The 55,941-nt window shown below is 61.4% G+C and carries 55 protein-coding genes and 3 pseudogenes (1 of these 58 only partly in view); 31 read left to right on the forward strand and 27 right to left on the reverse strand.

Features of this window, described 5'->3' with window-relative positions; translation table 11 throughout:
- Positions 1 to 247 precede the first annotated feature (247 nt).
- On the reverse strand, positions 248 to 1,054 hold the full coding sequence (locus tag CO655_RS26145) for a class I SAM-dependent methyltransferase (RefSeq protein ID WP_097667364.1): 807 nt from the start codon (positions 1,052 to 1,054) through the stop codon (positions 248 to 250).
- A 151-nt stretch (positions 1,055 to 1,205) separates the two neighbouring features.
- Positions 1,206 to 2,087, reverse strand: a complete 882-nt coding sequence (locus tag CO655_RS26150) for an NmrA/HSCARG family protein (RefSeq protein WP_097667365.1) — start codon at positions 2,085 to 2,087, stop codon at positions 1,206 to 1,208.
- Between the two features lie 101 nt (positions 2,088 to 2,188).
- Here CO655_RS26150 and CO655_RS26155 point away from each other — a divergent pair, with 101 nt between their 5' ends.
- Positions 2,189 to 3,103, forward strand: coding sequence for a LysR family transcriptional regulator (locus CO655_RS26155; protein WP_097667366.1), 915 nt, complete (start codon positions 2,189 to 2,191; stop codon positions 3,101 to 3,103).
- Positions 3,104 to 3,271: 168 nt separating this feature from the next.
- On the opposite strand, the gene CO655_RS26160 is transcribed toward CO655_RS26155, so the two are convergent.
- From CO655_RS26160 to CO655_RS26170, 3 genes are all read right to left on the reverse strand, one after another.
- Positions 3,272 to 3,649 (reverse strand): response regulator, encoded by a 378-nt coding sequence (locus tag CO655_RS26160; protein ID WP_097605342.1) that lies wholly within the window; start codon positions 3,647 to 3,649, stop codon positions 3,272 to 3,274.
- Positions 3,650 to 3,825: 176 nt separating this feature from the next.
- Positions 3,826 to 4,191 (reverse strand): DUF4087 domain-containing protein, encoded by a 366-nt coding sequence (locus tag CO655_RS26165; protein ID WP_097667367.1) that lies wholly within the window; start codon positions 4,189 to 4,191, stop codon positions 3,826 to 3,828.
- A gap of 106 nt (positions 4,192 to 4,297) precedes the next feature.
- Entirely contained in the window at positions 4,298 to 5,086 is a 789-nt protein-coding gene (locus tag CO655_RS26170; RefSeq protein ID WP_097667368.1) for a thioredoxin family protein, read from the reverse strand.
- 281 nt (positions 5,087 to 5,367) lie between these two features.
- Here CO655_RS26170 and CO655_RS26175 point away from each other — a divergent pair, with 281 nt between their 5' ends.
- The gene (locus tag CO655_RS26175; protein ID WP_097667369.1) at positions 5,368 to 6,138 is read left to right on the forward strand and encodes an adenylate/guanylate cyclase domain-containing protein; all 771 of its coding nucleotides are present in this window, start codon (positions 5,368 to 5,370) and stop codon (positions 6,136 to 6,138) included.
- Between the two features lie 161 nt (positions 6,139 to 6,299).
- Positions 6,300 to 6,755 (forward strand): DUF805 domain-containing protein, encoded by a 456-nt coding sequence (locus tag CO655_RS26180; protein WP_097605346.1) that lies wholly within the window; start codon positions 6,300 to 6,302, stop codon positions 6,753 to 6,755.
- A 139-nt stretch (positions 6,756 to 6,894) separates the two neighbouring features.
- Here CO655_RS26180 and CO655_RS33960 read toward each other — a convergent pair whose 3' ends face one another.
- The 3 genes from CO655_RS33960 to CO655_RS26195 all read right to left on the reverse strand — a co-directional run bounded on the left by CO655_RS33960 (position 6,895) and on the right by CO655_RS26195 (position 8,396).
- Entirely contained in the window at positions 6,895 to 7,272 is a 378-nt protein-coding gene (locus CO655_RS33960; RefSeq protein WP_170964942.1) for a hypothetical protein, read from the reverse strand.
- Between the two features lie 195 nt (positions 7,273 to 7,467).
- Positions 7,468 to 7,857, reverse strand: a complete 390-nt coding sequence (locus CO655_RS26190; protein WP_097605347.1) for a hypothetical protein — start codon at positions 7,855 to 7,857, stop codon at positions 7,468 to 7,470.
- A gap of 146 nt (positions 7,858 to 8,003) precedes the next feature.
- Positions 8,004 to 8,396, reverse strand: coding sequence for a DUF982 domain-containing protein (locus CO655_RS26195; protein WP_245423916.1), 393 nt, complete (start codon positions 8,394 to 8,396; stop codon positions 8,004 to 8,006).
- 331 nt (positions 8,397 to 8,727) lie between these two features.
- Between CO655_RS26195 and CO655_RS26200 the strand changes: the two genes are divergently transcribed.
- The 3 genes from CO655_RS26200 (at position 8,728) to uvrB (ending at position 14,289) form a co-directional block, all read left to right on the forward strand.
- Complete coding sequence (locus tag CO655_RS26200; protein ID WP_097605348.1) at positions 8,728 to 10,467, forward strand: rhomboid family intramembrane serine protease; 1,740 nt, start codon at positions 8,728 to 8,730, stop codon at positions 10,465 to 10,467.
- Between the two features lie 129 nt (positions 10,468 to 10,596).
- Positions 10,597 to 11,103 carry a hypothetical protein gene (locus CO655_RS26205; RefSeq protein ID WP_097605349.1) on the forward strand — a complete coding sequence of 169 codons (507 nt, stop codon included), beginning with the start codon at positions 10,597 to 10,599 and terminating at the stop codon, positions 11,101 to 11,103.
- A gap of 180 nt (positions 11,104 to 11,283) precedes the next feature.
- Positions 11,284 to 14,289 (forward strand): excinuclease ABC subunit UvrB, encoded by a 3,006-nt coding sequence (gene uvrB, locus CO655_RS26210; RefSeq protein WP_097667370.1) that lies wholly within the window; start codon positions 11,284 to 11,286, stop codon positions 14,287 to 14,289.
- 159 nt (positions 14,290 to 14,448) lie between these two features.
- Here uvrB and CO655_RS26215 read toward each other — a convergent pair whose 3' ends face one another.
- On the reverse strand, positions 14,449 to 14,913 hold the full coding sequence (locus CO655_RS26215) for an Imm26 family immunity protein (RefSeq protein WP_097667371.1): 465 nt from the start codon (positions 14,911 to 14,913) through the stop codon (positions 14,449 to 14,451).
- Between the two features lie 240 nt (positions 14,914 to 15,153).
- Between CO655_RS26215 and CO655_RS26220 the strand changes: the two genes are divergently transcribed.
- On the forward strand, positions 15,154 to 15,540 hold the full coding sequence (locus CO655_RS26220) for a GNAT family N-acetyltransferase (RefSeq protein ID WP_097667372.1): 387 nt from the start codon (positions 15,154 to 15,156) through the stop codon (positions 15,538 to 15,540).
- 5 nt (positions 15,541 to 15,545) lie between these two features.
- On the opposite strand, the gene CO655_RS26225 is transcribed toward CO655_RS26220, so the two are convergent.
- A complete protein-coding gene (locus CO655_RS26225; RefSeq protein WP_097667373.1) occupies positions 15,546 to 16,244 on the reverse strand; it encodes a hypothetical protein in 699 nt (232 codons plus the stop codon).
- Between the two features lie 118 nt (positions 16,245 to 16,362).
- Positions 16,363 to 17,085, reverse strand: coding sequence for an SOS response-associated peptidase (locus CO655_RS26230; protein WP_097605355.1), 723 nt, complete (start codon positions 17,083 to 17,085; stop codon positions 16,363 to 16,365).
- 450 nt (positions 17,086 to 17,535) lie between these two features.
- Here CO655_RS26230 and CO655_RS34400 point away from each other — a divergent pair.
- The 6 genes and pseudogenes from CO655_RS34400 to dusA all read left to right on the forward strand — a co-directional run.
- A pseudogene (locus CO655_RS34400) lies at positions 17,536 to 17,865 on the forward strand (metal-binding protein); the annotation flags it as partial.
- Positions 17,866 to 18,063: 198 nt separating this feature from the next.
- Entirely contained in the window at positions 18,064 to 21,456 is a 3,393-nt protein-coding gene (locus CO655_RS26235) for a metal-binding protein (protein WP_245423920.1), read from the forward strand.
- A 230-nt stretch (positions 21,457 to 21,686) separates the two neighbouring features.
- Positions 21,687 to 24,467, forward strand: coding sequence for a metal-binding protein (locus CO655_RS26240; RefSeq protein ID WP_097667374.1), 2,781 nt, complete (start codon positions 21,687 to 21,689; stop codon positions 24,465 to 24,467).
- Between the two features lie 219 nt (positions 24,468 to 24,686).
- Positions 24,687 to 25,154: a DUF3828 domain-containing protein gene (locus tag CO655_RS26245; RefSeq protein ID WP_097667375.1), complete on the forward strand. Its 468-nt coding sequence runs from the start codon at positions 24,687 to 24,689 to the stop codon at positions 25,152 to 25,154.
- Positions 25,155 to 25,657: 503 nt separating this feature from the next.
- Positions 25,658 to 25,870 (forward strand): cold-shock protein, encoded by a 213-nt coding sequence (locus CO655_RS26250; protein WP_003540801.1) that lies wholly within the window; start codon positions 25,658 to 25,660, stop codon positions 25,868 to 25,870.
- A gap of 177 nt (positions 25,871 to 26,047) precedes the next feature.
- Complete coding sequence (dusA, locus tag CO655_RS26255; RefSeq protein ID WP_097667376.1) at positions 26,048 to 27,049, forward strand: tRNA dihydrouridine(20/20a) synthase DusA; 1,002 nt, start codon at positions 26,048 to 26,050, stop codon at positions 27,047 to 27,049.
- Between the two features lie 32 nt (positions 27,050 to 27,081).
- Here the strand turns inward: dusA and CO655_RS26260 are convergent, their stop codons facing one another.
- Complete coding sequence (locus CO655_RS26260) at positions 27,082 to 28,038, reverse strand: trypsin-like peptidase domain-containing protein (protein ID WP_097605359.1); 957 nt, start codon at positions 28,036 to 28,038, stop codon at positions 27,082 to 27,084.
- Between the two features lie 575 nt (positions 28,039 to 28,613).
- On the opposite strand from CO655_RS26260, the gene CO655_RS26265 reads away from it, so the two are divergent.
- The 3 genes from CO655_RS26265 to CO655_RS26270 all read left to right on the forward strand — a co-directional run bounded on the left by CO655_RS26265 (position 28,614) and on the right by CO655_RS26270 (position 30,276).
- The gene (locus tag CO655_RS26265; protein WP_097667377.1) at positions 28,614 to 29,450 is read left to right on the forward strand and encodes an alpha/beta hydrolase; all 837 of its coding nucleotides are present in this window, start codon (positions 28,614 to 28,616) and stop codon (positions 29,448 to 29,450) included.
- Positions 29,451 to 29,657: 207 nt separating this feature from the next.
- Positions 29,658 to 29,834 carry a hypothetical protein gene (locus tag CO655_RS33965; RefSeq protein ID WP_010031344.1) on the forward strand — a complete coding sequence of 59 codons (177 nt, stop codon included), beginning with the start codon at positions 29,658 to 29,660 and terminating at the stop codon, positions 29,832 to 29,834.
- Positions 29,835 to 30,060: 226 nt separating this feature from the next.
- Positions 30,061 to 30,276, forward strand: a complete 216-nt coding sequence (locus CO655_RS26270) for a hypothetical protein (protein WP_010031346.1) — start codon at positions 30,061 to 30,063, stop codon at positions 30,274 to 30,276.
- Positions 30,277 to 30,302: 26 nt separating this feature from the next.
- Here the strand turns inward: CO655_RS26270 and CO655_RS33970 are convergent, their stop codons facing one another.
- Complete coding sequence (locus tag CO655_RS33970; protein WP_176539307.1) at positions 30,303 to 31,250, reverse strand: hypothetical protein; 948 nt, start codon at positions 31,248 to 31,250, stop codon at positions 30,303 to 30,305.
- A 199-nt stretch (positions 31,251 to 31,449) separates the two neighbouring features.
- Between CO655_RS33970 and CO655_RS26285 the strand changes: the two genes are divergently transcribed.
- Positions 31,450 to 31,956, forward strand: a complete 507-nt coding sequence (locus tag CO655_RS26285; protein ID WP_097605362.1) for a BA14K family protein — start codon at positions 31,450 to 31,452, stop codon at positions 31,954 to 31,956.
- A 163-nt stretch (positions 31,957 to 32,119) separates the two neighbouring features.
- On the opposite strand, the gene CO655_RS26290 is transcribed toward CO655_RS26285, so the two are convergent.
- The 4 genes and pseudogenes from CO655_RS26290 to CO655_RS26310 form a co-directional block, all read right to left on the reverse strand.
- Positions 32,120 to 33,052, reverse strand: coding sequence for a DUF3313 domain-containing protein (locus tag CO655_RS26290; protein ID WP_245423918.1), 933 nt, complete (start codon positions 33,050 to 33,052; stop codon positions 32,120 to 32,122).
- Between the two features lie 42 nt (positions 33,053 to 33,094).
- A pseudogene (locus tag CO655_RS26295) lies at positions 33,095 to 34,440 on the reverse strand (HAMP domain-containing sensor histidine kinase).
- Complete coding sequence (locus CO655_RS26300; RefSeq protein WP_097667379.1) at positions 34,440 to 35,111, reverse strand: response regulator transcription factor; 672 nt, start codon at positions 35,109 to 35,111, stop codon at positions 34,440 to 34,442. Before CO655_RS26300 ends, CO655_RS26295 begins: the two are co-directional and overlap by 1 nt.
- 565 nt (positions 35,112 to 35,676) lie before the next feature.
- Complete coding sequence (locus CO655_RS26310; RefSeq protein WP_097605367.1) at positions 35,677 to 36,198, reverse strand: helix-turn-helix domain-containing protein; 522 nt, start codon at positions 36,196 to 36,198, stop codon at positions 35,677 to 35,679.
- 89 nt (positions 36,199 to 36,287) lie between these two features.
- Here CO655_RS26310 and CO655_RS26315 point away from each other — a divergent pair, with 89 nt between their 5' ends.
- Entirely contained in the window at positions 36,288 to 36,929 is a 642-nt protein-coding gene (locus CO655_RS26315; RefSeq protein ID WP_097667392.1) for a dihydrofolate reductase family protein, read from the forward strand.
- A 58-nt stretch (positions 36,930 to 36,987) separates the two neighbouring features.
- Here CO655_RS26315 and CO655_RS26320 read toward each other — a convergent pair whose 3' ends face one another.
- Positions 36,988 to 38,433 (reverse strand): adenylate/guanylate cyclase domain-containing protein, encoded by a 1,446-nt coding sequence (locus tag CO655_RS26320; protein ID WP_097667380.1) that lies wholly within the window; start codon positions 38,431 to 38,433, stop codon positions 36,988 to 36,990.
- Positions 38,434 to 38,694: 261 nt separating this feature from the next.
- Between CO655_RS26320 and CO655_RS26325 the strand changes: the two genes are divergently transcribed.
- From CO655_RS26325 to CO655_RS26345, 5 genes and pseudogenes are all read left to right on the forward strand, one after another.
- Positions 38,695 to 38,904, forward strand: a complete 210-nt coding sequence (locus CO655_RS26325; protein ID WP_010035595.1) for a hypothetical protein — start codon at positions 38,695 to 38,697, stop codon at positions 38,902 to 38,904.
- Between the two features lie 155 nt (positions 38,905 to 39,059).
- Positions 39,060 to 39,239 (forward strand): annotated as a pseudogene (locus CO655_RS26330) (O-methyltransferase); the annotation flags it as partial.
- A gap of 392 nt (positions 39,240 to 39,631) precedes the next feature.
- Positions 39,632 to 40,444, forward strand: a complete 813-nt coding sequence (locus tag CO655_RS26335) for a hypothetical protein (protein WP_097605371.1) — start codon at positions 39,632 to 39,634, stop codon at positions 40,442 to 40,444.
- Positions 40,445 to 40,594: 150 nt separating this feature from the next.
- On the forward strand, positions 40,595 to 41,041 hold the full coding sequence (locus tag CO655_RS26340) for a hypothetical protein (protein ID WP_141514364.1): 447 nt from the start codon (positions 40,595 to 40,597) through the stop codon (positions 41,039 to 41,041).
- A gap of 161 nt (positions 41,042 to 41,202) precedes the next feature.
- Entirely contained in the window at positions 41,203 to 42,201 is a 999-nt protein-coding gene (locus CO655_RS26345) for a DUF808 domain-containing protein (protein WP_097605372.1), read from the forward strand.
- 72 nt (positions 42,202 to 42,273) lie between these two features.
- Here CO655_RS26345 and CO655_RS26350 read toward each other — a convergent pair whose 3' ends face one another.
- Positions 42,274 to 42,651 carry a helix-turn-helix domain-containing protein gene (locus CO655_RS26350; RefSeq protein ID WP_097605373.1) on the reverse strand — a complete coding sequence of 126 codons (378 nt, stop codon included), beginning with the start codon at positions 42,649 to 42,651 and terminating at the stop codon, positions 42,274 to 42,276.
- 131 nt (positions 42,652 to 42,782) lie between these two features.
- Here CO655_RS26350 and CO655_RS26355 point away from each other — a divergent pair, with 131 nt between their 5' ends.
- Positions 42,783 to 43,622 (forward strand): SDR family oxidoreductase, encoded by an 840-nt coding sequence (locus tag CO655_RS26355; RefSeq protein ID WP_097605374.1) that lies wholly within the window; start codon positions 42,783 to 42,785, stop codon positions 43,620 to 43,622.
- 123 nt (positions 43,623 to 43,745) lie between these two features.
- Here CO655_RS26355 and CO655_RS26360 read toward each other — a convergent pair whose 3' ends face one another.
- The gene (locus CO655_RS26360; protein WP_010035582.1) at positions 43,746 to 43,982 is read right to left on the reverse strand and encodes a hypothetical protein; all 237 of its coding nucleotides are present in this window, start codon (positions 43,980 to 43,982) and stop codon (positions 43,746 to 43,748) included.
- Between the two features lie 170 nt (positions 43,983 to 44,152).
- Positions 44,153 to 44,620: an Lrp/AsnC family transcriptional regulator gene (locus tag CO655_RS26365; protein ID WP_097605375.1), complete on the reverse strand. Its 468-nt coding sequence runs from the start codon at positions 44,618 to 44,620 to the stop codon at positions 44,153 to 44,155.
- 130 nt (positions 44,621 to 44,750) lie between these two features.
- On the opposite strand from CO655_RS26365, the gene CO655_RS26370 reads away from it, so the two are divergent.
- From CO655_RS26370 to CO655_RS26375, 3 genes are all read left to right on the forward strand, one after another.
- Entirely contained in the window at positions 44,751 to 45,974 is a 1,224-nt protein-coding gene (locus CO655_RS26370; RefSeq protein WP_097667382.1) for an argininosuccinate synthase, read from the forward strand.
- Between the two features lie 204 nt (positions 45,975 to 46,178).
- Complete coding sequence (locus tag CO655_RS33975) at positions 46,179 to 46,352, forward strand: hypothetical protein (RefSeq protein WP_010031841.1); 174 nt, start codon at positions 46,179 to 46,181, stop codon at positions 46,350 to 46,352.
- A gap of 293 nt (positions 46,353 to 46,645) precedes the next feature.
- On the forward strand, positions 46,646 to 47,416 hold the full coding sequence (locus CO655_RS26375; RefSeq protein ID WP_097667383.1) for a phosphodiester glycosidase family protein: 771 nt from the start codon (positions 46,646 to 46,648) through the stop codon (positions 47,414 to 47,416).
- Between the two features lie 53 nt (positions 47,417 to 47,469).
- On the opposite strand, the gene CO655_RS26380 is transcribed toward CO655_RS26375, so the two are convergent.
- A complete protein-coding gene (locus CO655_RS26380) occupies positions 47,470 to 49,350 on the reverse strand; it encodes an ABC transporter ATP-binding protein (protein ID WP_097605378.1) in 1,881 nt (626 codons plus the stop codon).
- A 222-nt stretch (positions 49,351 to 49,572) separates the two neighbouring features.
- Between CO655_RS26380 and CO655_RS26385 the strand changes: the two genes are divergently transcribed.
- A complete protein-coding gene (locus CO655_RS26385) occupies positions 49,573 to 49,974 on the forward strand; it encodes a GFA family protein (protein ID WP_097667384.1) in 402 nt (133 codons plus the stop codon).
- Between the two features lie 51 nt (positions 49,975 to 50,025).
- Here the strand turns inward: CO655_RS26385 and CO655_RS26390 are convergent, their stop codons facing one another.
- Both CO655_RS26390 and CO655_RS26395 read right to left on the reverse strand, forming a co-directional pair.
- On the reverse strand, positions 50,026 to 50,499 hold the full coding sequence (locus CO655_RS26390) for a VOC family protein (RefSeq protein WP_097605380.1): 474 nt from the start codon (positions 50,497 to 50,499) through the stop codon (positions 50,026 to 50,028).
- A gap of 158 nt (positions 50,500 to 50,657) precedes the next feature.
- A complete protein-coding gene (locus CO655_RS26395; protein WP_097605381.1) occupies positions 50,658 to 51,104 on the reverse strand; it encodes a VOC family protein in 447 nt (148 codons plus the stop codon).
- 195 nt (positions 51,105 to 51,299) lie between these two features.
- Between CO655_RS26395 and CO655_RS26400 the strand changes: the two genes are divergently transcribed.
- Positions 51,300 to 51,515, forward strand: a complete 216-nt coding sequence (locus CO655_RS26400; protein WP_097667385.1) for a hypothetical protein — start codon at positions 51,300 to 51,302, stop codon at positions 51,513 to 51,515.
- Between the two features lie 137 nt (positions 51,516 to 51,652).
- Positions 51,653 to 52,423 (forward strand): 4-hydroxy-tetrahydrodipicolinate reductase, encoded by a 771-nt coding sequence (dapB, locus tag CO655_RS26405; RefSeq protein WP_010029540.1) that lies wholly within the window; start codon positions 51,653 to 51,655, stop codon positions 52,421 to 52,423.
- 72 nt (positions 52,424 to 52,495) lie between these two features.
- On the opposite strand, the gene CO655_RS26410 is transcribed toward dapB, so the two are convergent.
- The 3 genes from CO655_RS26410 to CO655_RS26425 form a co-directional block, all read right to left on the reverse strand.
- Positions 52,496 to 53,443 carry an ornithine cyclodeaminase family protein gene (locus CO655_RS26410; RefSeq protein ID WP_097605383.1) on the reverse strand — a complete coding sequence of 316 codons (948 nt, stop codon included), beginning with the start codon at positions 53,441 to 53,443 and terminating at the stop codon, positions 52,496 to 52,498.
- A 97-nt stretch (positions 53,444 to 53,540) separates the two neighbouring features.
- Positions 53,541 to 54,047 carry a GNAT family N-acetyltransferase gene (locus CO655_RS26415; protein ID WP_010031958.1) on the reverse strand — a complete coding sequence of 169 codons (507 nt, stop codon included), beginning with the start codon at positions 54,045 to 54,047 and terminating at the stop codon, positions 53,541 to 53,543.
- A 783-nt stretch (positions 54,048 to 54,830) separates the two neighbouring features.
- Positions 54,831 to 55,646 (reverse strand): AraC family transcriptional regulator, encoded by an 816-nt coding sequence (locus CO655_RS26425; RefSeq protein WP_097605384.1) that lies wholly within the window; start codon positions 55,644 to 55,646, stop codon positions 54,831 to 54,833.
- A gap of 96 nt (positions 55,647 to 55,742) precedes the next feature.
- Between CO655_RS26425 and CO655_RS26430 the strand changes: the two genes are divergently transcribed.
- Positions 55,743 to 55,941: the 5' portion of a phytanoyl-CoA dioxygenase family protein gene (locus CO655_RS26430; protein WP_010031962.1), read on the forward strand. The gene runs 722 nt beyond the window's last position; 199 of the gene's 921 nt are visible here — the first part of the coding sequence; it begins with the start codon at positions 55,743 to 55,745; its stop codon lies off the right edge, out of view.

Genomic DNA, 55,941 nt, shown 5'->3' on the forward strand with positions numbered 1-55,941 from the left:
TATACAACAACGGCAACGTACAAGGATGAGGCTCTCTGAAGCCTTGGCGCGGCATCCTCCAACGCCCCTCATGCTGAGGCGCGCAGGCCAAAGGCCGAAGCCTCGAAGCACGCCGCAACGCTGCTTCTTGCATCCATCTGACGCCGGCGCACCCGCCTCGTCCTTCGAGACCTGCGGGGCACCTCAGGATGAGGCTCTCTGAGGCGCTGGCGCATGCTTGCTATCTCGCGGTCGTTGAACCGCTACCCTAGCCAGTCGCCACCCTGCCCCGGCATGCCCACGCCACCGACGCAAACGACCGCGGCCCATCCGGCTCGCCAGCTTCATATGCGGCTCTCATGGCAACGCCGAGCGCCTTTCGCTTCGCTGACTCGAGCCCCCAGACATACTTGCCGAGCGGCCCCTCGCCTGCGGCGATCGGCCCCCAATAGTCCTCGAAGGAGCCGTATTCCATCCGGATCAGCAGCGACGTCTCCTCGACGTCGACAAGGCCTTGACTGACAAAACTCTGCTTCATCTCCCCCGGCCGCATCATCGGCTGGAAGCAGTATTTGCGACGCAGCGGCAGCGCGTCCTCGTCGAGCATGACAGCCGTGTCCCACATCATCCGCATGACCGGCATGCCGCCGTAATGGTCCCAGACGGCGGCGGCGACCACACCGCCCGGGCGCACGACACGGGCCATTTCCGAAACAGCCTTGCCCGCCTCCGGCACGAAATGCAGCACCAGCAGCGACATCGCCCTGTCGAAGCGGTTATCCTCGAACGGCAGCGCGCAGGCATCGGCTTGCCGAATGGCAATACGCGGATCGGTATTGCGCCGCATTGCCGCCTCGACGAAAACCGGCGAATAATCAATGGCGGCGATTTCTTGCAGGCTTGGCTTTTCGGCCAGCGTAAATGTCAGGCTGCCGGTGCCGCAGCCGACGTCGAGCACACGATCCCCATCCGCCAACCCGGCGAAATCGATCAGCATCGGCGCCAGCCTCTTGCTCCAGCGCCCCATCAACCGCTCATAACCATCCGCACTTTCGACATTGAAACTCGATGGCATCGAAACCTCCCTCTTCAAGGACGATGATCCATCATTATGAACCAGCAGTCGGGCGTCGCAAGCGGAGCCTGAGTGAGTGTTCAGCACGGCGGAAGCCGGCCACGACCAGCCCGCTTCCGCAAGAACGTCACTACTCAGCGATACCGCAAACTCACCCAGCCGTCTTATCGAGAACGCTCCAGTCGAAGCCGCGCGCCCAATCGGCATAGCTGTGCCAGCCGACATCGGGAAAATCCCGGCGCAGGGCGGCGATATCGGCGTCGTAGCCGGTGCGATCGAACCATTCGAACATCAGCGCCGCGTCCTCGCTCTGCTGCCGCATCGCGGCGATCGGCAGTTCCTGGTAGCGTATCGGCCGATCGAGCGCCTCGGACAGAACCTTCGCCTGCTGCTCGCCAGACAATTCGTCGCCGGCAATATCGAAACGCTTGGCGAACACCTGTTCGCGTCGCTCGGCCAAGGCCGCGACGAACGCCCCGATATCCTTGATGGTGATCTGTTGCAGCACGCGTGCGGGCTGCAGCGCTGCCGCATAGACGCCCTGTCGGAGCCCGTCGATCGCCCAAGGTGCCACCGTGTTTTCCATGAAGGCGACGGGCGCGCTGACCGTATAGGGGATGCCGAGGCCGGCGACATGCTTCTCGACGAGATACTTGCTGTCGAAATGCGGAATGCCGGTCTTCTTGTCGGCATCGCCGACGGAGGAATAGATCAGGTGACCGACGCCGGCGGCCTTTGCCGCATTGGCGACGGTGATGCCCTGGCGCGTTTCCGCTTCCGTCCCGGCCTCGTAGCTGTTGCCCATCAGGAACATCGTGTCGACGCCGCTTGCAGCCTTCGCCACAGATGCGCCGTCATCCAGGTCGCCGGCAACGACCTCGACCCCTGCCGCGGCCAACCGCTTTGCGCCGTCGCCGTCCGGCCTGCGTGAGATCGCCTTGACTCGGTGTCCCCGTGCGAGAAGCGCGTGCACGACCGCGCCGCCCTGCTGGCCAGTGGCGCCCGTCACCAGAACGCTTCGTGTATTGCTCATCTGTCTGCTCCTTGTTTGTGACTGATGGAGCAAAGTTAGGGCCTATCACATTGAGCCATAATGGCCTATAATTGGAAAACATCGTACCATTTCAGGCTACAATGCTCGACCTCAACGATATCATGATCTTCGCCCGCGTCATTGAAGCCGGCAGCTTCACTGCCGCGGCGCGCCTGCTCGGCATGCCGAAGACAACAGTCAGCCGACGCATTGCCGCTCTCGAGCGCGAACTCGGCGTGCGCCTGCTGCAGCGCACGACCCGCAGCCTCAGCCCGACGGATGCCGGCCGCCTCTATTACGAGGAAAGCAGCCAGGCGCTCCGCACGATCGAAGGCGCCAACCTGCGTCTTGCGGAAGCAAGGACGGAGCCCGCCGGCACGATCCGCATATCGGCGCCGGTCGGCTTCGGCGGCCACTTCCTGCAGGATGCGATCTTCGATCTTCTGGCGACCTACCCCAAGTCGAGGGTCGAGTTGCGGCTGACCGACGACCGGCTGAACCTCGTCGAAAACGGCATAGACCTCGCCTTCCGCACCGGCATTCTGGAGGATTCCACGCTGATCGCCCGCAAGCTCGGCTCTACCCATCGCTTGCTCTGCGCCAGTCCCGACTATCTCGCCCGCTGCGGCGCGCCCGATTACCCGGCAGATCTCGCCCGCCACGACTGCGTTGTCGCCGGCCAATCCACCCATGCGCAATGGCTGCTCGAAGGCCCGGAAGGACAGGAGACGGTCTCGGTCTCGGGGCGCTTCGCCGCCAATGAAATGCAGGCGGTCACGGCCACAGCGATCGCCGGCTATGGCATCGCCCAACTGCCCCATGGGGTCGCCAATGCCTTCATCAGGGATGGGCGGCTGTGCCGCGTTCTCGACGGTTACACGACCCCGGCCGGCGGCCTCTACGTCGTCTATCCCAGCAGCCGGCACCTGCCGCCTCTGGTCAAGACCTTTATCGAACTTGCCGCCAGACGGTTGACCGCGGGAGCCGGCAGCAGCGACGACTTCGCCATCATATAGCGGTAGCCCGGTCACACTTCCTTCAGCACCTCCTTGCCGTCGAGGCTTCCGATCAAGGTGGCGCTGGCTTCATTGATGCCCGCGACTTCCCCGGCAATCAGTGCATGCTTCATCCGGCAAGCTCCTGCTTGCATCGGCGGCCGGACGCCGCGCTCGACGCTTGCGCGGTCACATGATGGCATTGCTGCCATCGAAGTCCCTGCGCAAAGCCTGCGCCCGCGAGAGCGCGCCGGCAATCCTGTCGTCGGTGAAGGGCTTGGGAATGACGTCGAGCGCGCCTTCGATACCGTTTCCGACATTCTCCGGGCTGCCGGTCACGAAGATGACGTCGACGCCATAGCGGTCGATCAGCCGGCGGGCGAGCTGGGCGCCGCTCAGGCCGTCGGCGAGGCTGAGATCGACAAGCGCGATGTCGCTTTTCGGGGCATAGGCAAGAGCCTGCTCCACCGTCGAGACCGGCCCGACCGTCTGGTGCCCGGCATCCTGTGCGATGCGTTCAAGCTCCAGGGCGATAAAACCCTCATCTTCCACGATCATGACTTTCATGAAACATCCTCCTCCCGTTCTCGCCGGCCGGCGCACCGTCGGCCACCGAGATAACGCGGACTCACGCTCGAAGGTTTCCGCTTCCGAAGAGATGCGTCGGGAAAATGGTAACCAATTTCACAAGACCGCACGCAGCGAGGGAGACCGGGAGATGTCGGCGGGCCTTCGCTGCGTCGTCACTGATCCTTATTGAGGAACCAGCCGAGGGCGGGATCGCTCCGGCATCGGGAAAGCGGCAATTGCCGCACGGAACGAATGCGGCTGATGCCCTCCTCGCCATCCGTGTCGACCTCCATGCAGGCACAGGCATAACCATGGACGGCATGGGTGTAGACATATTCGCCGGTCGTCAGATCAGGAATATGATCCATTCCCTCGGCCTTGTAGCCGCTGCCGTTCTCCATGATGATCCAGCCGCCGGCGGCGTCATTGAGAGACCAGGTCGCCGTCGCCGGATTGTCCAGCCAGCCGCAGCGTTTTTCCGCCTGTGCTGCGGCGGGCACGAGAAGCATCATCAAAACAAGCGCATGCAATCTGGTCATCGGCTCCTCCGCGTCGCCGCCACTATGCACAGCCTGCGGCCGGCAAGGCAACCGTCTTGCCGGCCCGTTCTCGGGTGGAAATCCGCAGCGTCGCAGCGGATCTCGCTCAAGGCTTCTCGTTGGCGCTCTCTGCCCGGAACGCCGCCTCGCCGGCGTCCGAGACTTCGACCCATTTCTTGTCGGGCGCCGCGTCCGGAACGTAGCTGTCGTGCCAGTTCCACCATTTGTAGGTCGGCGTCTGCGGATAGCCCTCGGGCGAATCCTCCCAGACCTCCTGCCGGCCGAGCGGCGTGATGTCGAGATAATTCCAGGTGCCGCCCATCTGTTCGTCACCGCGATTATTGACGAAATAAGTGCGGAAGATGCGTTCGCCGTCGCGGTAGAACACATTGGTGCCGTGCCATTCGTCGACGCCGAAATCCGTGTCGAAGCTGTCGGTGATGGTCACCCATGGCATGCTCCACCCCATCCGCGCCTTCAGCCGCGCGATCTCGGCTTGCGGCGCGCGCGAGGCGAAGACCAGGCTCGTGTCGCGGGCGTTGAGATGGGCGACATGCGCGACCTGGTCGGCCACCATCGAGCAGCCGCGGCAGGCATGATCGGGCCAGCCGAAAACGCCGGGCTCGTAAAAGGCGCGGTAGACGATCAACTGATGCCTGCCCTCGAACAGGTCGAGCAGGCTGACCTTGCCCTCAGGCCCTTCAAAAACATAATTCTTCTCGACGGCCATCCACGGCATGCGCCGACGTTCGGCGGCGAGCGCATCACGGGCACGGGTCTGCGCCTTCTCCTTCACCAGCAGCTGCTTGCGGGCCGCCTCCCAGGCTTCCGGCGGCACGACCGCGGGTTTCTGCACGGATTGTCCGCCCGTTCCATTCTCGGCTGTTGCAGTCATCGCTTCGATCTCCTCATTGGGGCGATTTTCCGCGCCTCTTCATCGAACCGCGGTTCTTCGCGCATTGGTCGGACATAGTTTCGCAGCGGAATTCGAACAGTGGGAGTAACAAGTGTGACCGTATTTCCGCCGCCGCCCGCTGTAGCAACGGCCCCGCGTCGGGAGTTCGGGCAATCATCGCGCGGGGACGGCAAAGGTGAGCCCGAGCCAAATGGAAGAGTTGCCAAAATCCTCGGTCTGACGGAAGCTTGGTGTCGGCCAGTGTGGACGGATTGTACGATATGACGACAGAATCCACTTACGGGGAGCCAGCCAGGCACGGCAGCGCCAGGATCTGCCGCGGCTGCTGGGACCAGATGCATATGCCGATCCCCATCGGCGGCCCGCTCGCCTTGCCCTTCCGCGCCTTCGGCATCACCCGCAGCAAGATGAACCCCGATATCTGCACGATCTGCGAACGATCCTTCCAATATGTCAAAAAGCAGCGCCAGATCACCGTCGACGCCACCATCCTGTTTGCCGATATCAGGGGCTTTACCGATCTGTCGGAGCGGATCGAGGCGGTGCGCCTAAGTGAAATCGTCAGCCTCTTCCAGGATCGCTGCGCCCAGGCGATCTGGACGCATGACGGCATCGTCAACAAGCAGATGGGCGACGGCCTGATGGCAATTTTCAATTTCCCGATCATCAGGAAGGATCACGCAGCCGCAGCGATCCTGGCGGCGCAGGCGATCCAGCGAAACTGCGCCGCGGCGCTGAATAGCCTGGCGCCCGACGCCCTGCCCGGCCGCCCCCTCGGTGTCGGCGTCGGCATTCATTCCGGCGAGGTGCAGATCGGCGAATTCTCCAGCTTCCGCAGCGATTTCACTGCCATCGGCGGTGTCGTCAATCAGGCCGCCAGGCTGGAATCCCAGGCCGCTGCGGGCGAGATCCTGGTCTCGGCGGATACGGCGGCGAAGGCTCCCGACTTGGCGGCAGGCGCCGAAACCCGCATGCTGGCCCTGAAGGGCATCGAGCAGCCGGTGCAGGCACGTGTGCTGGTCAAGCACTGAGCGACGGCGATTGCGGCCTGCTGAAAGCATCATCCCGCCGCCACCATGGCGGCCGCAGTTTCTCACGCTGTGATTGCGAAACATATTCGATTACCAGCCGGTTAATCCTCCGGAAACAAACATCGCTTATCTCTAAGCCGTTTTAACAGCTGGGGTTTCTCATGGGCAGTTTTTCTCTGTTTCACTGGTTGATCGTCTTGATCCTGTTCGGCGTGCCATTATTCTTCGTCTTCAGAAAACCGCTGGTTGGGCCGAACCGCTTCGGCGACCGGCCGCAGGCCATGGGTTTCGGCCAGGCGATTGGAAGCTATTTCAAGAACTATGTGAACTTCAGCGGCAGAGCGAGCCGATCGGAATTCTGGTATTCGGCACTCTTCGTCTCTCTCGTCGCCATCGCTTTGCTTGTCGCGGATCGGAGCCAAACCTTGAACCGGATCTGGTCGCTCGCCACGTTTCTTCCGTGGATCGCCGTGGCCGCCCGACGCCTTCACGACATCAACCGAAGCGGATGGTGGCAGCTTCTCACACTGCTATTTCCCATTGGATCGGTTGTCGTCCTCGTATGGTACTGCAGGGCGTCGACAGTGGATGATTCCAGGGAAGCCGTGTTCGCGTGAGCAAGGTGTGAGAATGGTCCTCGCGGGTTGAGCGGGTCCGAGGCACGGTCACCGTCGTTACGCGGACTGCGGGGTGCGCGGTCCGCTTCTGGCGGCATCCGGAAGGGACCGGCGAGGTTGGTAAAAGCCCGCCTCCGCCTCAGTACTTCATGTTTCGCAATTCAGGAAAATCATAGTAACGCAGCCGCTTGTCATGGCAGCGATGGTCATCCTTTTTCAAGTACAGTATCATGTTGTGTTGCAAGCCAAGGCCGATATAGGACCAGTCTGGGTAAGCACGTTCCGTGGTGCGCGTGCAATACGCATAGATCTGCTTTTCCGGATCAAGCAGAACCACGCTAGAAATCTCGGCCTTCACGAAGTTCCCCGGTTTGATGGTTCCCTGCAGAGCATCGACGTATTCGCGTCGAACCGCATTGGAGGGCGGACGCTGGGAATCCGCAACGGATTGCGGCGCCGGAGTTTGGCAGCTGGCCAGTGCCAGCGCGGCAGCGCAAGCAAAGAATTTGATCTTCATTCAGTTGAATCTCCCGTATCGAGGTCGATAGATCGGCCTTTTCCAAAAGGCTGTGGCTGCAAACAGCAACTCACAGCCCGTACTTCGAGGCTCCGCCCTGCGGGCCACCCACCGCCGCATGAGGAAGGTTGAGAGGCCGCGCCGCCGCTCGCCAAAGCCTAGAGCGGCGACGCGGCCCGAGCCTTCGCGCCTGCGTCAGGTCTTCATGCCGTTCATCTCAGGAAACGGGTAGTAGCGCAGCCGCTTGTCTTTGCAGCGATTATCATTCGCTGTCGCGCCTAGGATTTGGCTATCCGTGAAGGAGACGCCGAGATAGGCCCAGTCTCCCCAGCTGTGCTTGGGCACCACGCGTACACAGTAAGCATAGATCTTCTTCTCAGGATCAAGCAGCACAACGCTCGAAATGCGAGCCCAGACGACCTCACCTGCTTCGTGTCGATAACTTCTCTTGAATACGATGTTGATGAAGTTCTGCCGGACGTCATTCGAGGGAGGCCGCTGCGAGTCGGCAACGGATTGCGACACAGGGGCGTTGCAGCCAGCCAGCATCAGCAGGGCAGCGCAAGCAAGGACTTTTATTCTCATTCAGTTGGATCTCCAAGAATCGGAGCGTAATAAACGCTGCGCATTCCTACAAACACAGCGGGAACAATATTTGCAATACACGAAAATAAACTTCTCGAGCCTACGCATGTGACTGCGTGAACGTGGATATGGCTGCGTCGCTCGACTTATACCGGAGGGTTCGAAACGGAGCCTCCGCTCCCATTCTCATCATCGGTGATCGCCACGCCGGCTTCCAGCGCCGCGAGGATAAAGGCCTGCCGCACGGTCTCAGCCGGCATGCGGCCCGCAAGCCAGGCGCGGCAGAACTCGATCGCCCTCTGCTGATGGACACCGCCATTGACCGGCCAGTCGGAGACCAGTGCATAAAGCGCATCCTGCGGTGAGCGGAGAACCAGCCGTTCGCCGGTATCAAGATCGATCGAAATCGGTTTCTTCCAAAAGGCGGAATGGTCGTTAATGGCAGTAGCACCTGGGACTTGGTCGACAGGAGAATAACTGCGAAAGGGCGTCTCCAGTTCCGGTAGACACGGGACTGTGTACGACGAGCGGGCAAGCATTCTTTGGCAAGAGACGGCTTACGGAAGCTTGCCGGCAAGCTGGCATAGGATTGGTGCCAGAAGCAGCGCTGCGACGCGTCTTGGAGGCTCCACCCTCACGGGCAAAGCAGCTCAGCCTGAGGAGAGTTGGAGGACGCCAGGCCAGCGGACCAACGGGCTGTCATCTGCCTCGCCTGCGCATTCTCTCTTGAGAAGTCTCAAGCTCATCTTGCAAACTTCTATTGCAAGCAGATAATCCTTATTGGGGGAATTTAATAAATAGAGGCTCTAATTGCTCGCGGTCTTCAGCAAGCCCGGATGCTATCGATGCTTTTTCAGTGAGAATTTTTGAATGAAGCCGGAAGAATTTCGCAGATCCGAATATGCCTACAACAAAGGCAAATTGTTACTCGTTATACTGATCATGTTTGCCTTTGCGGTGGGAGCTGTCGTCCTAGGGTTCCTCCTGCCGAAAGACAAGGATCCTCATCTGGTCTGGTTCTTCCCGTTGCTGGCTGCAGGGTTCTTCGGTCTGCTTCCATTGCTGGTCATCCCCAAGCTCTTCACCAAGGGACCCGGATTGGTGATATCGACGGCCGGCGTCCGGCTGCCGAATTTTCCCGACCAGATCGTGCGGTGGTCAGCCATCCGGAGCTTCGGGAGATTCCAGAGCAAAACTTCGGATTCCATCATCCTTCACCTTGATCCCGCCGCCGCCAAGACCTTGATCAGACAAGGGCTTGCAGCCCGACTGCCGGAATGGTTCGTCGGCTCGCGCCTCAGGGTCGGCATTCTTCTGCATTTTCTACAGGGCCGTCCGGACTCGATATTCAACGAGTTCGCGGAAGTGGCAACCGAAGCGTTTGAAGCCGAATGGCGGGCCTTGCAGGAAGCCGGTTCGATTGCCGAAGAGGACGAAGACGAGGTGCCGGGACCGGCTTTCGATGGCGCCCGTTATCCCGTCTTTACCTATGCTCTTCTTGCCATTCTCGTTGTCGCCTATGCTGGCGAACTCGCCTTCGGCGTCGAAGCGTCTCGCGCCGGCACTCCCAGCATTCGTACACTGCTGGTGTTCGGCGGAACGTTTCGCCCAATCATCGTCGACGACGGCGAGTGGTGGCGGCTGTTTACTGCGCCGTTCATGCACGGAGGCATCCTCCATCTCATGTCCAATTGCTGCTGCTTGTGGATTGCGGGAATGCTGTTCGAGCGGTTGATCGGCTGGCGCTGGTTTGCCGCGATCTTCTTCGCCAGCGCCCTCGGCGGCTCTCTCGCCTCAGTCTGGATCAACGACGTCCACACCGTCGGTGTCGGCGCCTCCGGTGGCATCGTCGGGCTTTTCGCGGCCGTGATCGCCGGCAGCATCCGTTTCCAGTCAACGCCGATCGCATCCTCTCTGCAAGTGGGCGCCATTCAAATTCTGGTTCCCTCGCTGCTACCGTTCCTCTCGGCAGCGAAAGAGGGGCAGACCATCGACTATGCCGGCCATTTCGGCGGCGCGATGACAGGCGCGGCTCTCTCGCTCCTGCTATTGGCTCTTTGGCCGCGGGAGTGCCCGACGCCTCGTTATGACAGAATTGCGATAGCCTTCAGCGCTGCATTCGTGATCATTGCGGCGGGAGCACTCTGGCCGATCACAAACGCGCGCCAATCCTATCTCAGCGACCCGATGACGAACTATTTCGGCGGAAGGTATCAGCAGGCCGCGACGGGATTTTCCCTCATCGCAAGCCAGGATCCACGCACCGCCCCCTATTATCGCCTCTGGCGTTTCATCGCTCAAACCCGAGGCGGTGATCCGAATGCGCTCGCTGATCTCAGGACCGCAGCTGGCGCGATCGATCAAGCCGCCTGGCCCCATCCCATCTACCGTCTTTTCCTCCGCGAAGTGACGCCGGGGGAGCTGACGGCGAAGGCGGCCGACAGCAACCAGATCTGCGAGTCGATCTTCTATATTGGCGAATGGTATCTTCTTGCTGGAGCCAAGGATGAGGCGCGCAGCAGGTTCCAGGCCGCTTTGGTGTCCTGCCCGAAAACATTTATCGAATATGATGGAGCAGGTGGTGAATTGGCCAAGCTCGACGCGAAATAACTATCAAGGGGCCTCGGAGCGCGAGGGCGGACATATCTGAAGCCAACAATCTTGCATTGAGCACTCGGCATCCGGTGTCAGGTGTTCATGGCAGTAGAGAATTCAAGCTTTTTACAGTGGAAGGCTTTCATGCCCAAGGGACTGCTTTTAATTTGCGGCTTTGCTTTTGCCCTGACGGCGCTGTCAAGCGGCGCAACTCGCGCAAAAACGCTGGACGGTTTGGAGGATTTCAAATTGGGTAGCTCGTTTGCAGATGCCCAGCGAAATGCGAGCGAAAAAGGTTGGAGATTGAGAGAGCTTTCTCCCAACCTTCCCGGCCAATGGGTCGTGGAAGGGTCGAACCTCGGTCTTTTCATATGCGACGACAAAATCGCCTCCATCCAACAGCACCGCGACGGCGAACTGCATGACTTCGCATTGCTCGTGCAAGACTTTCGAATAAAATATGGCGAGCCGGAAACGACCATTGTGACCTTCCCCGTTGGGGGGACGTGGATATCGAATATCGACGCCAGATTCGCCTCCCCCTCGGGGGAAGGCGTCGCCGTGCAGCTCAGCAGTACCGCCGGAAAACTCCGCATTCATCTCAATTTCTTCAATGCGAACATCAATTGCACAACGGAAACCAAACCTTGAGGGTGCACGACCGCAATTGGCGCATCCACGATGCCATGAGATAGCCTCTCTCACCTTCCTGTTTTGGTGCCCGACGCGCCCAGCACCGTCCACTATTCACCCGATCCGAACGATTCATTCGTTTCCCTTTTGTACTCTTTCCCTCTTCCCTTTCGCGCTGACTCTCTCCATATTCCCGCCATGGCCAAATCTCCGAAGAAATCCCCTGCCCCGAATGGCTTCGAGGAAGCCCCGCAATCGTCCTTTGAAGGCGCCCCGCTTTCAGGCTCGGTTGCCGATTGGGTGAAGCAGCTTGAGGCGGATGCGGAAGCATCGGGCGTCGAGAGCCAGCGTGACATCGCCTCCAAGGCCGGCAAGCATCGCAAGGCGGTGGAAAACGCGGCGCGCAAGCATTCCGAAGCCGTCAGCGTCAACAAGAAGGCGACGGTGGGCAAGACCGCGCGCGGCGTTTCCATCGGCGGCTCCAGCGATCCGAAGACGCGTGCTGCCGCCGGGCTCAACCCGGTCGCCGGCCTCGATATCTCGCTGGAGGATGCCGGCAACATCTCGCCTGGCGGCGTCACCGCCACCGTCGAGGCGCTGTCGAAGCTGATCGAGAGCGGCAATCCGCTGCACAAGAACGGCAAGATCTGGACGCCGCACCGCCCTGCCCGCCCCGACAAATCCGAAGGTGGCATCCGCATCCTGATGAAATCGGATTATGAGCCGGCCGGCGACCAGCCGACGGCGATCCGCGATCTCGTCGAGGGACTGGAGAATGGCGACCGAAGCCAGGTGCTGCTCGGCGTCACCGGCTCCGGCAAGACCTTCACCATGGCCAAGGTGATCGAGGCGACGCAGCGCCCGGCCGTCATCCTGGCGCCGAACAAGACGCTGGCCGCCCAGCTCTATTCCGAATTCAAGAATTTCTTCCCCGACAATGCGGTGGAATATTTCGTTTCCTACTACGATTATTACCAGCCGGAAGCCTATGTGCCGCGCTCCGACACCTATATCGAGAAGGAAAGCTCGATCAACGAGCAGATCGACCGCATGCGCCACTCGGCGACGCGCTCGCTGCTCGAACGCGACGACTGCATCATCGTCGCCTCGGTCTCCTGCATCTACGGTATCGGCTCGGTCGAGACCTATACGGCGATGACCTTCCAGATGTCGGTCGGCGACCGGCTGGACCAGCGCCAGCTGCTGGCCGACCTCGTCGCCCAGCAATACAAACGTCGCGACATGGATTTCACCCGCGGTTCCTTCCGCGTGCGCGGCGATACGATCGAACTCTTCCCCGCCCACCTTGAGGATGCCGCCTGGCGCATCTCGATGTTCGGCGACGAGATCGACGCCATCACCGAGTTTGACCCGCTGACCGGCCAGAAGGTCGGCGATCTGAAATCGGTGAAGATCTACGCCAATTCGCACTATGTCACCCCGCGCCCGACGCTGAACGGCGCCATCAAATCGATCAAGGAGGAGCTCCGGCTTCGCCTCGCCGAGCTCGAAAAGGCCGGCCGCCTGCTGGAAGCGCAGCGCCTGGAGCAGCGCACTCGCTACGATATCGAAATGCTCGAAGCCACCGGCTCTTGCCAGGGCATCGAGAACTATTCGCGTTATCTCACCGGCCGTGACCCTGGCGATCCGCCACCGACCCTGTTCGAATATATCCCCGACAACGCCCTGGTCTTCATCGACGAAAGCCATGTCACCGTGCCGCAGATTGGCGGCATGTACCGGGGCGACTTCAGGCGCAAGGCGACACTCGCCGAATACGGCTTCCGCCTGCCCTCCTGCATGGACAACCGGCCGCTGCGCTTCGAGGAATGGGACGCCATGCGCCCCGACACCATCGCCGTCTCGGCCACCCCCGGCGGCTGGGAGATGGAACAATCCGGCGGCGTCTTCGCCGAACAGGTGATCCGCCCGACCGGCCTGATCGACCCGCCGGTCGAGGTCCGCTCCGCCCGCACCCAGGTCGACGACGTGCTCGGCGAGATCCGCGAAACCGCCGCCAAAGGCTACCGCACCCTCTGCACCGTGCTGACCAAGCGCATGGCCGAGGATCTGACCGAATATCTGCATGAACAGGGCGTGCGCGTGCGCTACATGCACTCCGACATTGATACGCTGGAACGCATCGAGATCATCCGCGATCTCCGCCTCGGCGCCTTCGACGTGCTCGTCGGCATCAACCTGCTGCGCGAGGGCCTCGACATTCCCGAATGCGGCTTCGTCGCCATTCTCGACGCCGACAAGGAAGGTTTCCTGCGCTCGGAAACCTCGCTGATCCAGACGATTGGTCGTGCAGCCCGTAACGTCGACGGCAAGGTCATCCTCTATGCCGACCAGGTGACCGGCTCGATGCAGCGCGCCATGGACGAAACCGGCCGCCGCCGCGAAAAACAGATGGCCTATAACCTCGAAAACGGCATCACGCCGGAGTCGGTCAAGGCCAAAATCTCCGACATTCTCGACTCCGTCTACGAACGCGACCACGTCCGCGCCGACATCTCCGGCGTCTCGGGCAAAGGCTTCGCCGACGGCGGCAATCTCGTCGGCAACAACCTGCAGGCCCATCTGAACGCGCTCGAAAAAAGCATGCGCGACGCCGCCGCCGACCTCGACTTCGAAAAAGCCGCCCGCCTCCGCGACGAAATCAAACGCCTCAAAGCCGCCGAGCTGGCGGTCATGGACGACCCGATGGCGCGCGAAGAGTCAAAGGCAATGGAGGGCATCAAGCGGAACGCCAAAGCGACCCGCGAGTCCCTTCTCCCCGCCGGGGAGAAGGTGCCCGGCAGGGCGGATGAGGGGGCCACACCCTCCTACTTCGCCAAGCCCTCCCTCGACGACATGGGACCAGGCACCGACACGACCACGCCCCTCTTCCGCAAACCCCATCTCGACGAAATGGGCCGCGACCCCACCACCCCCGCTGGCACGAGCCTCTTCCGCAAGAACGACCTCGACGAGATGACGGTTGGCCGCACGGAGAAGCCGGTGACCGGCCGCGTGCCGGAAAAGCCGGATGCGTCGAAGAGCACGAAGCGGTTTTCGCCCTTGCTAGAGGGACAGCCGGAACGAGATGACGACATGCGACCGGTGGTGCGCGGGCGCGTGGGCGCCGGGAGCTATGAGGAACCAGGCGAGCAGAAGCGCAAGGGACGGACGAAGGGAAAGACTGGGCGGCCGGGGCGGTAGCGAACCCAAACCTTTTGGTACGTAGAACGCCGGGTAATTGGTAAGCGCTGTCTCGCTTCCACGTTGACCACGATGCTTCTGCCTTTTCGAAGACTGCCTTCGTGAAGGTGCGACGGCGCTTCGCCGCAACATCGGGCGTTCCAATAAGGTCGATCAGCGCTATTTTCGGGGCCGCATTGATGCCCACCACTTGTTCGAGATGCCGTTCAGATGATCACGAAGCCTGTCTTCGACATGCTCAGGGCTCCAAACAGCAGCGCATTCTAGGCGGTCCGCGTCTTCAAAGCTGAGCCTAGACTCGGCATTCGCGATGGCATCATACGCTAAAATTCTGCCCGAAATCCTGTCCTGCTTGAAAAACACCGCGCCGTCCAACGCGGACACCGTGGGTGGATCAACCTTTCCAACAATGGGCCATCGCCCGGACTTCGCAGCGCTGTCCATCACCCATAGCTTGAAGAGAACCGCTCGATCTCGCACGTCTTGAACCGGTTCTTCACTTTCGAAAACACCGTCGAGAAAAGCGAACAGCGGATGTGTTAGGGCAACGGCGTGAAATCGCTTTCCGTTTCCAATGTCGATCCTAACGATATCGCCTCGTTTCTGCTTTCTGCCTCTGACCATCGCGCCCTCGTTGTTCCAGCGGCACGTTTAACGGGTCCCGAGAAGTCCGCAAAGGGCGATGGAAGCCTTCGGCACACATTACCCAGCCAGATGATTCCACGGTAGGATGCGGAGAGATGACCAGCCTGATGTCAAGGCAGAGAGGAATTTGCCCGCCGCAGCGATGAAACCTATTGCGAAGTGACCGCAATCGGCAGAAAAACCCAGCAAGCACGGCGATAAACCAACCGGTCTCCATCCATGCCCGAACTCCGCATCGACCCCTTCCCTTCGCCCGACGACATCAACCTACTCTGGTCCGCCGCCTGGAACACTCCAAACCCGCCGGACTTCTCACGCATCCTGCCCCGCAGCCTCGCCCATATCTGCGCCTATCACGACAACAGCCTCGTCGGCTTCGTCAACGTCGCCTGGGATGGCGGCATTCATGCCTTCCTTCTCGACATCTGTGTTCACCCCGGCATGCGCCGGCAGGGCATCGCCACGCAACTGGTCGGGGAAGCCACGCGGACTGCCCGCGAGCGCGGCGCCGAATGGCTGCATGTCGATTTCGAGCCGCACCTGACCTCCTTCTATCGCGCCTGCGGCTTCCGGCCGACCGAAGCCGGCCTCATCAAGCTGGCCTAACCTCCTCACCCAAATCCCATCCTCTCCTCGCCCTTTGCCAGCGCAAAATAAATCCGCTCCACGCGACAGGCTGCACTCCTCGCGCTCGCCTCATACCCCGCCGCCGGCCAGCCGCGCCGGGGGCTTCCATCGGCCGCGATCAGCCAATACCAGCGCTCACTTGAATCCATCAGGTCGATCTTGAAGATCCGTCCCATGCAGGCATCGCCGTCAAAGCCGATGAAATCGTCGCCTGGCTTTTCCTTCCAGGCGTGGCGCCATTTGCCCTTCGGCTTCTCGCCACTGGTGATCAACTCCCAGCTCTTCCAGCCATTAAAGTCCGATTGCGCGGTCAGGGAGCCGTCATAGGGCTTGTGGTCGATCTGCAGGCAGCCTTCCAGAAACTCCGCCACAGAATGACAGAGGGTCGTCCACGCCTCGTCACTGTGCCGGGTCAGCTTGAAGGCAAGCTCGTCGGAGACATTCTTCAAGGCCGCGGCGATGGCGGAGGCGACGCCTTCCTTGCTCGCCGGTTCACCGCGCAGGCTGATGCAGAGATAAGTGCAGAGAAATTCCGCCGTATCCCGCGCGATCGGTTCAATGACATGCAGGTTGCGACGCTTGCCGATCTGATAGCCGCCGAAATCCCGAATGCGGCGCTGAGACTGTTTGCGAAGGGCATTGTTGAGGAACGACCGCAGGAGCGTTCCGATATCGTCTTGCATGCGTGGTCCTCTCCTCGTGAGGATGTGTTTGCCGCATGGTTTCGTGAATGGCTCCCGCCCGAGCCGGTGACATCAGAGCAATTCCGGACGCAAGACCGCCGCGGCTTGCCGGAAGTACCTAGATCAGCGTCGGCTCGGAATCGTCCTCGACCTCTTCGATGAGGTCGGGCCTGTCGTTTTTCGGCGAACCGACATCCCGGCCGATCTTCCACATCACCATCAGGTCCGCCGGGAAAGGCTTCATGAGATCGTAAGGATCCGGCTCGGGAGACAGCCACCGCTCGTAATCCGCGCGATGCAGGATAACAGGCATGCGATCGTGAATCTCCGCCATCATCGCGTTCGGCGCGCAGGTGACGATAGCGAAGTTGCGGATGGATACGCCTTTCTCGTCCTTCCACGTCTCCCAGATGCCGGCGAGCGCGAAGGCCGAGCCGTCCTTCATGGCGATGGCATAGGGCTGCTTGTTCCTGCCGGTGCCGTGAATGTCCTTCCATTCGAAGAAGCCGTTGATCGGCACCAGGCAGCGGCGCGAGCGGTATGCAGCACGGGACATGCCGTTGGAGCTGATCCCTTCGCAGCGGATATTGACTGGCGGCGGCCGGCCGCCGGGCTTGGCCCAGGCGGGCATCAGGCCCCAGCGCGCCACCACGAACATAGCGCCTGACGTATTCGGTTCGCGCACGATATCCCGGATGATAATAGGATAATCCTGCGACGGTGCGCCGTTCCAACGAGGGAAGCGATTTCCAAGCCCGTCGATATCCCCGCCCTTCACGGCAAAGGGAAAATTGCTGATCAGTTCTTCAAGCGATGTCTTGACGAAAATGCGTCCGCACATGGGCCCTCGCTGCCGACAGACTATTAGATGTTCTGATTATGTTCCGGAACCAGGTCCGGTCAACAAAGCGTCAGTTGTGCGCTTGCCGGAATGCCCCTCCCGCCTGGTACCGGGGCGGCAGGCCGATTGCCGGTTATGGAACGGCGATACTGAGCGCGCCGGGAAGAATAGTTTCGCACCTATAGCGAGAATTATATACGTCACGAATGAGTATAAATTAAAAGACTAAAATACGACTTTTGGTTTGCAAATTCAAAGTTATTTTCCAGTATTTCAGCCTTAGTTTTTCGTTAAAAAACCAAGAAAAAATCACAATTTTTCATTGAAAACATCACTAATGATTGGCATAGATCCCCGTGGGGTTGTCTTCCGCCGAACCAATAAACCAGTTCTTCCGCGGATTTCTGATTTTTCGAAGTACACCGCATCTATTGGGGGTAATTTTTAAATATGGCCTTGAATATACTGGACACCAACGGCGCCACAGTCACCAAGACCGGCGCCGAGTTCGAAGCCTACGACGTCATCCGCGACTCCGCTGCCAACCCTTCCGTAACTGTCGCTCTCATTGTCTCCGATTCCTCGGCCGCAGATCTGGCCGACGAGTTGGGCTCAGTCTCGGCAACCGTGAACGGCACGAGCGGCGACAACACGATCACGACCGGCGCCGGCAACGACACCATCTCCGGTGGCGACGGCGCGGACACGCTGAGCGGTGGCGCCGGCGACGACACGATTTACGGCAATGCCGGTAACGACACATTGCTCGGCGGCGACGGCAACGATAGAATCACCGATGGCGGTTTTAACTTTGGACCGGACGGCCTGCTGCCGGAAATCCTGAACATAGATGCCGGCAACGGCGACGACGTCATAACCATAGACAGGTTCGCTGCATTTATATCAGGAACGATTGATGGCGGTGATGGGATCGATGCGTTGCGCGCCTGGTCGCTCCATGGCCTGACGCTCAACAATGTGGAAAACCTTGAAACGGCAGCATTTCAGATCAGCGGCTCGAGCGCACAATTCGAGAGCTTTGATAGGATCGTCAGGTCGACCGACCCCGTCTTCAGCTATAACCCCTCGCTGGTGGTGACGGACAGCGCCCATCTCGATCTTTCCGACGAATTGGGAGATCTCGGCACTCGTGTCAGCGGCTTCTCCGGCATTGACGTCAAAACCGGCGACGGCAACGATGAGTTTGCAGGCAGTGACGTCAAGGACATTTTCGACGGCAGCGGCGGCAGCGACGTCATCAACGGCAACGGCGGCGATGACAAATTGACGGGCGGTGCCGGCAACGACACCATCAATGGCGGCGCCGGCATCGACACAGCTGTTTTCGCCGGCAATTTCGCCAATTATTCCCTAGCGGTCGACAATGGCAGCCGCGTCATGACGAGCGCTCTGGAAGGCACGGATTGGCTGACGGGCGTTGAATTCGCGCGCTTTGCCGATGGCGTCTACGACTTTGCGACAGAAACCTTCACGGTCAACAGCACCGAGCCGGGTACTCCGCTGAATATCCTGGACACCAACGGCGCCACGATTACCAAGACCGGCGCTGAGTTCGAAGCCTACGACGTCATCCGTCACTCCGAAAGCAATCCTCTCGTCGCGGCTGACTTGGTCATCTCGGATTCCGCGACCGTGGACCTCTCCGACGAACTGGGCTCAGGTTCCGCGAACGTGACCGGCTCAAGCGGCAACGATGTGATCACCACAGGTGCAGGCAACGACAACATTGCAGGCGGCGACGGCGCAGACACGCTGAACGGCGGGGCAGGAAACGACAGCCTCAATGGCGGAGTTGGCAACGACGCGCTGAATGGCGGCGATGGCAATGACCGGATTTCCGGCGACGTCGGAAACGACGTCATCAAAGGCGGCGCGGGCAATGACACGATCGACGACGGTGAGCTTTTCGGCTCGACCCCGGAGGTCATCGACATCGACGCCGGAGATGGCGACGATTACATAGCCATCGAAACATTCGCTCCATGGAATTCCGGAACGATCGATGGCGGCGCCGGGATCGATATTTTACGTGCCACTTCACTCCAGGGCCTGACGATCAAAAACATCGAAGTCCTTGAGACGGCAGGAGTAGCGGTCGCCGGTTCGAGCGCACAATTCGAGAGCCTTGATAAAATCGTCTGGTCGACCGATCCGTTCGACGATTTTCGCGCCTCTGTGGCACTGACGGACAGCGCTCACCTCGACCTCTCCGACGAACTCGGAAATCTCGGATCGTTCATCGCCGGCGATGCCTTCGGCATCGACGTCAAGACCGGCGACGGCGACGACGAGTTTACCGGGACCGATGGCAACGACATTTTCGACGGCAGTGGCGGCAACGACATCCTCAACGGCAATGCCGGCAATGACAAGTTGACCGGCGGCGCCGATGACGACGCCATCGACGGCGGTCTCGGCATCGACTCGGCGCTGTTCGCCGGCAATTTCGCCGATTATTCCGTTGCGTTGAACAATGGCGATCACATTCTGACAAGCGCTGTGGAAGGGACGGATACGCTGATAGGCGTTGAATTCGCTCGCTTTGCCGATGGTTTCTACGATTTCGCCACGGAAAGCTTCACAATCAGCGACACCCCACCGAATGAGCCTCTGAATATCCTCGACACGTATGGTTTCATAACGACCATGACCGGCGCTGAGTTCGAAGCCTACGACGTCATCCGCAACTCGCCAACCGACCCTCTCTCCCCGGTTATTCTGTTCCTTTCAGATTCCGGGACGGTAGACCTTTCCGACGAACTGGGCTCGGCGGTTGCAGATGTGACCGACTTCGGCGGCGGCGACTCGATCATCACCACGGGCGCCGGCAGCGATAAAATCGCGGGCGGTTACGGCGCAGACATGCTGAACGGCGGCGCCGGAAACGATTGGATCCATGGGGGGGATGGCAACGACGCTCTGAATGGTGGCGATGGCAGTGATCTGCTTACGGGCGGAGATGGCAATGACATTCTGAATGGCGGTGACGGTAATGACCAGCTCTCCGGCAACGCCGGGAATGACGTCATCAGAGCCGGCGCGGGCAACGATCTCATCACCGATGGTGAACTGTTTGATGTTGCCCTTGAGGTCTACGACATCGATGCAGGCGACGGCGACGATGCCATAACTGTACAAAGATATAATCCGCTGGTTTCCGGAACAATCGATGGCGGTGCCGGTATTGATACCTTGCAAGCCTCCACGCTGGCAGGTCTGACGATCAAGAACATCGAAGTCCTTGAAACAGCAGGATTTTTGGTCGATGGCACGAGCGTACAGTTCGAAAGCTTTGATAAGATCGTCCGGTGGACCGATCCGGCCTACAATGAGAGCGCTCGCTTAGCCTTGACGGACAGTGCGCACCTCGATCTTTCCGACGAACTGGGCGATCTTGGATCCTTCATCACCGGTCGTACCTCCGGCATCGACGTCAAGACCGGCGGCGGCGCCGACGAGCTTGTCGGCACCGCCGGCAACGACATTTTCGACGGCAGCGGTGGTAACGACCTTTTCAATGGCCGTACCGGCAATGACAAATTGATCGGCGGCGCTGGCATCGACACCGCGATCTTCTCCGGCAACTTTGTCAATTATTCCTTCGCGATGAACAACGGCGATCACATCCTGGCGAGCGTAGAGGAAGGGACGGACACGCTGACAGACATCGAATTCGCCCGCTTTGCCGACGGCGTCTATGATTTCGCGACGGAAACGTTCAAACCTAACAATACTGCAGCGACCAATATCCAGCTCTCGAAAACCTCCCTCTCCGAGGATACGCCGATCTGGACGACGGTCGGCCTGCTCAGCGCCAAGGACGCCGATGGCGACACCCTCACCTACACGCTCATCGACGGCGCCGGCGATCACTTCCGTCTGAAGGGCAACCGCATCGTCACCTCCAAGGCCCTGGACTACGAGACGGCGACGTCGCACACGATCAAGGTGGCGGTCTCCGATGGCAAGGTTACGGTCGAGAAGGACATCACCATCAACGTGCTCGACGTCAACGAGGCCCCTGCCAACCAGGCGCCGATCAAGCTTTCCTTCTCGCGCAGCTCGATCTCCGAGAATGTCGCGGTCGGCACCTCGGTCGGCCTGCTCTCCGCCGTCGACCCGGAAGGCGGCGTGGTCAAGTGGCGGCTGACCGATAATGCCGACGGCATCTTCAAGCTGGTCGGCAACAAGATCCAGACCAAGGCGGCGATCGACTACGAAAGCATCCACAGCCTGACCTTCACCGCAGAAGCCTATGACGCGGCCGGCAACGCCACCAGCCATGACTTCACGTTGGCCGTGAAGGACGTCTTCGAGCTGTCGAGCCTGCTGCACGACGCCTTGATCTAGCCCGCGCCACTGCCGTCCAAGGGCGCACCCTGCGCCCTTGGACGCGGACCAACCTCCGAACGGCTCGATCAAATCAGCCGCGCCGACTGAATGCGTCGGCGCGCCCCGCTTAAACCAGCACCGCTCCAGTGCTGGCAGCTTCCAACTTACGGCTGCCGAATCTCCGAATGAGGCCACCGTCCCGTCATCCGCTCTTTCAGAGAGCAACACATCTTTTGGAAAGTTTGAATATGGCCTTGAATGTTCTGAATACGAACGGCGCACCGATTACCAAAACCGGTGCCGAGTTCGAAGCTTACGACGTGATCCGCTACTCCGAAGCGAATCCTCTCGCCGCGGTCACCCTTCAGGTTTCGGGTTCCGGCGCGGCAGACCTCGCCGATGAGCTGGGAGCGATTTCCGCGGAGGTGACAGGCTCAGCAAGTGCCAATGTCATCACAACGGGCGCAGGCAAGGACACCATACTGGGTGGTGGCGGCGCAGACACGCTGAGCGGCGGTCTCGGCGACGATTTGCTCGATGGTGGAACCGGCAATGACACGCTGAATGGTGGGGACGGAAATGACCGGCTGTTCGGCCGCCTCGGCAATGACGTCATCAAAGGTGGCGCGGGCGACGACACAATTGTTGATGGCGATTTTTTTTCGGATCTCCCTGAGACTTTCAACCTCGATGGCGGTATTGGCAATGACACTGTGGCTGTATCGAAGGGTACCTTCACTACGGTATCCGGAACAGTAGACGGCGGCGCCGGCACCGACAAACTGCAAGCCGCCGATCTCACGGGCCTGACGATCAAGAACTTCGAAATCCTCGAGACCGGGCCACATACTGTGCTCGCATCGACCGCACAGCTTGAAAGCTTCGACAAGATCGTCAGTCAATATCAAGGCATGGACATCACCATCAGCTTGACAGATGGCTCCCATGTCGACCTCTCCGACGAACTGACAAGCGGCACAGTGCACATCTATGGCAGAGTCTCGGGCATCGACGTCACGACCGGGAGAAGCGAAGACCGCTTTTACGGAACGGACGGCAACGACATTTTCAACGCAGGCGCGGGAAATGATGTCGTAGACGGCAAGGATGGAAATGACTTGCTGATCGGCGGTGAGGGCAACGACTATATCTACGGTAGAGCCGGAAATGACGTCATCAGAGGCGGGACGGGCGACGATATAATCGTCGATGGCGATGTCTTTTCCATCGAAGAATCCGGAGTCTTCGATATTGATGCAGGCGACGGCAATGATAGCATCGACTTAGAGACCTACGCTGTCGCATTTTCTGGAATAATCGATGGGGGCGCTGGCACCGACAAGCTGCAGACTTCCAGGCTTACCGGCCTGACGATCAAGAATGTCGAAATTCTTGAAACCGCGGGGTCGATAGTTTCCGGGTCGGCCGCGCAGTTCGAGAGCTTCAACAAGATTGTCTATAAGGAGGGCGAGAACACCCCCCTCGCCCAGCTGACGTTGACCGACAGCGTGCATCTCGATCTTTCCGACGAACTTGCAAACCATGGGGCGGACATCAAGGGCACCGCCTTCGGCATCGACGTCACGACCGGCGGCGGCAATGACCGATTGACCGGCGCCGGTGGTAACGACATTTTCGACAGTGGCATGGGCAATGACCAGATCTTCGGTGGCGTCGGAAATGACGTTATCCGGGCTGGCGCGGGCGACGATAAGATCACCGACGGTGACAATGTTTCCACCGATCCTGAAGCCTTCGATATCGACGCCGGCGACGGCAATGATGCCATCAACCTGCAGTCACACTCTTCCGCGCTTTCCGGAACGATCGACGGCGGCGCCGGCACGGACACGCTGCGTGTGATCGAGCCGACTTTAGGCCCTGGAGAGGAGTTCATCGGGCTTGCGGGCTTGACGATCAAAAACGTCGAAATTCTTGAAACAGCAGGAGCCCAGGTTTTCGCTTCGGCCGCCCAATTCGATAGCTTCGACAAGATCGTCATATACGACAAGCCGGGCCATGAGAGCGACGTGCTCTCCTTGGTATTGACGGACAGCGCCCATGTCGACCTCTCCGACGAGCTGGCAAACCGCCACGTCGATATTTTCGGCAGCGCCTTCGGCATGGACGTCAAGACCGGCGCCGGCGACGACTATTTCTTCGGGACTGACGGCAACGACAGGTTCGAAGGCGGCGCGGGCAACGACGTGCTGTTTGGCGGCGCCGGCATCGACACGGCGGTCTTCTCCGGCAATTTCGCTAACTATTCCTTCTCGACGAACAACGGCGATCACTTCCTGACGAGCGCCAAGGAAGGGACGGATCGGCTAAATAACGTCGAGTTCGCACGTTTTGCCGATGGCGTCTACGATTTCACCAAGGGAACGTTCACCGCTGATCACAACGCCGCACCGACCAATATCCAGCTCTCGAAAACCGCCCTTTCCGAGAGCACCGCGATCTGGACGACGGTCGGCCTGCTCAGCGCCAAAGATGCCGATGGCGACGCCCTCACCTACACGCTCATCGACGGCGCCGGCGATCACTTCCGCTTGAAAGGCAATCGTATCGTCACCTCGAAGGCCTTGGACTACGAGACGGCGAAGTCGCACACGATCAAGGTGGCGGTCTCCGATGGCAAGGTTACGGTCGAGAAGGACATCACCATCAACGTGCTCGACGTCAACGAGGCCCCCGCCAACCAGGCGCCGATCAAGCTCGCCTTCTCGCGCAGCTCGATCTCCGAGAATGTCGCGATCGGCACCTCGGTTGGCCTGCTCTCGGCCGTCGATCCCGAAGGTGGCGTGGTCAAGTGGCGGCTGACCGATAATGCCGACGGCATCTTCAAGCTCGTCGGCAACAAGCTCCAGACCAAGGCGGCGATCGACTACGAAAGCAACCACAGCCTGACCTTCACCGCCGAAGCCTATGACGCGGCCGGCAACACCACCAGCCACGACTTCACGCTGGCCGTGAAGGACGTCTTCGAGCTGCCGTCTTCGAGCCTCGCGCATGAGGCGCTGATCTAACACGACAGTTGCCGCCGACCAGAGATGCGTCGTAGGCGGCTTTCAACAGCGGTGGGGCTAGCAGTCTTGCAAGCCCCACCGGTGAGACTCTTCCGGCGGTCGTCGCGGGCGCCACCCGGAAACGGCGAGGCCGGCGGCCATGCGGACACGCTCCGAAAATGCCGCTCCACGTCGACGCCCGTTTCGGCTATGATTCTCCACCCATCCGAGGAGAGCCGCATGCGTCTGCCCACATTCATCCTCGCCCTCGCCGTCTCGGCATTCGCAGCTCTGCCCGCCTTGGCGGAGACCTACAAGACGCCGAAAGCGCTGCTCAAGGCGCTTTACAGCTACGACACCGATAGAAGCGACGCCGAGGCGCCGTCGCCCTATTCGATCTTCTTTTCCGACCACCTGAACAAGCTTCTCCAGACCGATCTCGACAACACGCCGGAAGGCGATGTCGGCGCGGTCGATTTCGACCCTGTCATTGCAGGCCAGGACGGCGAAGCGAGCAACGTCCGGATCGGCCAGCCGATCTTGCTGGACGACAAGGCCGAAGTGGAAGTGCAGTTCAAAAACGGCGAAGAGGTGACGCTGTTCTATACTCTGGTGCGCGAGCACGGCGGCTGGAAGGTTGACGACATCGCCAATCAGAAAGGCGATGCTCCCTGGAGCCTGACCGCGCTGTTGGGGGATGCGCATTAGGCGGCGGCAGACCCAAGCGCGCTGCCACTCTTCTGCTCGTCAGAGAAGCGTCCCCGGCATGTCGGCAACGAGAGAGCGCATGCACCGAGCGCGAGCAAAGAGCAATGCAGGGTTGCTGCGCGCCGCCTCGTTCCGTTTCGGCACGCCGATCCCGCTATGGCACAGCCGTGCAAGCATCTGCCAACTTTTCGTCAAGTATCTGAATCTTCGGCATTTCCTGTCACGATAAGCGGCATGCCACAATAATGGCGCTTGCCTTTTGACCGAAATGATGGCACGAATCCACCTACTCGGGCATTTGCATGCCGGTGACTGGACTGATGTGGCAATCCCTTCCGTTACGGAAGGAGACGCGGGAATACCCGCCTGCGTAGACGTTCTTTCCCCGTACGTGACTTCTCCGACTGACCCTTCGGCCCATCGATTCGGGGCGAAAGCTAAAGCCGTCCGCTTCCCCTCGGGGGCGCGGATACTACACAGACTAAGGGAAAAGGACGATCCCAATGGCCACCAAAGGCACCGTAAAATTCTTCAACCAGGACAAGGGTTTTGGTTTCATCACGCCGGACGGCGGCGCAAAGGACGTTTTCGTCCATATCTCCGCGCTGCAGGCTTCTGGCATCCAGTCGCTGCGCGAAGGCCAGCAGGTTACCTTCGACACCGAGCCGGACCGCATGGGCAAGGGCCCGAAGGCCGTCAACATCTCGGCTTCGTAAGTCGGATTTCCGCTTTTGCGGCATGAACGGCGCTCCGCAAGGGGCGCCGTATCTGTTTGCGCTTGCGAATTTGTCGATCGCACCGGCAAGTGTTATATGCGCCTTTACCGATGACCGCCCCGTGCGGCAACAGCGCGCCGCCGCGGCAGCCTGCGACCAAAGGAACAAGAAACGTCGATGACGCAGAAAAGGCCGATTTTTGCGGTCGCCCCGATGATCGACTGGACGGATCGGCATTGCCGCTATTTCCACCGCCAGATCAGCCGCCAGGCGCTGCTCTATACCGAGATGGTGGTCGCCGATGCGATCATCCACGGCCCGCGCGAGCGGCTGCTCGGCCATGACGTGGCGGAACATCCGCTGGCGCTGCAGCTCGGCGGATCGGACCCGGCCAAGCTTGCCGAGGCGGTGAAGATCGCCGAACCCTATGGCTATGACGAGATCAACCTCAATGTCGGCTGCCCTTCCGACCGCGTGCAATCGGGCACCTTCGGCGCCTGCCTGATGCTGACGCCGGAGACGGTGGCCGCATGCGTCGCGGCGATGAAGGCGGTCGCGACCGCGCCGGTGACGGTGAAATGCCGCATCGGCGTCGACGAGCAGGAGCCGGAAGAGGCCCTGCCCGCGCTTATCACGCGTGTTCTCGATGCCGGCGCCGATGAGATCTGGATCCATGCGCGCAAGGCCTGGCTGAAGGGCCTCAGCCCGAAGGAGAACCGCGAGATCCCGCCGCTCGACTACGAGATCGTCTACCGGATGAAACAGCGCTGGCCCGAGGTCTTCATCGGCATCAACGGCGGCATCCGCACGCTCGACGAGGCCGCCGACCACCTCGCCCATGTTGACGGCGTCATGCTCGGCCGGGCCGCCTACCAGAATGCGGCTGTGCTTGCCGACGTCGACCACCGCTTCTTCGGGGCGCCAGCGGTAGAACCCGACTGGCCGGCGCTCTGTGAGCGGATGATGGCCTATGCCGAGCGCCATATCGCCGGCGGCGGCCGGCTGCAGCACGTCGCCCGCCACATGGTCGGCCTCTTCACCGGCCTGCCCGGCGCCCGGCGCTACCGCCAGATTCTCTCCACCGACGCGGCAAAAAGCGGCGCCGGACCGGAGGTGCTGGCGGCAGCCTTCGCGGCCGTGGATTTTTCCGGGACGGAGCAGGAAGCGGTCAGCGCCTGACGTGACGTTATGCCTTCGTCGCCACCCACGGCTTAAGACCGCGCCATCGGCAGCAAGATCTTCCTCTCGATCCGGCCGGCCACCGAGAACACCAGGATTTCCGTTTCTCTGCCGATCCGGCTGCCATCCATCAGCCTGACAATATCGTCGACGCCGCCGACCGGGCTGGCGTCGATGGCGAGGATGTAATCACCCTCCTGCAGCCCGCCCTTTGCCGCCGGCCCGTCCGGCTCGACACGCCGGATGCGCACGGAGGTCGTCTGCACCGTGCCGGCCGCAAGCGCCACCCGGCGCGGCAGCACTATCGTGTCGCCAGCAATCCCGATGAAAGCACGCCGCACCTGGCCGTAGCGGAGGATTTCCGAAACGACGAAATTGGCCGTATTCGACGCCACGGCAAAGGCAATGCTCTGCGCGCCCTGGATCACGGCAGTATTGACGCCGATGACCTCGCCGCCCGAAGACACCAGCGGCCCGCCGGAGTTGCCGGGATTAAGCGCGGCATCGGTCTGGATGACATCTTCCATCAGCCGGCCGCTTGCCGCCCGCATCGAGCGGCCGAGCGCCGAGACGATGCCGGCAGTGACGGTCCATTCGAAGCCCAGCGGGTTTCCGATCGCGATCGCGATATGACCCCTGCGCAGGCGCTGGGAGTCGCCGAGCCTCGCCCAGGCCCCGGTGCTCGCATTGGCCCGAACAAGGGCGATATCGGTATCGATATCGCGGCCGAGCACACGCCCCTCGGTGATGAATCCGTCCGGCGTCGTGATGCGAACGAGCTTGGCGTCGTCGACGACATGGCTGTTGGTGACGATCAGGCCATCGGGCGAGACGGCAAAGCCCGACCCGTGCCCCTGCCGGCCTCCCACCCGCTCGATCCGGCTGACCGCCGGCCCGACCATGTCGACGGCGGCTGCGATCGATTGCGAATAGGCATCGATCAGCGCCCCGTCATCCCCGGAGGCGATGTCCTTATCCATGTAGCCCATGATCTGATCCTCTGGCGGCCGCAACGGCCGTCCCGCCGCCGGCAAAGCAATCGCGATTGCGATGGTTCGCCATGGCGCTGTTCGAAAGAAATAGATGGTTGGGCGTCGATCAGCGTTCAAGTGAGCGCCAGCGCAGCCTGCAATCCCGGCACAACAGGAGGGAACGCGACCCTAGCCGAACGGATATATCGAACTACCGCGACAGATATATTGAACGAATGGAGATAAAGTGGCTCATTGCTGACATCAGCCGGCATCTCGGCCGCTTGCCGCGACGAGATGCGGGGGATCAAACGAATGTTCACAGCGTGAAGCAGTCAGGCAAGGCGCGCCATGTCCCGTCGCCGCGACCGGAAGGATGGGCGCCGAGTACGGATAACCGCCTATCAAACATCTGTCATATCAATAGAATAGAGCTAGGTGTTCAATAAGCACATCATCATATCTTAAGTCGATCTTGATCCCCGCAGACGCGGTTCTCCGGCGGCCCCTGGCGTAACGGTTGCTCGTGGCCTTGCCGATCCCGCCTGCAACGGTCTGTTTTAGTCCAATCCAACCAACCAAGGAGTTATGACATGAGCACAGTCACAACCAAGGACGGCGTCGAGATTTTCTACAAGGATTGGGGGCCGAAGACCGCCCAGCCGATCATGTTCCATCACGGCTGGCCGCTGAGCGCCGACGACTGGGACGCCCAGATGCTGTTCTTCCTTGAGAAGGGCTACCGCGTCGTCGCCCATGATCGGCGCGGCCACGGCCGCTCCACCCAGGTCGGCGACGGCCACGACATGGATCATTACGCCGCCGATGCGTCAGCCGTCGTCGAGCATCTCGATCTCAGGAACACCGTTCATGTGGGCCATTCCACCGGGGGCGGCGAAGCGACCCATTATGTGGCCCGCCACGGCCAGCCGCAGGGTCGCGTTGCCAAGCTCGTCATCATCGGCGCCGTGCCGCCGCTCATGGTCAAGACGGATGCCAATCCCGGCGGTCTGCCGATCGACGTTTTCGACGGCCTGCGCCAGCAGCTCGCCGCCAATCGCTCGCAGTTCTACCACGACCTGCCGGCCGGCCCGTTTTACGGCTTCAACCGGCCGGACGCGAAAGTGTCGGAACCAATCATCAACAATTGGTGGCGCCAGGGCATGATGGGCGGCGCCAAGGCGCATTACGACGGAATCAAGGTGTTCTCGGAAACCGACTTCACCGAGGATCTGAAGATCATCACCGTGCCGACCCTCGTCATGCATGGCGACGACGACCAGATCGTGCCGATCGCCGCCTCCGCCCTGCTCTCGTCCAAGCTGCTGCAGAACGCCACGCTCAAGGTCTACGAGAAACTCCCGCACGGCATGTGCACCACCCATGCCGATATCATAAACCCCGACATCTTCGCTTTCATCAAAGGCTGATGCCCAGGCCGCCGGGCGCTAAAGCGTGTCGCGATCTTTCAGATTCGCTTGTCACGCTTTAGGTCTTTGTTTTTACGCATGTCTTGATCGCAAAACCGCAGCACACTTTTGCGAGACATGCTCTAACGAGGCGCCTGGCGGCCATGCCGTTTTCCGGTAAAACGGCTTTCGCATGAAACCGTTTTCGCCGGTTTGCGTTTAGCGGCCATGAAAAGAGAACGCGAACCCTCATCAAAGGCTTACCGGCAGGATCGTTTCGAAAATACCGAGCGAGCCGCCAAGGAGACCATCGAGGCGGAGCAGCGGGCTCGTCGGGAAAAGACCAAGCGGCTGAAAGAACTGCGCTTGTCGCAGCAGGGCGGCAAGGACCCGGCAACCAGGTAGATCTGTGCTGATACCGTCAGTCCGCCCACCTCCATGCCCTCGCCCGCGTCTGCGCGCGCCTCGATTTCAAACCCGCGTGTTTTTCGGACGCGTATGGGGCGCTGCAACATCTTGAACCGTTGCACTGGTTTTTCATTTCAGACGTTCGCCCATCTTGCGGAGCAAGGTTTGCGAAATTATCTTTTGCGCAATAGCGATTCACGGCATCGAAAAAGGGCAGACTGCGATGTCAGACAAGCTGTTCAGCACGCGTGACGAACCGCTCGCTTCGGAGGACCTCGCTGTTTGCAGGCGTGTCCACGAAGCCCTTTGCAGCGGGCTCGATATCGACAGGTCAAGCGAGGAAGCCGATCGTCTCGGCGCCCTCATCATCGAGCTTTACCGGCAGGGTGTGCATGACGAGACCCAGCTTCGCCTGCTTGCCGGCGGCAAGCGAGGCTGATCGGGCACGTTATCCCAGGCGCGCGATCAGAGGCCGGTGGTTTCCGCGCTCGTCGACGCCGAGGTTTCAGTCGGATCGATGGCTGGCGTGGTGTCGGTGGTTCCCGATACCTCTTCGGCGCTGCCGGTGTCGGCTTCCGGCGTTTCCGCGGTCACGGCAGGATCTGTCGTCTCGCTGCCCTCGACCGCATCGCTAGTCTCGGTTTCGGTTCCCTCTGCAGGGGTTTCCGCCGCCGGGGCCTGCGCCGCCATGGTCTCCCGCATCTGGTCAATCGTGCCGACCGCCGTGCCGACGCCGAGTGCGTCCTTTGCCCAGCTTAGGGCCGCAGGGCTGACCGTGCCGGTCTTGGAGGCGGAAGCGAGCGCGGCCGCCAGCGCGGCGTCGCGAAGAGCGGGATCGTCGGCCGGCGGGGCAGCCCCGTTGGCCAGTTCATACTGCGCATAGGCGGTGGCGAATGCCGCGATCCCAGCCATGCGCGGATCCGCAGTCTTCATGAGGGCATGGAAATTGCGCTTTAGGGAATTGAGACCAGCGAGCTCGGCCGCTGGCTTCTTCGCTGGCTTTGCCGCAGGGGCCGAGGCGATGGTCGTCTTCTTTGCCGAGCCCTTCGTGCTGACGGTCTGCTTAGCAGACTTCGCCCTGCCGGCCTGGCCGGTCTGGACCGCTTTGCCGGCGCCCTTGGCGCTGCGGCCGTTCTCGGTCTTGCCGCTGGAGTGGGTGCTGCTCTTTCCGCTGCCGCTGTTGCTGCTGCCGCCGCCGTGGCTTCCGCCGCTGTTGCCGCTGCCGCTCCCACCGCCATGGCCGCCGCCACCGCCGTTGCCGCCGCCGCCTCCTCCTCCGCCGCCGTTGCCGCCGCCGCCTCCGTTGCCGCCCTTGGCGAATGCAGGCGAGAGATCGGTAGATAGAATGGTGAGAGGTGAAAGCGCCACTGTCGTGGAGAGACAGAGAACGCCGAGAAGCCTGGAGAGCCGCATGATAATCCTTCCGCACTGGAGTGCCGTTGCATCAGGATTGAACCAGCAAGCCCATAAAGATCTAATTGAGCAACTGCTTTCAATTTGAACTTCCTGCCGAATATTTCGGCGAGAAATGCCTCCATCATTCCCAGAATGAAACTAAATCCCTACCCTCGCGTTATGCCCTCGATACATCCGTTTACCCAAGGTGAGTGAAATGAACAGATTCGCCATCATTGCCCTGTCGATAGCGACGGCCTTCTCCGGAACGCCGGTTTCGGCAGGCCCGGTCTTCGTGCCGAGCCCGGTGCAATCGGCGGCCCAGCCGGCGCCGGGGGATAACGATGCCCGGATCATGACCGTCGGCTGCAGCAGGTTCTCGATCGTCTGCTCCCGCTATGGTGAAAGGCGCAGACATTACAGCGATCGCCGTTACTACCGTGACCGCAGCTACTATCGCGACCGCGACTACTATCGTGACGACCGCTACGGCTGGGATCGCCGCTATCACCGGCGGTATCACCGTCGTGACAATACCGGGGCCATCATCGGTGGCCTGGCAGCCGGCGCTCTGATCGGCGGCATCATCGCCTCGCAACCGCGAGCCTATGGTTCGCGTGGCTACAGCTCGCATGCCGAATATTGCTACGCCCGCTATCGGTCGTACCGCGCTTACGACAATACCTATCAGCCAAATTACGGCCCGCGCCGTCAGTGCCGCTGATCGGGTTTAACAATCCCAACAGCCAGCCCCGCATCAAGATGCGGGGCTTTTTGCTGTCACACGCCTGAGTAAAACACCCGCAAAAGACGGACGGAGCACGGCTTTTCCGTCCCGGCTCCGTCCGTCCCGTCAGCCCAGCCTCGGGGTGGGGCTGAGCACGCGGTCAATAAGCAGCGGCCGGCTTCGGCTTCTTTTCCGTCCATTGCGGCGGCGCGCCATATTTGGCAGCGACGGCGCCGACCAGCCCGGGCTCGCGGCCGAAGGCATCGCAGGCGACGTATTTCGGCTTGCCGCCGAGCCAGGATTTCATCCGCTGGCGCGAGGGAAGCGAGAGGTCCAATCCCTTCGGCTCCTTGCCTGCGATCAGCATGCGGGAAAATTCGCTACTGAACTTGGAAGCCAGGCCGTAGGCGTCGCCCACCTCGGAAACGCGCGGATTGTTCTGCAGTGAATTTGCCCCGCGCGCCCAGACCATCGCCGCCCGCTGCGCGCCCGATTTGTCGACACCCTCGGCTTCCACCGCCAGCCCGCCGAGCCCGACCGGCAGGCGCGGCACGCCGACCGGCAGCGCAAAGCCCGTGCCGACGGTGACGACCGTGGAAACGCCCGCCATCGTCTTGTTGGTCGGCACGATGTCGGTGACCATCGAGCGGATCGTCAGGTCCGCGCTCTCGCCTGCCGCCACCATCTGGTATCTGTCGCTCAGGGAAATGCAGAGCGCCCGGTCGAGCGCGTTCGAGACCATCGCCCGGTCGGCCGGCGATTTGATGCGGCTTGCCGCAGCGAAGCCGAAGCGGGTCGGCTCGATGGCGACCGTCTTGATCGGGGCGAGACTGAGGCCATCGACATAGACGCGCGATTTCGAAAGCTTGCCCTTCGGCGCACCGAGATTGGAATAGGTGGAGAGCGTCCCGCTCTCCTTGAGCGGTACCGAGCTGCACCCGGCCGCAGCCGCGACCAGCGCCAGCGGCAATGCGAGGGACACTGCTTTCGAAGCCCTTGAAAAAGATGAAATAAAAGGATTGCTGCGCACTCTGCATGGCCTCCGTCGCCGATAATGTGCGGGGAAATTGGCGGCGAAGAATTGCCGCAGCATTACATGGTTCCCGGCAGCATCGGTTGCCGGAAACAACCGGCGTCATCTGAGTTGGATCGCCACCTCGGTACCGGCCGCAGCGCTTGCGATGCGAACCTCGCCGCCATGGTTCAGGGCGATCTGCTTGACGAGGCTGAGGCCGAGGCCGGCCCCCGTGCTCTTCGGAGTGACGCGGTAGAAGGGCTCGAACACCAGCTCCCGGTGCTCGGCCGGAATGCCCGGCCCCTCGTCGGTGACGCTGATCCGCCCGCCGCCTATATCCGAGACTGAGACCGTGATCATGCCTCTGTTGCCGCCATGGTCGATGGCGTTGCGCACCAGATTGCTGACGGCCCGCGGCAGCGCCGAAGGGCTGCCCTTGCGTTTCAGGCTCTCGACCTCGCTCTGAAACGAGATCTGGTAACCGGCGCCGATAGCGAGCGGCGCAAGGTCGGCCACCACGCCGCGGGCGATCTCGACGAGATCGACAGTCTCCTGGAGATCGCTCGCCTGGTCGTTGCGCTCGAAATCGAGAGCTGTTCGGCCGTCTCGGCCAGGCGCGCGACATCGTCGAGCAACCGCCTGCGATCCTGCCCTTCCGCCGTCCCGTCGATCCGGGTCTGCATGATCGCGATCGGTGTCCTCAGCTCATGCGCCGCATCGATCAGAAAGTGCTGCCGCTTGCGGAACTCGTTTTCCAGCCGGCCGAGCGCCTCGTTGAAGGCAACCACCAGCGGCGCGACCTCCCTCGGAATGCCGTCGAGCGGCAGGCGCGCATCGTAGCGGCGCGGCTCGATCTCCGAGGCTTTGCGGGCAACCTCGCTGACGCTGGCAAGGCCCCGCCCGACGATCCTGGGAACGGCAAGAAAAACCGCGGGCAAGGCAATGGTCAGCAGCGGCACATAGATCGGATAAACGGCGCCCATCAACGTAATAACCGGCCAGCCCTTGTCGGCGACGCCGCCGAACAGAACCCTGAGCTCGCCGATGCCGGTCTCGACGCTTTCCACCGAGGCGATCTCGTCCGTGCCGACCGATCCCCTGATATCGGCCCCTTCGAACAGATAGGTCAGACGCACAAGCTCGGCGTAGACTGGAGGAACGGTCCCGTAGGAGACGAAAGACCCGTTCGTCGTCGCCGCCACATACCAAAGCCCGTCATACTGCCGCTTGAGCGCCTCGAGCTCCGGCGTATCCCTTATTTCGAGCCGTCCTTCGGCATCGAGCGCAGCGGCCGGAGCCAGCGCCGCGGTCACATGATCCTCCAATGCGACATTCGGAGAGAGGATCGTCGCGCCATAGAAGCAGAGCCCGATGGTGACGGCCGTCACCACGCCGACGAAGACCAGGCTGAGCTGCCAGCTGAGCCGCCACCAGAGCGACGGATTGGTGTTTTCTGCCCCGCCCATCATTCTTCCTTCAGGAGATAGCCGACGCCGCGGATATTGTGGATCGAAACCTGCGCACCGGCATCGGCAAGCCGCTTGCGCAGCCGCGATATATGGGCGTCGAGGGCGTTCGACTGGATTTCTTCTTCATAGTTGTAAACGGCCGCCTCCAGCGTCGAGCGCAGCACGGTCTTTTCCTTGCGCCTGGCAAGCGCGGCAAGCACCAGAAGCTCGCGCCGCGGCAGATCGAGCGGCGTATCGCCGACAGTGACGCTCAAATGCAGGGGATCGATCACCATCCGCCCGGCGGTGATCTTCAGCTCGGAAAGGTTCGGCGGCCGCCGCAGCACTGCCCGTAGCCGCGCCATCAGCTCCTCGACGAGAAACGGCTTGCCGAGATAGTCGTCGGCGCCGAGATCGAGCCCTTCCACCCGCTCCTTCGGCGCGTTCAGCGCCGTCAGCACGATGATCGGCGTATCCTTGCCGGTGCGCCTCAGCTCCGGAATGAAGCGCAGCCCCTCGCCGTCGGGCAGACGCCGGTCGAGCAGGATCGCGTCATAGGGGTTCTGCCGCGTCAGCTCCACGGCATCACCCAGATGCACCGTGTGATCGGTCACGATCCCATGCTTGCCGAGCGCCGCAGTCAGCGCTTCGGCCAGCTCCTTCTCATCCTCAATCAGCAGAATCCGCATCGCCCAACCACCCCTTGCGTCCCTGTCTCGGCCGCAAGGGTTGCAGCAACATTGCGGAACTTGAAAGGCAGCCGGTCATGCTGCTGCAATTGTTGCTACCGAGGATCAGGCAGCACAATGCAGGACCTCAAGATGACCCGTCTCAAATCCATCCTCCGCATCTTCGAAACGTATCTCCTCTCCGCCTGCATCCTCGCCAGCCTGCTGGCAGGGCCGCTGATCATATTGTTCGTGAGGTAGAGATGCGCGAGTGACCGATGCCCTACCAGGCCAGGCGTTCGCGACGAAAACAGTGAAGAAGCGTCGTGCCGTGCAGCGCTCATCCGACCCTTCGGGCCACCTTCTCCCTGCCGGGGAGAAGGGAAAATGCCGCTTCGGCATCGATCTCATCATGTATTGCCTTGAAGGTCGCTTTCGTTCGGGCACTTCGCGAACGCCTTGCTCCCTCTTCTCCCCAGCGGGGGTCCGAAGGACGGGGTCGAGACCCGTGGCTCGACCCCCGGTCGGTGGCCCGAAGGGTCGGATGAGGGGGCTGCCCGGCACACCTTCCAATATCGCTCTTCGCTTACGCCACCCCAGCCGCCATCTTCTCCCGCACCTCCAGAAACGCCGCCGTCAGCCGCGCCAGCACCGGCGAAGTCACCGTCCCGTTCGCCCCGCCGACCGGATCGACGATATGAATCCGCCGCAGATCCTCCATGAATTCGTCCCAAAGCGGCTGCCCGCCTTCTTCGAGAAGCTGCGCGCGAATGCTCAGATCCTCCGTCACCGGCAGGTGGCGCCTGCCCCAGGCGCCGATCACGGCGAAGACGGGCACGAGTTGGATCGCCGGCTCCGTCAGGCTGTAGATTGCCTTCTGGCTGTGGCTCGGATCGTCCCGCTTGCTGATGAAGCCGAGCGAGAGCAGCCGTTTCAGCCGCGCCGCCAGAATATTGGAGGCGATGCCCTCCTCCGAATTGTTGAGGAGATCGCGGAAATGCCGGCGGTTGCCAAACATGATGTCGCGGATGATGATCAGGCTCCACCGGTCACCCAGCACTTCCATCGTTAGGTTGATCGGGCAGCCGGACCGCAATTCAATATCCACGAAGCATCTCCTGTAAAAACCAGTTGCATTATAGGATCACTCATGCGAGAAAACAACTAGTTTCATATTGCAATCATATGGAGGACAGCATGGCCAAGGTGCGCGTTGCAGGCTTTTCCGTTTCCGTGGACGGTTTCGGCGCCGGCCCGGAGCAGAGCCTGAATGATCCCCTGGGAAAGCGGGGGCCGGAAATGTTCCAATGGTTCTTCCATACCCGCACCTTCCGCGCCATGACGGGCAAGGACGACGGCTCTGAAGGCATAGACCAGGATTATGCCGCCCGCGCCATGGCCGGTTTCGGCGCCTTCATTCTCGGCCGCAACATGTTCGGCCCGATCCGCGGCGAGTGGCCGGACGATGCCTGGAAAGGCTGGTGGGGTCCGAACCCGCCATACCACGCGCCGACTTACATCCTCACCCATTATCCGCGCGAGCCGATCGTCATGGAAGGCGGCACGACCTTCCACTTCATCACCGGGGGCATCGAGGAAGCGCTCGACAAGGCGAAGGCCGCCGCGGACGACAAGGACGTGAAGATCGGGGGCGGCGTGGCGACCGTGCGCCAATATCTGCAGGCCGGCCTGATCGATGAATTGCACTTCGCCATCGCCCCCGTCGCGCTCGGCAAAGGCGAAGCGATGTTTTCAGGCATCGACCTGCCGGACCTCGGCTTCCGCGTCACCGAACATGTCGCCAGCGAACACGCCACCCATATCGTGCTCGCGAAATAATTGCCGGCTCAGGCCGTCCGGGCAAGGCGGTCGCAAGGGTCGCCTGCTCGCGTCAGATCTAACCCGGCATCACCCGGTATACGCATGCCGTTCCCTCGACGCCCCGCAGCGGGGCCTCGAAGGCGGCCAGCCGGTGGCCGGAAAGCAACTGGGCGACACCAGGTGCCGAAAACAGCGCTTCGGAAATGCAGATCTCGCCGGCATCGGCCAGCGACTGCACCCGGGCGGCGACATTGACGGTCTGCCCGAAATAATCGAGGTTGTCGTTCAAGGTCACGGCGATGGACGGGCCGCAATGGGCGCCGATCTTCAGGATGATGCTGGGATCGCCATGTTCGCTGTTGAAGCGCTCGATTTCCCCAAGCATATGCAACGCCGCCGAAACCGCATCGGCCGGGCGGGAGAAGGCAGCCATCACGGCATCGCCGATCGTCTTGACGATTGCGCCCGAATGCTCCTGCACTGTGGCCCCGAGCAAGGCGAAATGTTCGCGCACCAGCGCATAGGCGTTGAGATCGCCGAGCCGTTCGTACATCGCCGTCGAGCCCTTGAGATCGGTGAACAGCAGCGTCACCTGGCGGATGCCGAGCCCTTCCCTCTCGTCGACGCACTCGGAGCGGAACAGCCGCCGGAAGGTCTGGCGTGCCAGCAGCATGCCGCCCGACATGTAGGGATCGAAGTCGAGAACCGGCTTGGTGGTCTGCGCCAGGATCTCCGGCGGCCAGTTGATCAGCAGCAGCGAGCCGCGCATGGCCGCCGAGTTCTCGATTTCGACGATGACAGGACCGGGCCGCACCGCCGGCAGCGATGCGGAGAACCGCTGCCCGTCATATCGGACACGCAGGAGCGTCGGCACCGTCACGGCCTCGCCTGCCACCGGCAGTACGAAGCTCGCCTGGGTCTGCACATTTATGCCGGCGAGCGCCCCCGGGCCGAGCTCCGCCCTCACCGTCGTGACGGATGCGGGCGCCAGAAAGCTCAGGCCGCGCACCATCCCCTTGAGGACATCGAGAAAGCGGGCCTGCTGGCCGGGCAGCCGCGCATCGCTCAGAAACCGCGCCTTCCAGTGAAAATCCTCGACCGAAAGCGAGCCAGGATCGTGAAACGGCAGCCGGCGCAACTGCGGCGACACCGTGAAGGTCACTTCGATGAAGTCGTCGAGGTCCGTTTCGCCGGAGACGTCGCAAAGACCGCAGACATAGTGGGTCTTCAGCGTCCGCAACGCGCCGAAACTGTCGAGCACCATGCCGGATTGGGGACAGACGACGTCCCAGCTCATCTCGAACAGACCGCTGCGCGTCGCATGGAGAAAGAGATCGATGCTTTCGGCTTCGGAGATCGCTTGGTCGCGCGCGAAAGCCAGCGGATTGATGCGGTAGAGCGAGAAATCGTCGCCGCCGCGGATCAGGCTTTCGAATTTGGAGATGACGCGCGGGCTCCAGGACCGGGCAAGCTCCATCTCGGTCATCTTGCTGTCGAGGAGTCGTTCCTGAACATCGCTCATCTCACACCTGCGCCTCGATTGGCCAGGCCATGGGATCCACGGCGGCTCCCGCAATTATAGCAAAAAACAGGCCGTGCGTCCGCCTTCGGCAGCCTTGGACCCGGCAACGGCAAGGCTCGCCCGGCGGCCGCCGGACCGCGCCAAAATAGCTGTAGCTTTGCTTCGGAATAAGCGTAGAGTCGCTACGTCGGCCCACTGGATCATCGGCGAGACCGCTTGAGAGACCATATATGCTCTCGCCGCCTCATGGGGGGAACGACTGTGCTCCTATGCCAAATCCCGCTCGACGATTGCGAGATAGCGACTGTCACCGACGCCGTCCGGCAATGGTGCGAAGAGAGGAAGCTCGACATCGACGGCATCGAAGGCCGCCGTGCCATCACGCTTGCCGTCGATCTCATCCAGACCAACCCCGGCCACCGCCACGACCAGCTTCTTGCCGAACTGTCAAAACGGATGGCCCGCCAATAGAGGCGGCCATCGACGCGAGACACGGCGCTGCGGGAAGCGACAGGTGAACTGTTCAAGCCGCACCGATAATGCGCTGATGTGGAAACATGCCGTGGCCTTTCTGGAAAACGGCCGCTTCCTTTGCTGAACGCCTGCCGTCCCCGGCTCGGCCTCTCGCCAAGGCGCTCTATCGCGATATCCTGGAACTGGTGGAAGACCGCCTGGGACCGGGCGCCCTCATCGTCGCCGACAACGCCGATGTCAGCCCGGACTATCTCGCCCGCGTCCGCACCCCCGCCGCCGGCTACCTCTCGACGCCGTTCGCCGACGATATCGAGCTGTCGACGCGGGTTTAAGATCAGGAGTCTGAGCGGGCGTTCCACAGCGAAGTCTGCCCTTCGCTTCCGCTCAGGCACTCGCTCCTACCGTCGCTCGCCCCCTCATCTGCCCTGACGGGCATCTTCTCCCCGCTGGGGAGAAGCGGAATCGCGGCAGCGCCTCGCTCTCATTGATACCTCAACTGTGGGAACGACGCCGTGCGGCTTGCCCCTCTTCTCCCCAGCGGGGAGAAGATGCCGGCAGGCAGATGAGGGGGCCACACGGCATAACTTCCACCGCCTTGGCCTTGCTACACAAAGCGAACGGCAAATATCGAACAACCTACCGCTCCTCACACTTCCCCACCCATCTTGCACATCCCCACTCCCTCACCTAAGGCAATGCAACTTCCCTTCCGCAAGGCCGCCCGGTGCTCCGCTTCATCCTCCACGCCCTCGCCGCTCTCATCCTGACGCTGCTCACCCTGATCGGCGGCGTCGCCTATCTCATCGCCCTCGCCGCCGCGCGCATATGCGGCCTTAGGCGATTTCCCGCCAAGCTCGCACTCTTCCTTTTGTGCTACGCCGCCGCGACCGTCGCCACACAGTTTGCCGCACCGGCATTCGGCCGCGTTCCACTCTCCTGCCTGTCAAGCGCCGAAGACAGGCTCATCGTCCGCTCGCCGATCTACTGCGCGCTCAACCGCAACTACGTCACGCCCAAGCTTCGCGATCTCGCAGAGGCGCTCGCCACGCACATGGACAAGCAATTTCCCGGCACCGTTACTATCGCGCTGGATGCAAACTTCCCCTTCGTCAACGGTTTCCCGCTGCTGCCGCATCTCTCGCATGCTGACGGCAAGAAGCTTGATTTCGCTTATTATTACAAGGATGCCGGCGGTGCCTTCCTGAATGGCGCCACCCGCTCGCCGATCGGTTATTTCGCCTTCGAGGAGCCCGGCCCGGGCGACGAACTGCCCTGCGCGGGCCGCCATGACTGGCTCACCACCCGCTGGAATTTCGATGCGCTGCAGCCATTGTTCCCGGCCTACCGGATCGAGGAACAGCGCACCGCGGCGGCGGTCGCCTGGCTGACGACGGAAGGGGTCGCGCGCTTTGGCCTGCAGAAGATCTTCATCGAACCGCATTTGAAGAACGCGCTCGGCATCACCGACGCCCATGTCCGCTTTCAGGGCTGCCGGGCCGCCCGCCACGACGACCATCTTCATATCCAGATAGAGTGAGCGCAGTCGAACTGCCAGCTCGCCTCCCGCTTGCACGAAAGGGGAAATCCGTTAGATCTGCCTAAGCACGAAAGCTTCCGCAGGAAGCTCTGATTTTTGAGGTGAATTATGGGGCATCATATCGTCGCAGTCGTCGGATCGCCCGCCGCCGTGGCGGCAATCGTCCAGGCGGCAGATTGCCCTAAACCCACGGCACTGCCGTTCGGCCTTGAGATCGCTCCGTTGGGCGATCGGCAGATCGATCGACTGACGAAACTTCAGCCCGGCGCCCACCGCGACGGCTTCAGAAGCCTCTCGGCCGCGCTCGAGCAGGCTCTGGCGACCGCCTCTGGACAGGGCCTGCTGGCCTATATCGAGACGGAATATTTCGGCGGAACCGGTTCCCAGGCAGCCGCCGCATTCGCGGACGGAGACATGATATTCAGTGCCGCAAAACCGGATACGCGGGACCCGATCGGCCCGGACGACCCAATTAACGCAGCCTTGCGACGTCTCGGCGTCGAGGCCGCCGGCCATGCCGACGCGTTCGCTGCTCTGGAGCTCGGCCGCTTCCGCAGCCTTGAACACCTCGGCCTTGACGAAGACGAGGATGACTAGATGCCAGCAAAATCTATGCTTGGCCGCCGGATTGAACGCCGGCCCAGTGATCCGCCTGCCACGTTGATCGGGCGCCGCAACCATCCGTGGCAGCGCCTCTTTCCGGCTGCCGCCCGATTGGCTATTTTCGCCATCCATGTCCCTAAACGAGAGGTTTGCTTGTGAGTGTCGGCCTGATTGCCCTGCTTGATGATGTTGCCGCGCTTGCAAAGGCGGCCGCTGCTTCCCTGGACGACGTGGTCGCTCAGGCAGGCAGAGCCGGCGCCAAAGCCGCCGGCGTCGTGATCGACGACGCTGCCGTCACGCCGCGTTATGTGACCGGCCTGTCGGCGGCGCGCGAACTGCCGATCATCGCGAAGATCGCCGTCGGCTCCCTCAAGAACAAACTTCTGTTCCTCCTGCCGGCAGCGCTCGTCCTCAGCCTTCTGGTGCCGCAGGCGGTGACGCCGTTGCTCATGCTCGGCGGGCTCTACCTCTGCTACGAAGGCGCCGAAAAGGTCTACGAGCTCGTCGTGCCGCACGCAGCCCATTCACACGAGGCGGGGCTCGAGTCGATCAGCGTCGATCCGAAGACCTTCGAGGACGAAAAGGTCGCGAGCGCCATCAGGACCGATTTCATCCTGTCCGCCGAAATCATGGCGATCACGCTCGGCTCCCTGTCCGAGTCGGGGCTGGCGATGCAGGCGCTGGTTCTCGCCCTGGTCGGAATCATGATCACGGCTGCAGTCTACGGCGTCGTCGCTCTGATCGTGAAGGCGGACGATTTCGGCCTCTGGCTTGCCCAGCGCTCCTCCCCTTCTCAAGCCGGCGCGCCCCTGCGCATCCTCGGGCGCGGTCTGGTGAAGGGCATGCCTTATCTTCTCAAGGTGCTCGGCCTGATCGGGACAGCGGCGATGATCTGGGTCGGCGGCGGCATCATCGTGCACGGCGCCGAAACCTTCGGCCTCGCCTGGCTGAGCCATCTCCTCCACGATAGCGGGGAAGCCGTCGCCCACGCAGTGCCGGCCGGCGGCGGCGTGCTTTCCTGGCTGGTTCAGGCGGCCGGCGCGGGTCTCGTTGGCATCCTCATCGGGCTGGCGACAATCCCGGCCGTCGGCTACGTCGTTTCGCCCGCATGGCAGTGGTGCGCGACACGTTTGCGCCGGATCAGGACCGCGTGAGCGAGCGGCAGCCGCGCTGCGCCGTGCTGACCGTCGACAGAAACACCTGATGCGCCCACAACGCCTCGTCCGTCAACCGGCATCCCTTTCGTCATAGGCACGCTGCGCCGCAAGGATCTCATCCATATTCTTCTCTGCCCAATGGGTGAGCGCCGAAACGGTCTCCGTCAGGGTGCACCCGAGCGGCGTCAGCGCATATTCGACGGTCACCGGCACGGTTGGAAAGATCGTGCGCGAGATCAAGCCGTTGCGCTCGAGCTTTCTCAGCGTTTGCGAGAGAACCTTCTGCGATATGCCCTTGATCTCGCGGCGGATGTGGTTGAAACGCAACGGCCCGCCCCGCAGCCGGTCGAGGATCAAAAGCGCCCATTTGTCTGCCAGCCGGTCGAGTACAAGCCTCGTCGGGCAACGATCCTCGTAAACATTATAGGCCTGCTCTGGCATCGTCATCCGCTCCCGCCTTCCTGCTGCGGTTTCCCCGAGGAAACCAGGTGAGAAAAAAGTGCTCTCTTTTCCAATCCTATTTTCCCTGTATCTATCCCACGGAAAGATAGTTTCCAATAGAAACCATGGAGAATTACATGAGCAGCAAGATTCTGGTTATCGGCGCAACGGGCACCGTCGGCCGGCATGTGGTGGACGGGCTCTTGGCAAAGGGCGAGGCCGTCAAGGCCGCCTCCCGCGCCGGCAAGCCCATGGCAGGCGCAGAGGGCGTCGTCTTCGACTATGCCAAGCCGGAAACCTTCGGGCCTGCCTTCGATGGCGTCGATCGCGCCTATGTGCTGCTTGCCTCCGGCCATGCCGATGCCAAAGGCATGCTGCTGCCGGTCATCGAAGCGGCCGCGACCCGCGAGGTTAAGGTTGTGCTCCAGAGTGCGTTCGGAGTGGATGCCGATGACGCCATCCCCTATCGCCAGGTGGAGATCGCGCTTGAAAAATCCGGCACTCCCTATGTCATCCTGCGTCCGAACTGGTTTTCCGACAACTTCCACACCTTCTGGAAGCCCGGCATCGACCACGGCCAGATTGCCCTTCCTGCTGCCGAAGGCAAGTCGAGCTTGATCGATGCCCGCGACATCGCGGCAAGCGGCGTGGCGGCACTCACCTCCTCGTCCTTCGACGGCAAGGCCTTCAACCTGACTGGGCCGGAAGCGCTGTCCTATATGCAGGCCGCTGCCATCCTCTCCGAAGCGATCGGCAAGCCTGTCGCCTATAACGCCGTCTCCGACGAGGCCTTCATCGACATGCTGACCGGCGCCGGCGTACCGGCGGACTACGCCGGCTTCCTCGCCTCGATCTTCTATCCCGTGCGCGAGGGCTGGACAGCCGTCGTGAACGGCGATGTCGAGACTCTGACCGGCAAGGCCCCGCGTTCACTGCAGACTTATGCGGCCGATTATGCCGCAGCGTTGAAGGCGTAGTCAGAACGACGAATGCAGACGGCGGATCGCCGCCGTCTGCCCGCGACACCAGGGTTAACCGATCGGCCACGCACCGGCTTGCACGGCTTACTACCGGTCTCGAGCAGCAACGGCGCTCCTCAATCACGCCTCAGCCGATCGGGAAACCGCTTTCTTGACGCGGCGGGATCCGCAAACGCCGCAGACCCGATGTCCCAGGCGGTAAAGCGCGCGGCATGCGTAGAGGATAACTAGGACTGCGAAAACTGCGATCGCCAGCAGAAAAGTGATGTCGTAATCTGCCTCCAGGAGAACTTCGAGCGGCGTCTCAAAATAACGAAAGAATCCCCCATTGCTTGCCTTCTGCTCTTGGCCGTCCATGGCTGCTCCGTAGCCTCATTTATTGACACGTGGTGATGCGACGAAGATCTTGCAACCACCGTGCCACCGTGCCACCGTGCCACCGCCCCGCTCACCAATGCCGGGCTTCTCCTCGAAGGACACGAACACCGGCCTCGTCTGGCTGACACGTCGCCGCGCGTAAGCGGCGTCTATCGCAGCGGCAGCTCGTAACTCCGCTTCAGCGTTTCCATCGGCACGTCTGTCTTGACGCTGAGCACGCTCGGAATGCGCGTCAGGTGATCTGCCTGGAAGCGCCAATAACTGTGCAGATCGGCGGTGACGATACGAAGCACGGCGTCGCACTCTCCTGTCGTCAGGTAGCATTCCATCACCTCGGGGAAGCGTCGCACTGCCTCGGCGAAGCGCAGCGTCACCTCGGCATCCTGTGTCCGGAAGCACACGCGGGCGAAAACCGTCAGACCCGCCCCGACCTTTGCCGGGTCGAGCACGGCGACATAGCGATCGATGATGCCTGCCTCTTCCAGCAGCCTCACCCGGCGCAGACATGGCGAAGGCGAGAGCCCCACCTCCCTTGCCAGCTCGACATTCGAAATGCGCCCGTCGCGCTGGAGCACGCGCAGGATATGCCGATCGATCGCATCCAAAGTGACTGACATTTTATAGCTCCGTGAGATTTATTACTGGCATATCATGCCGAACTTTTGCAATTTCAGGGATGCTTCGCAAGCTCATTGCGTGAGCTTTGGCCTATCGTTTCACGCATCGATGTGATGTGGAGAAGAGCTGATGGCAAGAAAGATAGGAAAAATCGTGCTCGCTTATTCCGGCGGGCTGGATACGTCGATCATCCTCAAATGGCTGCAGGAGACCTATGGGTGCGAGGTCGTCACCTTCACCGCCGATCTCGGCCAGGGCGAGGAACTCGAACCGGCCCGCGCCAAAGCGAAGATGCTGGGTGTTCGGGACATTCGCATCGTCGATCTGCGTGAGGAATTCGTCGGCGATTTCGTCTTTCCCATGCTGCGGGCCAATACGCTCTATGAGGGCCAGTATCTCCTCGGCAGTTCCATCGCCCGTCCGCTGATCGCCAAACACCTCGTCGCCGTCGCCCGTGAGGTCGGTGCCGACGCCGTCGCCCACGGCTCGACCGGCAAAGGCAATGACCAGGTCCGCTTCGAACTCGCCGTCAATGCGCTCGACCCCTCAATCGAGGTCATTGCCCCCTGGCGCCAATGGGATATCCGCTCGCGCGCCCAGCTGCTGGAATATGCCACAAGGCATCAAATCCCCGTGCCGAAGGACAGACGCGGCGACGCCCCCTTCTCGATCGACGCCAACCTGCTGCACACCTCTACTGAAGGTAAGGTCCTTGAAGACCCGGCGGAGATCGCGCCCGATTACATCTATCAGCGCACGGTCGATCCCGTCGACGCTCCGGACCAGCCCGAGACTGTCGCGATCGGCTTCGAAAGCGGCGACCCGGTTTCGGTGGACGGCAGGCCGATGACGCCGGCCGCATTGCTCGCCGAACTCAACGAGCGAGGCGGGCGACACGGCGTCGGGCGGCTCGATCTGGTGGAAAACCGCTACATCGGCATGAAGTCGAGAGGCGTTTACGAGACACCGGGCGGCACGATTCTGCTTGCAGCCCATCGCGGCATCGAATCGATCACCCTCGATCGCGCCGCCGCGCATCTGAAGGATGAGCTTATGCCCCGCTACGCCGAGCTGATCTATAACGGTTTCTGGTTTTCTCCCGAACGGGACATGCTGCAAGCCCTCATCGACCGCAGCCAGGCCTTCGTCAGCGGCGAAGTCACGCTCAGGCTCTACAAGGGAAACGCCTCGGTCATATCCCGAGCCTCCCCTTCCTCGCTCTATTCCGCCGATCTCGTCACGTTCGAGGAAGGGCGGGTCGCTTATGACCACCACGACGCCGGAGGTTTCATCAGGCTCAACGGATTGCGCCTCAGAAACTGGGCCGCCCGTAACGGAAAACACCGCGCCTGAGCTCGCAGCAGCAAGCCTGATTGACCGCTTCCTGCCGCCGATCAACCCGATCTGTAATCGTCGCAGAATTTCAAACGATTTTAAAATCAGGCGCCCAGAGTTAATCGATTTTAATTTTATTATTAAAATTTTCTTGTTGCGACGCAAAAGAAACTCAGCATTAGCTTTTTTGCCGATGCTCAGTTTGTCGTTTGGAGAACTTGAATGACTGTGACATTTCCGCTGACCGAGAAGCGCGACGCAGAAGCGTTGCTCAAGCATTTGACGCTGCACAGGCTCACCTATCCCGGAAACTGCGTCGTATCACTCAAGGCGCACGTTGCCCAGGTTTCATCCTCGCACACGACAGCCCTCGGCACGGCCCGTACCGCCTGGTAAGAACAACTGCCGCCCACTCTCACCTGCTTGCCGGCGGCCAGGTGAGGGTGACATAGCCCCGGCGCCACCCGGCATCCACCGGATAGCGCCGAGAACCGCATCAAGGCATTCGACCTGGCTGAATCCATTGCACCGGTAGTTGCGTAGACATTCACGCCATCCAGCAGAAATCATCGGCTGCCAGTTACAGAAAAGCGATCAGTGCGGTATTTACGGAGTTCCCACTCCCCGCAGTGCCGCCGGAGCGTAACCGGATTCCAGCTCGGCGGCGGCAAATCGGATGCGTGACCCAAATGACCTATCTGAAACATGGCATGCTCGCTCTGGCATTGGTGCTGGCAGCCTTACTGCCCCTGCACCACGCGCAGGCCGAACAATGCGAAAAGGTCACCTTCGATGAGGCGCAATACGTCGTCTGCACCTTGGAAGTGGGGAAAGTCGACCTGCGTCTGTTCTGGAAGGGCGCCGACGGCGAGCCATACCGCGCTTTTTCCAGCCTTGCCGAAGCCGTTCGCGCCGAAGGGCGAAAACTGACTTTCGCCGTCAATGCCGGCATGTACCGGGCCGACTTTTCGCCGATGGGACTGTATGTCGAGAACGGCAGGGAACTGAAACCCGCCAATAGGGCCACCGGCGGCTCCGCCAGTCAGGTGCCGAATTTCTACAAGAAGCCGAATGGCGTGTTCTTTCTTGGTGAAGCAGGCGCTGGGATAGTACCGACCGAAAAGTATTTGAAGCTCGCCACCAAGTCGCGCTTTGCCACCCAGTCCGGTCCGATGCTCGTCATCGCCGGCAACCTCAACCCGATCTTCATCGCAGGCTCGACGGACCGAACCCGCCGAAGTGGTGTCGGCGTCTGCGAAAACGGAACTGTTCGCTTCGCAATCAGCGACGAGAGCGTGAATTTCCACGATTTCGCGCGGCTTTTCCGCGATCGCCTGAAATGCCGCGACGCCTTGTTTCTCGATGGCGGACGCGGCGTCGGAGTTTACAATCCGGCAATGGGACGCAACGACTGGTCCTGGCACGGCGGCTACGGCCCGATCTTCGGGCTGGTGGAATAGCGCTCTGTAGGAGGCGCGGCGCCCGATATGACAGGCAATCTTTTCGGCTTCGTTCAAGTCTCAGGCAAAGCCGGCAAGGCTTCGTCGATGTCTTCTGGAATAAAACCGCCGGTCTGGCGTTTCCACAGGCGGGCAAACAGACCATCCCGTTCGACCAGTTCGTCCGGCCTGCCCTCTTCCACGATCCGCCCGTGATCGAGCACGACGATCCGGTCCATCCTGGCAATGGTTGAAAGCCGATGTGCGATGGCGATCACCGTCTTTCCCTCCATCACGAGGTTCAGCCTTTCCTGGATGGCGGCTTCGGATTCGCTATCGAGGGCCGAGGTCGCTTCGTCAAGCACCAGGATCGGCGCGTTCTTCAGAAGAACGCGGGCGATGGCGACACGCTGGCGCTGGCCGCCTGACAGTTTGATGCCGCGGTCGCCGACGAAGGCGTCGTAACCCTTGCGGCCCTCGCCGTCGGCAAGATCGGCGATGAAGCCATCGGCACTCGCCATCTTCGTCACCCTTTCGATCTCTTCCTGCGTCGCCTCCGGCCGGCCGTAGCGGATATTGTCGCCGACCGAACGGTGCAGCAGCGCGACGTCCTGCGCGATCACCCCGATGGCGCGGCGAAGGCTTGACTGCGTGACCGCGCGGATATCCTGTCCATCGATCAGGATCGCGCCCGCCTTGATGTCGTAGAAGCGCAGGAGCAGGTTTGCGAGCGTGGTCTTGCCAGCCCCCGAAAGGCCGACCAGCCCGACCTTCTCGCCCGGCCGCACCGTCAGCGACAGATCGTCGATGACGGGCTTGCCCGATTTATAGGCGAAACGGACATTCTCAAACCGGATCTCGCCCTGTTGCACGGCAAGTTCGCTCGCATCCGGCCGGTCGCTGATCGTCGGCGGCGTCGTCATGACGGGCATGGCGTCCTTGATCGTGCCGATCGCCTGGAAGATCTGCTGGCCCATCTGCAGGAAGACGAAGATCTGCGACGACAGGCGGTGGAGGATGTAGACCGCGCCGACGAACTCGCCGACCGTGAGGAAGCCTTTGACGAGGCCGGAAAATCCGATCGACAGCATGGCCAGCCACAGCAGGGTGTTGAGAACCACGACGGTCACTTCCGACGAGCGATAGATACGCTGCTCGCTATGCTGCGTCTGCACGGCCTTCTGAATGATGCGGCGGATTGCGCCTGCCTCACTGTCTTCGGCCGCAAACTGCTTGATCATCTGCATGTTGGTATAGAGATCGGTGATGGCGCCGGCCACCATGCTGCGCTGCTTGGCGGTGCGCCGCGAGCGTTCGACAAAAACAGGCACGATCCTGGCGGTGAATGCGACGTTGAGCGCGATCCAGACGACGACCGGCACGGCAAGCTGCCAGGCCAGAGCGCTTAGCAGGACAACGGAGCCGACCAGTTGCATCAGGAAACGCGGGATGGACTGGAAGCCGGCAAGGATCTGCTGCTGGACGGCGGAGGACACCTGCTGCAGCCGCGAGGAAACCTGGCCGGCATAGAGATCATGGAAGAAGGCAAGGTCCTGCCGCTCCACCGCCTTGTGTCCCTGCCACTGAATGGCAGCTGGCATGGCGATGCCCAATGTATGTGAGCTCAGCGTGTTAAGCGTGAAGGAAACGATCGGCATCACGGGAAAGATCAGGAAGCCGAGGACAGCAAGCAGCAGCCATTCCTTCTCCAGGAAGGCGGCAGCACCCTGTTGCGTCACACCATCGACGATGACCGAAAGCCCCCAGACGATTGTCAGGTTGATCACCTCGAACACCATGGAGCAAAGCGCAAGTGTGATCAGCACGCCTCGAAACATCGAAATGAAGTGCAGAAGGACGGCCACGGGCCCCTTGGACGGCAGTGGCCGATAGGCAATATCGAGCGGCCTGATCCAGGTTTCGAAAGGACGATAGATCGCATCTGAGATCGACATTGGCCACCCGGATCAAATGGGGAAGAGACGTGGACTCAACTACGCCAGGTCGCATGGGATCATCTTCCGGCCTCAACCTCAATTAGAAATTTCAAAATGATCGAATGGGCGTTATCGCGATGGCTCGGCCCGGGAAGCAACGTCGCAATGTCCAATTGCCGTCCCTATCCGATTGAGGCAGGATGCGGCGTGTGAAGAGACGCAGAGGTTGAACGCACGCGCATGCTGACGGGCTCATGTCATTGCGGCAAGACGAGTTGGGCGCTCGAGGGCGATCCCGGCTCGATTACCGCGTGCAACTGCACCCTCTGCCGGCGCTACGGCGTTCTATGGGCCTATGACTATGAGGGAGAGCGTATCGCTCTGACCGGGCAGACCGCTTCCTATACCCGCGCCGGTAGGGAGAACTCATCTCTCGAAATCCTGTTCTGCCCCTCCTGCGCCTGCGTTTCGAGTTGGCGCGGCCTGCGGCTTCAAAAGGATGGCCGCCGCCGCATGGCCGTCAACATTCGGCTTGCGCCCCCGGATCTCGTGGCCGATTTGCCCATCGATCACTTCGATGGGCTTGAGACGTTCGAAGACCTTCCCTCCCAGGGACGCTGCGTGCGCGATCTCTGGTTCTGAAAACCCGCCATGCATCGGCCTCGGGGCGCCGATCGTCCGCACCGGACGGGCTCAGCCGCGTCGGGCGGCCTCGATCGCGGCAACGTCGATCTTCCGCATGGTCATCATCGCATCAAAGGCGCGCTTTGCCTCGTCACCACCTGCGGCCAGCGCCTCGGTCAGCACCCGCGGCGTAATCTGCCAGGACACGCCCCATCTGTCTTTACACCAGCCGCATTCGCTTTCCTGGCCGCCATTGCCGACAATGGCGTTCCAATAGCGGTCGGTTTCTTCCTGATCCTCGGTTGCGATCTGGAATGAGAAAGCTTCGCTGTGTTTGAATGTGGGACCGCCGTTCAGTCCAATGCAAGGAATACCCGCAACAGTGAATTCGACAACCAACACGTCTCCCTGCTTGCCCTCGGGATAATCTCCCGGCGCACGAATGACAGCACCGACGGCGCTGTCCGGAAAAGTCGCGGCATAAAAGCGGGCGGCGGCCTCAGCCTCTTTGTCGTACCAAAGGCAGATCGTGTTCTTCGCCATTGCGTCGGTCCTTTCGCTCTTCGTTCGAATGTCCTCCTTGGAAATAAGAGACAAACAGTCTTTCTCCAGCCCATGTCAGCTGTTTCCGCTGTGGCTGCCGAGTGCTGCTAAATCCACAAGGCTATTGAACCGCTGGCGGACCGCACCGCCGACCGAGTTCAATTCGAGGGCTTCGAAACAAGCGGAGAAAGAGATTGCGCCGAATATGACGGACCGGTTTCGGGTCGGCCATCGTGATCCACCCCCCACGGCGGATCGACGCGGTTCTTTCCGGCAAAATAAAGGACGATACGATTGCCGCCGGGGTCGAATAGCTCGGCCTCGCGCCAGAGCCAACTCTTGTCTTCAGGCCCGCTGGCAAAACGAAGACCGGCCCCGCCAAGGCGGCCGATCGTCTCGTCCAGGTTCTCGCACTCGAAATAGACTGTGGTTCCGCCACCGCCATTTTCGCCCTGATGCAGAGAGAAGGTGCTGTCCCCATCCGGGCAGACGAAACGCACATACCGCGGACGGGCGTCAACGACGGGCCTGAGACCGAGGACGCGATAGAAACTCCAGCCCGCATCAAGATCAGGCATCGTCACTGTTACCTGGTTCAAGCGCATGATCTCTCCTCCCCGGCAGGGTCCGCTCAAAATGGTGCCACGCTTGCTGGACCGCGACCTTCATAAAAACAAAGACCTGAAAGCGTCGCATGAATCAAAGTCTAAACAATACGGTTTTGGTGTCATCGGCGCAAAACTCGTGTCAGACTACGCCAGCTGCGCATCGCCTGCACACCGATCGAGAGGCTTGAAACCATGCATAAGTTCACCGTATCCATTATCCGGGAGATCGAGGCCGATACCGCAGAAGAGGCCGCTCTGCTTCTGTATCAGGAATTATCAAAGGGGCCGGTGCCTGACGGCTACGCGGTCACCGACGAGATGAAGGTGACAACCGAGGTCAAGCTGGACCGCCATAAAGCCGACGAATTCGCCAGCATCGATCACACCGCCGACCCCGGCAACTGGTGACGCCGCGCCACTTCGGCGCGACCACATAAAATCTCTGCTTGGCGCTCGGAGCGGAAGTGCGGTAGCTGCAAGACCCTTTCCGGCGAGGACGCCGGATGCAACAGCTTCTCCATCGCAAATAACGCAGCAGGAAGAACGTGACCACACCAATCAAAGTAGCCGTCGCCGGCGCGAACGGCCGCATGGGTCGAACCATCTTACCGCTGCTGGCGGCCGATCCGGATTTTGCCTTCGTCGGCGGCATCGGCCGTGACGCCGCGGCGGGCGCCGAGTTGATCGATCGTTCGGCCGCGATCGCGGCCGCCGACGTGATCCTGGATTTCACGACGGGAGCTGCTGCCGCCGAACTTGCCGGCTTATGCGCCTCGGCGGGCGGACCAGCTCTTGTGATCGGCGCCACAGGTTTCGAGCCGGACGAGCTCGAGCGGATCGCCGAGGCGGCGCGCACCATTCCGATCCTGCGCTCCGGCAATTTCTCGATCGGCGTCAACATGCTGGTCAGCCTCGTCACCCAGGCCGCGCGCGCCCTCCCTGCCCAAGGTTGGGATATCGAAATCCTGGAAGCGCATCACAACCAGAAGATCGACGCGCCGTCCGGCACGGCGCTGATGCTCGGCGAAGCGGCAGCCGAAGGACGCGGCGTTTCCCTCGCATCGGTCGAGCGGCGCGGGCGCGACGGCATGACCGGCGAGCGACCACCCGACGAGATCGGCTTCGCCGTGCTGCGCGCCGGCGGGCTCGTCGGAGAACACAAGGTGCTGTTTGCCGCCGCCGAGGAGGTTCTCACGCTTTCGCATTCGGCTCTCGATCGCGGCATGTTCGCCCGCGGCGCGCTTGCCGCCGCCCGCTGGATCACAGGGCGCGCGCCCGGCGAATACAATATGCGGAACGTCCTGGGCCTGACGTGAGACAGGCGAACAAACACTGCACGCACCACGATCAACCCGCATCCTGAGGTGCCCCGAAGGGGCCTCGAAGGATCATCCTGAGGTGTCCCGAAGGACGAGGGCGGGTGATCGGAGTATCGCCGAGGCGACGACGACCTCCGTTCCGGCCAGGCCCACCGAACAGAACAGCGTTATGTCCTCGGACGATCGCCGTCCGGGCGCTTTCCCGGCAATGATGTCGGCAAGATCGGCGATGCGATCATCGTTGCCGGAGCCGGTGAGGAAAAACGGCGAAGCATAGGCACGTGCCTGTTCGGGAGAGTCCGTTGCGATCACGGCCGCGGCATCGGCGACATCCAACCCGAGTTCGTATCCTTGAAGCGTTTTCGGGCCGACGGTGGTGACATGCACGCCGGGCTTCAAATCGCGGGAGTGGACGACAGGCGTTTGGCTCGTGGTCGCGCAGATGACGATGTCGGCGTCATCGACGGCTTTCGAGACGCTGTCGACCGGCTCCACAGCAAGCCCCAGGGCGTGCTGCATCTCGCTTGCGAAGGCTGCGCGATTTATCTCGTCGCGGCTATAGACGCGGGCGCGGTCGAGGTTGCGAACGGCGGCCGCCGCGGCAAGCTGGGTTCGCGCCTGCGCCCCACTGCCGATGATCCCGACAATCCTGGCATCAGCTGCGCTGAGATGCCGGATGGCGAGCCCGCCGATGGCGCCGGTCCTGAGGCCGCCGAGGTGCTCGCCGAGAATGACGCCCTCGAGCCGGGCGTCATCGGCCGACCACACGGCGACGATCTGCGTATGCTCCGCCCCGTTGAATGTGTCGTAGACGCGAAAACCCGCGACCGGCTTCTCACCCATGAGGCCACCAACCGTGAAAACGAGATCGCCTCGATCGGGAAACGAAACATGATGCCGAGGCGGGGAGATCAAGCGATTGCCGGCTCTCGCGAGAAAGGCGGCCTCGAGCGCGTCGATGGCGATGGACATCAAAGCGCCGCCGACCAGATCCTCGTCTCTCAGAATTTTCGTCATGGCACAGCTCCCGCTCATGCCCGCATCCTGCGACCCCAACCGCGGTTGAGGTCAAGAGGTGAGACAAACCTCTACGCGAAGAAAATCCGCGTAATGTCTAATCGACGAAACGGCGCGCCATCATCACGTCGTCGATCTCCCTGCCCTCCTCCAGCACCCCGCCGGGAATCCTGCCGATCTCGGAGAAACCCTGACGTTGGTAGAACCGAATTGCCGCCGGGTTCTCCGCGCTGACGAACAGTTCCAGCTGCCGGACGCCGATATCACGCGCGTGATCCGAGATCGTCTCCAGCAGCGTCCCGGCAAGACCCGTTCCACGCAGCTCTGCGCGGACATAGACCATGATGATGGTGGCGCGATGGATCATCTTGCTCGGCCGCTGCCGAAGCAGGCCCATAATGCCGACCGGTTCGCCGTTCCGAAACGCGACAAAAACCGGGTCGCTCAGTCGATTGCGCCACTCCTCGATGGAAAGAGCCTCCCAGTCTTCGTAGCGGCTGGCAAAGAGGGACGGTTCGGCGCGCAGCGCCTCCAGACGGACCCGCCGGAAAGACTCCACCTCGTCTGCCTGGATAAGCCTGATCGTCACACAACTCGCATCCATCGAAACCTCCTGCAATCAACGCGATACTGTCAATACTGACAGTTCGGGATAATGCAATCGAGGTCGGTGCCGACAAGGGGGATTGTTTCCGCGCAGTGGCGCGGCGTCTTGGAAGATGCAAAGGACGCCAAAACAGTGACAAACGCGTATCGGCCCTATTTTCCGGCTGATGCGTATTGGGTCCAGCAGGCGTTGCGCCTGCGATACTCCGCCGGTCACTGCATCGGCGTTCCCACCCGACCGCCCTTTCGTGCGACCGATGAATCGAATGGCTCCCCCGCCGGCGAATTCGTTGGCCGGAGGTCCCATTGATCAGATTGCCGGACGGGCGGTTCATAGGGCGCAGGCGCGGGAGTCGACCCTACAACTAGGTCATCTGGCCGGATCGGCGCACTGCCGACCGTCCCGGTCGCGGTGTCATCGATCATTCGGTCCGCGATGGAATGGCTTGGCCCGTCCGCGTCGAACGGTGCGATCTGATGGATGACGACGAGAAGGACTACCCCAACCGCCGAGCACACGAGCGCGTAGAGAACAAAATATTTCAGCGCATATCCCTCGCTGTTGGCAGAACGACATTGACAGAACTGCGAATGATATTTCCACATCTTTGATGGATACTTACAAAAAAGGCAATGAATTTTAAAGTTACCCGGAGTGATTAGAAATCACGGCACGAAAACGCTAACAATATTAAAAATTACCTCACGTAATGATCGATTTCATCGTGCGCGTCGCGGCTAAGATGAAAGATCCTCATATAACGGCTATCGCCCGCGCCCCTCACATTCTCCGGTACCGCGCTCGAAATTGGCTTGGGCTGCAGCTTTCACGCTCGTGAAAGAGGCGCGAGAAATAAAACGGATCGTCGATGCCGATCCTGGCGGCGATGGATTCAATCTTTTCATCGCTGGTGGCTAGCAATTGTTTGGCACGGTCCATGCGGACACGGAGCTGAAATGCCTTAGGCGGCAAACCCGTTTCAGTCACGAATCTGCGCCGCAGCGTGGCCGGCGACATCCCGTGCTCGACAGCGAAAGCAGCGAGGTCGAGCGGCTGTAGCGCCCGCCCCCGCAAGGTCTCGACGATGTCGCCGGCATCAACCTGGCGCCCGCTCGCCGCAGCGCTCGCCTCCCTTGCGGCCGAGATCACGATGTTATGCAGCGCCGATGCCGCTGAGGCCTGGCCTAGAGGGGTGTCGTTGATGAGATCGGCGTGCAGAGATGCGAAGAGCCGCGCCACCTCCTCGACATGGCGCAGCGCTACAACGGGGTGCTGCTCGGCGATCAGGCGCAGACTTACGAAATCCCGCGTGAACGAGCCGCCGAACAGCGCCCATCGCTCATCCCAGCCGCCCTCATCCGGCCCATATGAATGGAGGCGATTGGGAAAGAGCCAGAAGAGCGCTGGTCCCTCGATATGCCGGCGCACGCCGGCGGTTTCCAGAAAGCCCTGCCCACGCTCCACCAGCACGACCGCAAAACTCGGGAGCTTCCTCCTCTTCACGGCATGGCGCGCATGCTGTTTGCCGCTCCCGGTGACGGCAAGCCCGCCAGCCGCGTCGAGCGGTGACCGATAGATGGCCTCAGCCGCTCTCATGTTGAGCGAAAAGTCCAGCGATGACTTTCCTCCATGTATTCCGGCCTTGTCGTCGGCTATTTTGAGCTACAATAGACCAAGCGACGGACGGACGAAATGTCAATTGCTGCAAATGTCGAGCCGCGAAAAACCGACCTTTCCCTTGCCGCCCATGGCCGGACGATCCCGGCCGAAAGGCTTGGCCTGCTTCAGCCGACCGACCCGGCCATCGGCATCGAAGCCATCCGCCGCCGCTACGAGGAGGACGGTTATGTCTGGCTGAAGGGCCTTCTGCCGCGCCCCGAAGTGATCGATT

The sequence above is a fragment of the Rhizobium sp. M1 genome, assembly GCF_002531805.1.
Taxonomy (GTDB): Bacteria; Pseudomonadota; Alphaproteobacteria; order Rhizobiales; family Rhizobiaceae; genus Rhizobium; species Rhizobium etli_C.

What these genes read in the sequence shown, in the direction of transcription:
- CO655_RS26145 (WP_097667364.1), bottom strand. Translation starts at nt 1,054, where the DNA reads ATGCCATCGAGTTTCAATGTCGAAAGTGCGGATGGTTATGAGCGGTTG.
- CO655_RS26150 (WP_097667365.1), bottom strand. Translation starts at nt 2,087, where the DNA reads ATGAGCAATACACGAAGCGTTCTGGTGACGGGCGCCACTGGCCAGCAG.
- CO655_RS26155 (WP_097667366.1), top strand. Translation starts at nt 2,189, where the DNA reads ATGCTCGACCTCAACGATATCATGATCTTCGCCCGCGTCATTGAAGCC.
- CO655_RS26160 (WP_097605342.1), bottom strand. Translation starts at nt 3,649, where the DNA reads ATGAAAGTCATGATCGTGGAAGATGAGGGTTTTATCGCCCTGGAGCTT.
- CO655_RS26165 (WP_097667367.1), bottom strand. Translation starts at nt 4,191, where the DNA reads ATGACCAGATTGCATGCGCTTGTTTTGATGATGCTTCTCGTGCCCGCC.
- CO655_RS26170 (WP_097667368.1), bottom strand. Translation starts at nt 5,086, where the DNA reads ATGACTGCAACAGCCGAGAATGGAACGGGCGGACAATCCGTGCAGAAA.
- CO655_RS26175 (WP_097667369.1), top strand. Translation starts at nt 5,368, where the DNA reads ATGACGACAGAATCCACTTACGGGGAGCCAGCCAGGCACGGCAGCGCC.
- CO655_RS26180 (WP_097605346.1), top strand. Translation starts at nt 6,300, where the DNA reads ATGGGCAGTTTTTCTCTGTTTCACTGGTTGATCGTCTTGATCCTGTTC.
- CO655_RS33960 (WP_170964942.1), bottom strand. Translation starts at nt 7,272, where the DNA reads ATGAAGATCAAATTCTTTGCTTGCGCTGCCGCGCTGGCACTGGCCAGC.
- CO655_RS26190 (WP_097605347.1), bottom strand. Translation starts at nt 7,857, where the DNA reads ATGAGAATAAAAGTCCTTGCTTGCGCTGCCCTGCTGATGCTGGCTGGC.
- CO655_RS26195 (WP_245423916.1), bottom strand. Translation starts at nt 8,396, where the DNA reads ATGCTTGCCCGCTCGTCGTACACAGTCCCGTGTCTACCGGAACTGGAG.
- CO655_RS26200 (WP_097605348.1), top strand. Translation starts at nt 8,728, where the DNA reads ATGAAGCCGGAAGAATTTCGCAGATCCGAATATGCCTACAACAAAGGC.
- CO655_RS26205 (WP_097605349.1), top strand. Translation starts at nt 10,597, where the DNA reads ATGCCCAAGGGACTGCTTTTAATTTGCGGCTTTGCTTTTGCCCTGACG.
- uvrB (WP_097667370.1), top strand. Translation starts at nt 11,284, where the DNA reads ATGGCCAAATCTCCGAAGAAATCCCCTGCCCCGAATGGCTTCGAGGAA.
- CO655_RS26215 (WP_097667371.1), bottom strand. Translation starts at nt 14,913, where the DNA reads ATGGTCAGAGGCAGAAAGCAGAAACGAGGCGATATCGTTAGGATCGAC.
- CO655_RS26220 (WP_097667372.1), top strand. Translation starts at nt 15,154, where the DNA reads ATGCCCGAACTCCGCATCGACCCCTTCCCTTCGCCCGACGACATCAAC.
- CO655_RS26225 (WP_097667373.1), bottom strand. Translation starts at nt 16,244, where the DNA reads ATGCAAGACGATATCGGAACGCTCCTGCGGTCGTTCCTCAACAATGCC.
- CO655_RS26230 (WP_097605355.1), bottom strand. Translation starts at nt 17,085, where the DNA reads ATGTGCGGACGCATTTTCGTCAAGACATCGCTTGAAGAACTGATCAGC.
- CO655_RS26240 (WP_097667374.1), top strand. Translation starts at nt 21,687, where the DNA reads ATGGCCTTGAATGTTCTGAATACGAACGGCGCACCGATTACCAAAACC.
- CO655_RS26245 (WP_097667375.1), top strand. Translation starts at nt 24,687, where the DNA reads ATGCGTCTGCCCACATTCATCCTCGCCCTCGCCGTCTCGGCATTCGCA.
- CO655_RS26250 (WP_003540801.1), top strand. Translation starts at nt 25,658, where the DNA reads ATGGCCACCAAAGGCACCGTAAAATTCTTCAACCAGGACAAGGGTTTT.
- dusA (WP_097667376.1), top strand. Translation starts at nt 26,048, where the DNA reads ATGACGCAGAAAAGGCCGATTTTTGCGGTCGCCCCGATGATCGACTGG.
- CO655_RS26260 (WP_097605359.1), bottom strand. Translation starts at nt 28,038, where the DNA reads ATGGGCTACATGGATAAGGACATCGCCTCCGGGGATGACGGGGCGCTG.
- CO655_RS26265 (WP_097667377.1), top strand. Translation starts at nt 28,614, where the DNA reads ATGAGCACAGTCACAACCAAGGACGGCGTCGAGATTTTCTACAAGGAT.
- CO655_RS33965 (WP_010031344.1), top strand. Translation starts at nt 29,658, where the DNA reads ATGAAAAGAGAACGCGAACCCTCATCAAAGGCTTACCGGCAGGATCGT.
- CO655_RS26270 (WP_010031346.1), top strand. Translation starts at nt 30,061, where the DNA reads ATGTCAGACAAGCTGTTCAGCACGCGTGACGAACCGCTCGCTTCGGAG.
- CO655_RS33970 (WP_176539307.1), bottom strand. Translation starts at nt 31,250, where the DNA reads ATGCGGCTCTCCAGGCTTCTCGGCGTTCTCTGTCTCTCCACGACAGTG.
- CO655_RS26285 (WP_097605362.1), top strand. Translation starts at nt 31,450, where the DNA reads ATGAACAGATTCGCCATCATTGCCCTGTCGATAGCGACGGCCTTCTCC.
- CO655_RS26290 (WP_245423918.1), bottom strand. Translation starts at nt 33,052, where the DNA reads ATGCTGCGGCAATTCTTCGCCGCCAATTTCCCCGCACATTATCGGCGA.
- CO655_RS26300 (WP_097667379.1), bottom strand. Translation starts at nt 35,111, where the DNA reads ATGCGGATTCTGCTGATTGAGGATGAGAAGGAGCTGGCCGAAGCGCTG.
- CO655_RS26315 (WP_097667392.1), top strand. Translation starts at nt 36,288, where the DNA reads ATGGCCAAGGTGCGCGTTGCAGGCTTTTCCGTTTCCGTGGACGGTTTC.
- CO655_RS26320 (WP_097667380.1), bottom strand. Translation starts at nt 38,433, where the DNA reads ATGAGCGATGTTCAGGAACGACTCCTCGACAGCAAGATGACCGAGATG.
- CO655_RS26350 (WP_097605373.1), bottom strand. Translation starts at nt 42,651, where the DNA reads ATGACGATGCCAGAGCAGGCCTATAATGTTTACGAGGATCGTTGCCCG.
- CO655_RS26355 (WP_097605374.1), top strand. Translation starts at nt 42,783, where the DNA reads ATGAGCAGCAAGATTCTGGTTATCGGCGCAACGGGCACCGTCGGCCGG.
- CO655_RS26360 (WP_010035582.1), bottom strand. Translation starts at nt 43,982, where the DNA reads ATGGACGGCCAAGAGCAGAAGGCAAGCAATGGGGGATTCTTTCGTTAT.
- CO655_RS26365 (WP_097605375.1), bottom strand. Translation starts at nt 44,620, where the DNA reads ATGTCAGTCACTTTGGATGCGATCGATCGGCATATCCTGCGCGTGCTC.
- CO655_RS26370 (WP_097667382.1), top strand. Translation starts at nt 44,751, where the DNA reads ATGGCAAGAAAGATAGGAAAAATCGTGCTCGCTTATTCCGGCGGGCTG.
- CO655_RS33975 (WP_010031841.1), top strand. Translation starts at nt 46,179, where the DNA reads ATGACTGTGACATTTCCGCTGACCGAGAAGCGCGACGCAGAAGCGTTG.
- CO655_RS26375 (WP_097667383.1), top strand. Translation starts at nt 46,646, where the DNA reads ATGACCTATCTGAAACATGGCATGCTCGCTCTGGCATTGGTGCTGGCA.
- CO655_RS26380 (WP_097605378.1), bottom strand. Translation starts at nt 49,350, where the DNA reads ATGTCGATCTCAGATGCGATCTATCGTCCTTTCGAAACCTGGATCAGG.
- CO655_RS26385 (WP_097667384.1), top strand. Translation starts at nt 49,573, where the DNA reads ATGCTGACGGGCTCATGTCATTGCGGCAAGACGAGTTGGGCGCTCGAG.
- CO655_RS26390 (WP_097605380.1), bottom strand. Translation starts at nt 50,499, where the DNA reads ATGGCGAAGAACACGATCTGCCTTTGGTACGACAAAGAGGCTGAGGCC.
- CO655_RS26395 (WP_097605381.1), bottom strand. Translation starts at nt 51,104, where the DNA reads ATGCGCTTGAACCAGGTAACAGTGACGATGCCTGATCTTGATGCGGGC.
- CO655_RS26400 (WP_097667385.1), top strand. Translation starts at nt 51,300, where the DNA reads ATGCATAAGTTCACCGTATCCATTATCCGGGAGATCGAGGCCGATACC.
- CO655_RS26410 (WP_097605383.1), bottom strand. Translation starts at nt 53,443, where the DNA reads ATGACGAAAATTCTGAGAGACGAGGATCTGGTCGGCGGCGCTTTGATG.
- CO655_RS26415 (WP_010031958.1), bottom strand. Translation starts at nt 54,047, where the DNA reads ATGGATGCGAGTTGTGTGACGATCAGGCTTATCCAGGCAGACGAGGTG.
- CO655_RS26425 (WP_097605384.1), bottom strand. Translation starts at nt 55,646, where the DNA reads ATGAGAGCGGCTGAGGCCATCTATCGGTCACCGCTCGACGCGGCTGGC.